Annotated in this window: 45 protein-coding genes and 2 pseudogenes (1 of these 47 cut by a window edge); 18 read left to right on the top strand and 29 right to left on the bottom strand. The window is 70.5% G+C overall.

The features are described 5' to 3' along the window. Nucleotides 1-721 carry the 5' portion of a response regulator transcription factor gene (locus tag ABB33_RS11740; protein WP_054668432.1) on the bottom strand. 35 nt of this gene lie to the left of the window's left edge, so 721 of the gene's 756 nt are visible here — the first part of the coding sequence; it begins with the start codon at nt 719-721; its stop codon lies off the left edge, out of view. Nucleotides 722-863: 142 nt separating this feature from the next. Next, nucleotides 864-3,008 carry a S46 family peptidase gene (locus ABB33_RS11735; protein WP_056932232.1) on the bottom strand — a complete coding sequence of 715 codons (2,145 nt, stop codon included), beginning with the start codon at nt 3,006-3,008 and terminating at the stop codon, nt 864-866. A gap of 94 nt (nt 3,009-3,102) precedes the next feature. Between ABB33_RS11735 and ABB33_RS11730 the strand changes: the two genes are divergently transcribed. After that, on the top strand, nt 3,103-4,371 hold the full coding sequence (locus tag ABB33_RS11730) for a sialidase family protein (protein WP_056932231.1): 1,269 nt from the start codon (nt 3,103-3,105) through the stop codon (nt 4,369-4,371). Between the two features lie 126 nt (nt 4,372-4,497). Here ABB33_RS11730 and ABB33_RS11725 read toward each other — a convergent pair whose 3' ends face one another. Together ABB33_RS11725 and ABB33_RS11720 are read right to left on the bottom strand one after the other, a co-directional pair. Continuing rightward, entirely contained in the window at nt 4,498-8,277 is a 3,780-nt protein-coding gene (locus ABB33_RS11725; RefSeq protein ID WP_082595080.1) for a translocation/assembly module TamB domain-containing protein, read from the bottom strand. Between the two features lie 77 nt (nt 8,278-8,354). Then, complete coding sequence (locus ABB33_RS11720) at nt 8,355-10,139, bottom strand: autotransporter assembly complex protein TamA (RefSeq protein ID WP_054668435.1); 1,785 nt, start codon at nt 10,137-10,139, stop codon at nt 8,355-8,357. A 98-nt stretch (nt 10,140-10,237) separates the two neighbouring features. Between ABB33_RS11720 and ABB33_RS11715 the strand changes: the two are divergent. Further along, nucleotides 10,238-11,060: pseudogene (locus ABB33_RS11715) on the top strand (TonB-dependent receptor plug domain-containing protein); the annotation flags it as partial. Between the two features lie 174 nt (nt 11,061-11,234). Here ABB33_RS11715 and glyS read toward each other — a convergent pair. Together glyS and glyQ are read right to left on the bottom strand one after the other, a co-directional pair. Beyond that, nucleotides 11,235-13,307 (bottom strand): glycine--tRNA ligase subunit beta, encoded by a 2,073-nt coding sequence (glyS, locus tag ABB33_RS11705; RefSeq protein WP_056932230.1) that lies wholly within the window; start codon nt 13,305-13,307, stop codon nt 11,235-11,237. Then, entirely contained in the window at nt 13,304-14,215 is a 912-nt protein-coding gene (gene glyQ / locus ABB33_RS11700) for a glycine--tRNA ligase subunit alpha (protein WP_056932229.1), read from the bottom strand. The genes glyS and glyQ overlap by 4 nt, the downstream gene beginning before the upstream one ends. A 121-nt stretch (nt 14,216-14,336) precedes the next feature. Between glyQ and ABB33_RS11695 the strand changes: the two genes are divergently transcribed. From ABB33_RS11695 to ABB33_RS11685, 3 genes are all read left to right on the top strand, one after another. Further along, nucleotides 14,337-16,106 (top strand): GspE/PulE family protein, encoded by a 1,770-nt coding sequence (locus ABB33_RS11695; protein WP_056932242.1) that lies wholly within the window; start codon nt 14,337-14,339, stop codon nt 16,104-16,106. After that, nucleotides 16,103-16,822 (top strand): glutamine amidotransferase, encoded by a 720-nt coding sequence (locus ABB33_RS11690; protein ID WP_054668440.1) that lies wholly within the window; start codon nt 16,103-16,105, stop codon nt 16,820-16,822. The genes ABB33_RS11695 and ABB33_RS11690 overlap by 4 nt, the downstream gene beginning before the upstream one ends. A gap of 149 nt (nt 16,823-16,971) precedes the next feature. Next, the gene (locus ABB33_RS11685) at nt 16,972-17,865 is read left to right on the top strand and encodes a BPSS1780 family membrane protein (RefSeq protein WP_054668441.1); all 894 of its coding nucleotides are present in this window, start codon (nt 16,972-16,974) and stop codon (nt 17,863-17,865) included. Between the two features lie 86 nt (nt 17,866-17,951). Here ABB33_RS11685 and tatC read toward each other — a convergent pair whose 3' ends face one another. From tatC to ABB33_RS11665, 4 genes are all read right to left on the bottom strand, one after another. Beyond that, nucleotides 17,952-18,695 carry a twin-arginine translocase subunit TatC gene (tatC, locus tag ABB33_RS11680; protein WP_054668442.1) on the bottom strand — a complete coding sequence of 248 codons (744 nt, stop codon included), beginning with the start codon at nt 18,693-18,695 and terminating at the stop codon, nt 17,952-17,954. After that, nucleotides 18,692-19,132 carry a Sec-independent protein translocase protein TatB gene (gene tatB, locus ABB33_RS11675; RefSeq protein ID WP_054668443.1) on the bottom strand — a complete coding sequence of 147 codons (441 nt, stop codon included), beginning with the start codon at nt 19,130-19,132 and terminating at the stop codon, nt 18,692-18,694. Before tatB ends, tatC begins: the two co-directional genes overlap by 4 nt. Before the next feature lie 16 nt (nt 19,133-19,148). After that, nucleotides 19,149-19,376 carry a Sec-independent protein translocase subunit TatA gene (tatA, locus tag ABB33_RS11670; RefSeq protein ID WP_054668444.1) on the bottom strand — a complete coding sequence of 76 codons (228 nt, stop codon included), beginning with the start codon at nt 19,374-19,376 and terminating at the stop codon, nt 19,149-19,151. 75 nt (nt 19,377-19,451) lie between these two features. Next, complete coding sequence (locus ABB33_RS11665; RefSeq protein WP_054668445.1) at nt 19,452-20,351, bottom strand: lipid-binding SYLF domain-containing protein; 900 nt, start codon at nt 20,349-20,351, stop codon at nt 19,452-19,454. A gap of 187 nt (nt 20,352-20,538) precedes the next feature. On the opposite strand from ABB33_RS11665, the gene hemH reads away from it, so the two are divergent. Continuing rightward, complete coding sequence (gene hemH, locus ABB33_RS11660; protein WP_056932228.1) at nt 20,539-21,501, top strand: ferrochelatase; 963 nt, start codon at nt 20,539-20,541, stop codon at nt 21,499-21,501. Continuing rightward, nucleotides 21,498-22,355, top strand: a complete 858-nt coding sequence (locus ABB33_RS11655) for an alpha/beta fold hydrolase (protein WP_056932227.1) — start codon at nt 21,498-21,500, stop codon at nt 22,353-22,355. Before hemH ends, ABB33_RS11655 begins: the two co-directional genes overlap by 4 nt. An 87-nt stretch (nt 22,356-22,442) precedes the next feature. Here the strand turns inward: ABB33_RS11655 and ABB33_RS11650 are convergent, their stop codons facing one another. The 3 genes from ABB33_RS11650 to ttcA form a co-directional block, all read right to left on the bottom strand. Beyond that, nucleotides 22,443-23,231: a M48 family metallopeptidase gene (locus tag ABB33_RS11650; protein ID WP_056932226.1), complete on the bottom strand. Its 789-nt coding sequence runs from the start codon at nt 23,229-23,231 to the stop codon at nt 22,443-22,445. Between the two features lie 52 nt (nt 23,232-23,283). Further along, nucleotides 23,284-24,192 carry a recombination-associated protein RdgC gene (locus ABB33_RS11645; RefSeq protein WP_056932225.1) on the bottom strand — a complete coding sequence of 303 codons (909 nt, stop codon included), beginning with the start codon at nt 24,190-24,192 and terminating at the stop codon, nt 23,284-23,286. Nucleotides 24,193-24,286: 94 nt separating this feature from the next. After that, nucleotides 24,287-25,198, bottom strand: a complete 912-nt coding sequence (gene ttcA / locus ABB33_RS11640; RefSeq protein ID WP_182212632.1) for a tRNA 2-thiocytidine(32) synthetase TtcA — start codon at nt 25,196-25,198, stop codon at nt 24,287-24,289. 130 nt (nt 25,199-25,328) lie between these two features. Between ttcA and ABB33_RS11635 the strand changes: the two genes are divergently transcribed. From ABB33_RS11635 to ABB33_RS11625, 3 genes are read left to right on the top strand one after another with little or no spacing between them, the layout of a single operon-like run. Further along, nucleotides 25,329-27,875 carry a TonB-dependent receptor gene (locus tag ABB33_RS11635; RefSeq protein ID WP_082595076.1) on the top strand — a complete coding sequence of 849 codons (2,547 nt, stop codon included), beginning with the start codon at nt 25,329-25,331 and terminating at the stop codon, nt 27,873-27,875. Continuing rightward, nucleotides 27,875-29,344: a CehA/McbA family metallohydrolase gene (locus tag ABB33_RS11630; protein ID WP_056932223.1), complete on the top strand. Its 1,470-nt coding sequence runs from the start codon at nt 27,875-27,877 to the stop codon at nt 29,342-29,344. The genes ABB33_RS11635 and ABB33_RS11630 overlap by 1 nt, the downstream gene beginning before the upstream one ends. A 17-nt stretch (nt 29,345-29,361) precedes the next feature. Next, nucleotides 29,362-29,568: a YdcH family protein gene (locus tag ABB33_RS11625; protein ID WP_056932222.1), complete on the top strand. Its 207-nt coding sequence runs from the start codon at nt 29,362-29,364 to the stop codon at nt 29,566-29,568. A 25-nt stretch (nt 29,569-29,593) separates the two neighbouring features. On the opposite strand, the gene ABB33_RS11620 is transcribed toward ABB33_RS11625, so the two are convergent. The 5 genes from ABB33_RS11620 to ABB33_RS11600 all read right to left on the bottom strand — a co-directional run bounded on the left by ABB33_RS11620 (nt 29,594) and on the right by ABB33_RS11600 (nt 35,304). Then, entirely contained in the window at nt 29,594-29,860 is a 267-nt protein-coding gene (locus ABB33_RS11620; RefSeq protein WP_152985056.1) for a hypothetical protein, read from the bottom strand. After that, nucleotides 29,857-32,460, bottom strand: a complete 2,604-nt coding sequence (gene plsB, locus ABB33_RS11615; protein WP_380610178.1) for a glycerol-3-phosphate 1-O-acyltransferase PlsB — start codon at nt 32,458-32,460, stop codon at nt 29,857-29,859. The genes ABB33_RS11620 and plsB overlap by 4 nt, the downstream gene beginning before the upstream one ends. An 8-nt stretch (nt 32,461-32,468) precedes the next feature. Continuing rightward, nucleotides 32,469-33,407 carry a hypothetical protein gene (locus ABB33_RS11610; RefSeq protein ID WP_192301413.1) on the bottom strand — a complete coding sequence of 313 codons (939 nt, stop codon included), beginning with the start codon at nt 33,405-33,407 and terminating at the stop codon, nt 32,469-32,471. Between the two features lie 278 nt (nt 33,408-33,685). After that, nucleotides 33,686-34,405: an orotidine-5'-phosphate decarboxylase gene (gene pyrF / locus ABB33_RS11605; protein ID WP_056932219.1), complete on the bottom strand. Its 720-nt coding sequence runs from the start codon at nt 34,403-34,405 to the stop codon at nt 33,686-33,688. Then, the gene (locus ABB33_RS11600) at nt 34,402-35,304 is read right to left on the bottom strand and encodes a 5'-nucleotidase, lipoprotein e(P4) family (RefSeq protein WP_056932218.1); all 903 of its coding nucleotides are present in this window, start codon (nt 35,302-35,304) and stop codon (nt 34,402-34,404) included. The genes pyrF and ABB33_RS11600 overlap by 4 nt, the downstream gene beginning before the upstream one ends. A 177-nt stretch (nt 35,305-35,481) precedes the next feature. Between ABB33_RS11600 and ABB33_RS11595 the strand changes: the two genes are divergently transcribed. Then, nucleotides 35,482-36,141 (top strand): YceH family protein, encoded by a 660-nt coding sequence (locus ABB33_RS11595; RefSeq protein WP_056932217.1) that lies wholly within the window; start codon nt 35,482-35,484, stop codon nt 36,139-36,141. A gap of 204 nt (nt 36,142-36,345) precedes the next feature. On the opposite strand, the gene ABB33_RS11590 is transcribed toward ABB33_RS11595, so the two are convergent. Both ABB33_RS11590 and ABB33_RS11585 read right to left on the bottom strand, forming a co-directional pair. Beyond that, nucleotides 36,346-36,894, bottom strand: coding sequence for a GNAT family N-acetyltransferase (locus ABB33_RS11590; RefSeq protein ID WP_056932216.1), 549 nt, complete (start codon nt 36,892-36,894; stop codon nt 36,346-36,348). Nucleotides 36,895-36,937: 43 nt separating this feature from the next. Next, the gene (locus ABB33_RS11585; RefSeq protein ID WP_152985061.1) at nt 36,938-38,920 is read right to left on the bottom strand and encodes a UvrD-helicase domain-containing protein; all 1,983 of its coding nucleotides are present in this window, start codon (nt 38,918-38,920) and stop codon (nt 36,938-36,940) included. A gap of 124 nt (nt 38,921-39,044) precedes the next feature. Between ABB33_RS11585 and ABB33_RS11580 the strand changes: the two genes are divergently transcribed. Then, nucleotides 39,045-39,665 (top strand): thymidine kinase, encoded by a 621-nt coding sequence (locus ABB33_RS11580; RefSeq protein ID WP_054668461.1) that lies wholly within the window; start codon nt 39,045-39,047, stop codon nt 39,663-39,665. A 36-nt stretch (nt 39,666-39,701) separates the two neighbouring features. Here the strand turns inward: ABB33_RS11580 and ABB33_RS11575 are convergent, their stop codons facing one another. The 5 genes from ABB33_RS11575 to ABB33_RS11555 form a co-directional block, all read right to left on the bottom strand. Next, entirely contained in the window at nt 39,702-41,147 is a 1,446-nt protein-coding gene (locus ABB33_RS11575) for an MFS transporter (protein ID WP_056932215.1), read from the bottom strand. A 269-nt stretch (nt 41,148-41,416) separates the two neighbouring features. Continuing rightward, a complete protein-coding gene (locus tag ABB33_RS11570; RefSeq protein ID WP_054668463.1) occupies nt 41,417-43,012 on the bottom strand; it encodes an OpgD/OpgG family glucan biosynthesis protein in 1,596 nt (531 codons plus the stop codon). A gap of 105 nt (nt 43,013-43,117) precedes the next feature. After that, a complete protein-coding gene (mutM, locus tag ABB33_RS11565) occupies nt 43,118-43,930 on the bottom strand; it encodes a bifunctional DNA-formamidopyrimidine glycosylase/DNA-(apurinic or apyrimidinic site) lyase (protein ID WP_054668464.1) in 813 nt (270 codons plus the stop codon). A gap of 247 nt (nt 43,931-44,177) precedes the next feature. After that, a complete protein-coding gene (locus ABB33_RS11560; RefSeq protein ID WP_056932214.1) occupies nt 44,178-44,549 on the bottom strand; it encodes an EF-hand domain-containing protein in 372 nt (123 codons plus the stop codon). Continuing rightward, a complete protein-coding gene (locus tag ABB33_RS11555) occupies nt 44,546-45,748 on the bottom strand; it encodes a DesA family fatty acid desaturase (protein WP_054668466.1) in 1,203 nt (400 codons plus the stop codon). Before ABB33_RS11555 ends, ABB33_RS11560 begins: the two co-directional genes overlap by 4 nt. Nucleotides 45,749-45,890: 142 nt before the next feature. Between ABB33_RS11555 and ABB33_RS11550 the strand changes: the two genes are divergently transcribed. The 3 genes from ABB33_RS11550 to ABB33_RS11540 all read left to right on the top strand — a co-directional run bounded on the left by ABB33_RS11550 (nt 45,891) and on the right by ABB33_RS11540 (nt 48,854). After that, nucleotides 45,891-46,715 (top strand): ABC transporter ATP-binding protein, encoded by an 825-nt coding sequence (locus ABB33_RS11550; RefSeq protein ID WP_056932213.1) that lies wholly within the window; start codon nt 45,891-45,893, stop codon nt 46,713-46,715. 58 nt (nt 46,716-46,773) lie between these two features. Continuing rightward, nucleotides 46,774-47,616, top strand: coding sequence for an acid phosphatase (locus ABB33_RS11545; protein ID WP_056932212.1), 843 nt, complete (start codon nt 46,774-46,776; stop codon nt 47,614-47,616). Between the two features lie 128 nt (nt 47,617-47,744). Next, complete coding sequence (locus ABB33_RS11540) at nt 47,745-48,854, top strand: glycoside hydrolase family 18 protein (protein WP_056932211.1); 1,110 nt, start codon at nt 47,745-47,747, stop codon at nt 48,852-48,854. A gap of 113 nt (nt 48,855-48,967) precedes the next feature. On the opposite strand, the pseudogene ABB33_RS11535 reads toward ABB33_RS11540, so the two are convergent. Further along, a pseudogene (locus ABB33_RS11535) lies at nt 48,968-51,059 on the bottom strand (methyl-accepting chemotaxis protein); the annotation flags it as partial. A gap of 325 nt (nt 51,060-51,384) precedes the next feature. Between ABB33_RS11535 and ABB33_RS11530 the strand changes: the two are divergent. The 3 genes from ABB33_RS11530 to ABB33_RS11520 all read left to right on the top strand — a co-directional run bounded on the left by ABB33_RS11530 (nt 51,385) and on the right by ABB33_RS11520 (nt 54,280). Further along, complete coding sequence (locus ABB33_RS11530; protein ID WP_056932209.1) at nt 51,385-52,398, top strand: TIGR00266 family protein; 1,014 nt, start codon at nt 51,385-51,387, stop codon at nt 52,396-52,398. Nucleotides 52,399-52,534: 136 nt separating this feature from the next. Beyond that, a complete protein-coding gene (locus ABB33_RS11525) occupies nt 52,535-53,131 on the top strand; it encodes a DUF4234 domain-containing protein (protein WP_152985055.1) in 597 nt (198 codons plus the stop codon). 114 nt (nt 53,132-53,245) lie between these two features. Further along, a complete protein-coding gene (locus tag ABB33_RS11520; protein WP_056932207.1) occupies nt 53,246-54,280 on the top strand; it encodes a patatin-like phospholipase family protein in 1,035 nt (344 codons plus the stop codon). A gap of 24 nt (nt 54,281-54,304) precedes the next feature. Here ABB33_RS11520 and ABB33_RS11515 read toward each other — a convergent pair whose 3' ends face one another. The 3 genes from ABB33_RS11515 to ABB33_RS11505 form a co-directional block, all read right to left on the bottom strand. Beyond that, nucleotides 54,305-55,534: an alginate export family protein gene (locus tag ABB33_RS11515; protein WP_056932206.1), complete on the bottom strand. Its 1,230-nt coding sequence runs from the start codon at nt 55,532-55,534 to the stop codon at nt 54,305-54,307. 79 nt (nt 55,535-55,613) lie between these two features. Then, complete coding sequence (locus ABB33_RS11510) at nt 55,614-55,973, bottom strand: DUF2149 domain-containing protein (protein ID WP_054668475.1); 360 nt, start codon at nt 55,971-55,973, stop codon at nt 55,614-55,616. 3 nt (nt 55,974-55,976) lie between these two features. Then, nucleotides 55,977-56,456 carry a MotA/TolQ/ExbB proton channel family protein gene (locus tag ABB33_RS11505; RefSeq protein ID WP_056932205.1) on the bottom strand — a complete coding sequence of 160 codons (480 nt, stop codon included), beginning with the start codon at nt 56,454-56,456 and terminating at the stop codon, nt 55,977-55,979. Nucleotides 56,457-56,593 lie beyond the last annotated feature (137 nt).

Raw genomic sequence — 56,593 nt, 5'->3', positions numbered from 1 at the left:
AGCCCATACCGCGCAGCGCGCGCACCGGCAGCACAATGCCGGTGGCGTTGCGCGCCCGGGTGCGCAGGCGGTGCACCAGCACCTCCAGCCGATGCGGGTCGAAATCCCAGGGCTGGTCGGTGACCGCGGCGATGAGCCGCTCGCGGTCGACCGCCTCGCCGGGAACGGCGAACAGTTCGCGCAGGAAGCCGCGTTCGGCCGCGGTCAGGGTCAGCACCTTGCCATTGGGGGCATGCAGGTCCCATCCGTCCGAGCGCAGGTTCCATGCGGCGACGGCCTCGCCGGGGGCAACCACGGCCGGCGAGGACTGCGACATGCGCCGGTGCAGGCTGTGCAGCGCAGCCACCAGCACCGGCAGCTCCAGCGGCTTGGGCAGGTAGACATCGGCACCGAGCGAGAGCCCGTGCGCCATGTCCGCGGTGCCGCTGCGCCCGGTGACCAGCACGATGCCCATGCCATCCATCCGCCGCAGGTGGCCGGTGGCGCTCAATCCATCCTCGCCAGGCAGGCCGACATCCAGCACGAGGATGTCGCACCGGTCCACCGCCAGTTCGCGGTAGAGCGCCTCGACGCTGTCGATGCCGCGCACGTCGGCGCCGTGGTACTCGAGTTCCTCGACCACCATGCCGCGCCACTCGGGATCATCTTCGACGACCCAGATCCGTACGCCATCCAGCCGGCAACCGGCATCGCCTGCCGGCCGTTCCCCATCCACCTGCATCAGTGCTTCCCCACGACCTGTCCCGCCCTGTTCGCCCGGCCATTCTAGGCCAGTGGCGTCCTGCTGCCGCCCGGCCACGCGCGCCGGACGGGACGCGGCCGGGGCCCGGCAGACACGATGCCGGCCCCGGCCTTGCTTGCGCTTACTCCCGCGGCAGGCCCATTTCGTCCAGCAGCGCCGGCGCCGGGTAGACCTTGGCCAGCAGCCAGCGCAGGTAGCGCATGTCCACGTGCACGGCCCGCTTGTAGCGCGGGTCGAACCACCAGCTGGCGCTCACCGACTCCCAGTTGGAGTCGAAGTTCAGGCCGATCAGCTCGCCGCGCGCATTGAGCACCGGCGAACCGGAGTTGCCCCCGGTGGTATCGAGGTTGGTCAGGAAGTTGACCGTCTGCGTCTTCAGCACCGGGTCGGCGGTGCTGCCGAAATCACCCTTGGCGATGGCATCGAGCAGCGGCCTGGGCGCGTCGAACGGCACCGTGTTGGTGTTCTTCTCGACGATGCCGGCCACCGTGGTCACCGGCGAATAGCTGACCGCGTCGCGCGGATGCAGCGCCTCGACCCTGCCGTAGCTGATGCGCAGCGTGCTGTTGGCGTCCGGGTAGACGGCGCGGCCCTGGCTGGCGCGCCAGGCGAACAGCGCCTGCATGTAGGACGGGCGCAGGCGCAGCTGTTCGCCCTCGCGCTCCTTGCTTTCGCGTTCGGCGTCCAGCTGCGCCGCCACCAGCGTGGCAGCCGCCGCCAGCAGCGGATCGGCTTCGAGCGCGCCGCCCTTGCGGGCCGCCTCGAAGCGCGACAGGCGCTGCGCCTCGTCGCCCAGCCGGGTCGCCGCGTACAGGGTATCCAGTGCCTTGCGCAGCTGTTCCGGGGTGCGCCCGAACAGCGCGTCGTAGCGCGCGTCGCGACGGGCGTCGGGCAACTGCTGGTAGCGCGTGAGCAGCGCGGTGAGCAGGGCCTTCTCCACGGCCGGGTCGTAGCGGCGCTGCACCTGCTTGAGCACGCCTTCGATCAGCGCCTGGTCGCGCTGCTGGTAGCCGCTCTCGCGCGCGGCGTCGGGCTTGGCCGATTCGATGCGCAGGCGTTCCAGCAGCATGGCCGAGCGCAGCAGCTGGGTCTGGCTGGACATCAGCGTCACCAGGAAGTCACCGGCGCCGGCGTCGCGCTCGGCGGCCAGCGAGGCGGACAACGCGTCGATGTCGGCCTTGTAGCGGGCGTCGGTGGCGGCCAGCATCGCCTGCTCGTCCTGCGCGCGCTGGGTCTTGGCGTCGCTGCGCAGCAGGCCTTCCAGTTCGCCGGCGGCGCGCTTGCGGTTGTTCTTGAGCGACTGCAGCTGCGAGGCGTAGCGGGTGCGCGCGTCGGCATTGCCCTTGCCCTGCGCCTCGATCACGTCGATCAGCTGCTGGAACACCTCCACGCGGCGCGGCAGCACCGTGTCGATCTGGTTGGCGAACTCGGCGGCGGTGCGCAGCCGGTAGGTGGTGCCCGGATAGCCGGCGAGCATCGCGTAGTCGCCTTCCTTCGGGCCGTCCAGCGACATCTTCAGGTGTGCCGGCGGGTGGTACGGCACGTTGTCCTTGCTGTACGGCGCCGGCTTGCCGTCCTTGCCGACGTAGGCACGCAGCAGGGTGAAATCGCCGGTGTGGCGCGGCCACATGAAGTTGTCGATCTCGTCGCCGTAATTGCCGATCGCGCGCGGCGGCGCGTAGACCAGGCGGATGTCGGTCAGCTCCAGCTGGCGGATGCGGTAGAAATCGCTGCCGTAGTACATGTTGGCCACCGAGCAGCGCACCCCGCCCTCGGCCTCGCAGTCGGCGACGATGCGCTTGCGCGCGTTCTCCACCGCATCGTAGTAGGCACGCCCGTTCTTGCCGCGCGCCTCCTTGAGCACCTCGTCGGTGACCTTGTCGAAGCCCACCGTCACCAGCACCCGGTAGTCCGGGTTGGCCGCGCGCTCGTCATCGCGGCCCTGGGCGATGAAGCCGTCGTTGATGGTGTCGTGCTCCTTGCTGGCGTTGTACTGGATCACCCCGTAGGCGACGTGGTGATTGGTCAGCAGCAGGCCGTCGCCGGACACGAACGCTCCGGTGCCGCCGCCCACCCGCACCACCGCGCTCAACGGCGGCGCGGTGACGTCGGCCAGCGCCGACGGGTCACCCTTGAAGCCGGCCTCCTTCAGCGTCTTCGCCAGTCCAGGCAGCTGCGTGGGCATCCACATGCCCTCGTTGGCGTTGGCGGCGGCAGCCAGGCTCATGCCCAGCGCCATGGCGGCGGCAAGCGGTGTGCGCTTCATCGGAACTCCAGCAGGTACAGAACAGGGGGCGACAGTAGCCGGGCACCGGTGGGGGGGCAACCGCCAACGGTCACGATGCCGCTATCCTGCGCGCATGCGCATCTTCTCCGTTTCCCTCGCACTGGCGTGTGCGCTGCTCGGCGCCTGCTCCGGCGATGCGCCGGCGCCCGCTGCCGCGGCTGCCGGCCAGGCCTTGGGCCTGCATGCCGAACCGTGGCCGCTGGCGGCCGACGCCAGCGCCGCGCAGCCGGACCTGGTGGCCGCGCCCGATGGCAGCCTGCTGCTGTCGTGGCTGGCGCCGGACGCACAGGGCCACCAGCTGCGCTACGCGCGCTTTTCCGGCGGCCGCTGGCAGCCGGCCCGGCAGATCGCGCGTGGCGACGACTGGTTCGTGAACTGGGCCGACACGCCGCACCTGCGCGCCAGTGCCGACGGCGCACTGTGGGCGCAATGGCTGCGCAGGTCGGCCGATGCCCCGTATGCCTACGACGTGCAGCTGGCGCGCTCGGCCGACGGCCGGCAGTGGTCGGCGGCGGTCACCGTGCACGATGACGCCACCGCCACCGAACACGGCTTTGTTTCGTTGTGGCCGGAAGGCGCCGACGGCATGGGCATCGCCTGGCTGGACGGACGTCGCACCGCAGGCACCGGGCACGGCGACGGCCACGGCCAAGGCGCGATGACCCTGCGCAGCGCCCGCTTCGATGCCCGGCTGGGCAAGCACGACGAGCAGGAGCTGGACCCGATGACCTGCGACTGCTGCCAGACCGGAGTCCATGCCGACGCCAGCGGGGTGTTGCTGGTGTATCGCGGCCGCGACGCCGGCGAGACCCGCGACATCCACCTGCATCGCCGCACGGCCGCCGGCTGGCAACCGGCACGGCGGGTCCATGCCGACGACTGGGTCATGCCGGCCTGCCCGGTGAACGGCCCGGCGGTCACCGCATACGCTGGCCATGCCTGGGTGGCGTGGTACACCGCGCCGCAGGGCGAACCGCTGCTGCGCCTGGCCCACAGCAGCGATGGCGGCGCCAGCTTCGGCGCGCCGCGCGTGCCGGATCGCGGCACCGGGGTACAGGGACGGGTGCAGGTAGCGGCCGATGCCGCTGGCCTGTGGCTGGCGTGGCTGCGCGAGGAGGGGCGCGGGCAATCGCTGTGGCTTGCCCGCTACAGCCCCTCGCTGGACCGCGAGCTCGGCCGCCTGCAGGTTGCGATCCTGCAGGGCCGCGGGCGCGGTACCGGCTTCCCGCGCCTGCTCGCCGACCGCGGCAATGCGCGGCTGGTATGGACCGACGTGGTCGCCGGCAAACCGGTGCTGCGCGGCGCGGTCGTCTCGCCCGTGCCCGCCGCGTCCGCGCCGTGAACCAGCCTGCGCGGTGGCGCGGCCCTCCCCGCCGCACACGCGCCGTGCCTGGCCGCGCCCGGACTATGGGGCGGTAAACGCGGGATCCACCGGGCGCCCGCCACGGATGGACCGGCAGGGGACCGGCTATTTCTCCTTGCGCCAGTTCACCGAGCCGCGGTTCTCCACCGTGCTCGATTCGACCTCGATGTCGAAGCCGCGACGCAGCAGGTACTTGAGGGTCAGCACCGAGCCGCTGCCGATCAGCGATACGCCATAGCCGACATAGAGCTTGGGGGTGATGAACTTGCCCACGCCGATCACCGCACCGCCCAGCGCGCGCGACTGGCTGACCCCGGCGTCGTCCAGGCCGAGCCGGGCGCCGACCTGCGCGGCCAGCAGGCCGCTGCCGGCCGACAGCGCCGCGGAGGCAGCGTTGACCTGCTGCGCCTGGTCGCTGCTGGCCATGCTCAGGCTGCGGCCGAGGACCAGGTAGGACAGTGCCTCGGACTGCGACATCGCCGGATCGGACCACACGTCCACGCGCGGTTGCTGCGCGCGCCCGGTGACGACGATGCCGGCGGTGACCTCGCCGATGCCGCGCTGGGCGCGGATGTTGATGCGCGGATCGGAGACGATGCCGTGGTTCCACAGCAGCTGGCCCTGGGTGATGGTCAGGTCCTGGCCATAGGCCTTGTAGCGGCCGCTGACTTCCAGCCCGCCGTTGGCGGTCATCTCGCGGCCGGGACGCGCGCGTACCTGCATCTTTCCGGTGAGCGCGCCCTTCAGGCCGAAGCCGCTCATCTTCACCTTGTCGCCGAGGCTGACCGCCAGGTCCATGTCCAGCGGCGAGGAGCGCGATTGCTCCGGATCGACCGGGTCGAGCACCACCACGTCCTCGGATACCGAGGTGCCGCGGTCCAGGCGTTCCAGGTCGATCGCCGCCTCGGGCACGTGCACGCTGCCGCGCAGCTCCATGGCGGTGCCGGCCAGGGTGAAGTCGAGGTCGGGGTTGGCGACCACGCGCAGTTCGCTGGTGTTGGACACCAGCACCTTGTCGCCGCCGATGTGCAGCCGCAGCGGCTGCGCGTCGCCGAACCAGGACAGGCCGCCGTCGACCCGCAGCGCGCCCTCGCCACCGGTCCTGACCTCGGCGGCGATGCGCGCCGAGCCATCGGGCTGCGCGGTGAAGCTGCCCTTGCCCTCGCTCAGGGCCAGCCCCAGCGCCGGGAACTCGCCGCTGAAATCGCTGAGCTTGGCCTCGCCGCCGAGCGAGGGCTGGGCACGCGTGCCGCGCAGGCTGACATGGCCTTCGACCAGGCCCTTGGGCCGCACCAGGTCGGGCGAGAACAGCTCCATCCAGTACAGCCGCGACATGTTCAGGTACAGCTCGCCGTTGAGCGCGGCGTTCGGCTCCCAGCCGGTCCGCACCTTGGCATCGACGAAGCCGTCGCCCTGGAAACCGACGCCGAGGTAGCCGTTGATGCCGCCGGGCTGCATGTCCACGTTGATGGAGAAGTGGTCGTAGCGCACCAGTTCGCCGCGGGCGTTGTCGCCCAGGCGGATGCCGCCTTCGGCCGAGGCGACCTTGAAGCTGCCTTCCCAGGCCTTGCCGCGCGGGCGCAGCTGGCCATCGATGGTGACCTCGCCGCGCAGGTAGATGCGCCGCCCCGCGTTCGGCGGCAGCCACGGCTGCACCAGCGCCAGCGGCAATGCATCGCCGCGCAGCCGGAGGCCCTCGCGCGGCCAGTTGGCGCCCACGCACAGCGCACCGCCGGTGTCCGAGCCCAGGCAGGTGTCGGCCAGGGTGAAGTTGCCGCCCTGCACGCTGAAGGGCGCGGCCTGGCGCAGCTGCCAGGGCGCGCCCTTGACCGGCGCTACCCGCAACGCCGCCAGCTCGCCCCGCCATGCCTGCCCGGCCTGGCGCACACTGCCGCCCAGGGCGAGCGCGCCCAGTTCGTTGCGGGTGTCGGCCTCCAGCCGCAGGTTCTGCACGCTGCCACGCGCATCGATGCGCACGCTGTCCAGCAGCATGCCCGCTTCCACCGCGCTGGCCTGTACCTGCAGCGCTCCGTTGTCGCCCTTCCACGGCAGGTGGCCGCTGATGCTGGCCTGGCCGGCCTTCCAGTCATCCCAGCGCAGCCCGTCGCCGCGCAGGTCGGCGGTGACGTCCGGCTGGGCCGGCGTGCCCCGCAGCTGCAGGGTGCCGGCCAGGCTGCCGCTGGCGCCGGGCAGCAGGTCGGACAGGTGCAACGGCTGCAGCCGCGCATCCACGTCGAGGCGGTCGCCCACCTTGCCCTTGGCCTCGATGCGGCTGTCGCCCATCACCAGGCGCACGTCGCCTTCGCCCTGGGTGCCCTGCATGGCCAGCCGGGCACGCGCGTCGACGCTGCGGCCACGCAACCTGCCCTTGAGCTGCGGCACGTCCAGGGTGGCCTCGAACCGCATGTCCGCGGTGCCGGCCGGCGGCGGCAGCTGCTTGCCGCGGGAGGCAAGCGTGCCGGACAGCTTGCCTTCCCAGCCCGGCACGAAATAGCCCGGGTCGAAGCTGGCCAGGCGCGCATCCACGTCCCACGACAGCGCCGGCTGCCAGGCCGCCGAACCGGTGAGATCGAGCGAGCCGCCGGGCGTGCTCGCCGCGAGCTTCTCGATGCGCGCCTGCTGGTCACTGCCACGCAGGTCGAAGTCCAGGCGGGCGTCCTGCGCCTCGCGCGCGACCTCGGCCTTGCCGATCGCCGCCCAGTTCTTCAGCGTGCCCGCCACGCCGAGCCGCGCTTCCTTCAGGTGCAGCGGCGCCGGCGTGATGCCGGGCGCCGACGGATCGGGCGCGGGGGTCCAGGTCAGCTGGTTGGCGACCACCGCGAAGCGGAAGCCGGGGTTCTGCGTGTCGCTGAAGTCGGCGCTGCCCTGCAGGCGCAGCTCGCCACCGAAGGCCTCGGCCACCAGCGGCGAGACGGTCAGCACCTGGTTGTCGATGACGATATTGGACGGCGCCAGCACCAGTTCCTGGTCACCCTGGCGCACGCGGCCCTGCAGCCGCGCGCTGCCGCCGCGGCCGCGCGCGTTGAAATCCAGCGCCAGCGGCGCGGGCGCCTGCGCCAGGTACTGCGCCGGCACCAGCTGGCCGAGGTCCAGTTCCTCGCTGCGCGCGGCCACGCTCCACACCGGGTCGCTGCGGCCATCCAGCACCAGGCTGGCATGCAGCGGCCTGGGCGCGTACCCGGCCAGCGCCACCTCCATGTGCGCCAGGTCGCCGCGCGCGACCAGTCCCAGCCGCGTCCGCGGCTGGCCCGGCCGCGCCGGCATCAGCGCGCGCACGGTGAGGTCGGTGCGGTAATCCTGGCGCGGCAGGTAGTGGCCGTCGATGCGGAAGTCGCCCAGGTTGCCGTCCACCTGCAGGCCGATGGCGCGGAACTCGCCGTCGGCGGCTTCCAGGCCACCGCGGATGCGGGTGATGTCGATCGGCGGCGCATCCTGCTGGACGATGCGCAGGCCATCGATCTCGATGGTGTCGGCCTGCAACGCCAGCGGCAGGGTGATGGCCGGCAGGACGTCCGGCCAGCGCGGCAGCTCGAACGGCTTGTCCTCCGGCGGCCCCAGCTCCAGCTGCGCGTTGCTGATGCGCAGCAGGTCCAGGCGCAGCTTGCGCCCCAGCAGCGGGCGGATGTCCGGGTCCAGGTAGGCCTGGGCGGCACTGAAGTGGATGTCCTGGTAGCGGAAGTCCAGGTCGTGCAGCACCAACGGCCCGGCCAGCGGGCCTTCGACCCTGCTCCAGGTCAGCGACGAATCGGCCGGCAGCCGTGCCACCACCTGCGCCAGCAGCACGTCGCGGCCGGCCACGGTCTGCAGCAGCCAGTACAGCGCCAGCGACGCCAGCACCACCAGCACGCCCACGCTGATGCCGCTGCGGATCGCCAGCGTGCGCATGCGCGCGCGGCGCCGCGCACGCAGTTCGGCGATGCGCGCCTCGCGCTCCTCCGGGGTGATGTCGTCGGGGCGGCGGCTCACAGGTCGGCTCCGATGTTCAGGTACAGCTGGAACTGCGAGTCGGGTTGGTTCAGGCCATGGGCGATGTCGATGCGCACCGGCCCGACCGGCGATTTCCAGCGTACGCCCAGGCCCACGCCGGTATGCAGGTCGATGGTGTTGTCGAAGGCGCTGCCGGTATCGACGAACACCGCCGCGCCCCACGGGCCGCCGCCGAAGTAGTGCTCGTACTCGGCCGAGCCGACCACCAGGTGCTTGGCGCCGAGCGCGTACTTGTCGGGGGCCGGCGTACGCGGGCCCACTTCGCGCCACGCATAGCCGCGGATCGAACGGTCACCGCCGGCGAAGTAGCGCAGGCTCGGCGGCATCGCCACCAGGTCGCCGGTCCAGGTGGTGCCGGCCTGGCCGCGCAGGATCAGGCGGTCGCTGTCGCCCAGCGGCATGTACCAGCGCACGGTGGCGTCGGCCTGGATGAAGCTGGTGTCCGAACCGGCACCCTGGATGCCGCCGCGCAGCGTGGCGTTGCCGCTGAAGCCGCGGCGCGGGAAGGCCTTGTCGTCCACGTTCACGTAGTCGGCGGTCAGCTGCGGGTACACCAGCGTCGAATACTGGTAGACCGCGTCGGTGAACTGGTCGCCGGAGCTGTAGCGCCAGCGCTCGCGCAGCGCGTTGACCGAGGCGATCGCGGTCCAGTACTCGTTGATCTCGCCGCTGCGGCTGCCGATGAGCTTGAAGTTGCGCATGTCCAGGTAGCGCGTCTGCTCGTCGTAGGCGCTGATGGCGAAGGTGTACCAGCCGTCGAGCCAGAGGAATGCGGGTATCCGGTAGCTGGTGACCAGGCTCTTGCGCTTCTGCGCGTAGTCCAGCTGCGTGTTGAGCTTGTGCCCGCGGCTGTTGACGTAACGCCGCTCCACCCCGCCGCGCACACCCGGGCCGCTCTCGCTGCCATAGCTGAGACCGGCGGTGTAGATGGTGCGCTTGGCCAGGGTGAGGTTCACGTCCACCGGCACCTCGCCGTCGCCATAGGCGTCTTCCGGGCGCGGCTGGATGTCGATGGTGCTGAAGTAGTCCAGCTTGGTCAGCGATTCGCGCAGGCGGTCGAGCTTGCCCTCGTGCCAGTAACTGCCCTGCTCCCAGTACACCAGCGGGTCGAACAGCCCGGGGCGGAAATAGTCCTGGTTGAAGGTGATCCGGCCCATGTTGTAGCGGCGCCCGCTGTCCCAGCTCAGGAAGATGTCGGCCGCGTCCTGCGCGCGGGTGATCTCGACCTTGCGCTGGGTGAAGTCGGAGTCGAAGTAGCCGCGCTCGGACAGGCGCCGGGTGATGACCACCTTGCTGGCCTCGTAGGTGGTGTGGTCGAACGGCTCGCCCTCACGCGGCTGGAAGTCCTCCAGGTCCTGCTGCAGGTAGCGGTCGCGCGCGGCCGGGCCGGTGATGACCACCTCCGACTGGCGCACCCGCACCGGCTCGCCCTTGTGCACCTCGATCACCACCCGCACCGTGTCGCCCTCGCGCGGCGCCTCGACGGTGATGGTCGGGTTGTAATAACCGAACGGCTCCAGCGCCTGCCGGGTCTGCCGCTCGGCCTGCGACAGCAGGTACTCCAGGCGCGACTCGCCCTGCACCTTGCCGATGGTGTCGTACAGCGACAGCGACACCTCGATGTTCTCGATGATCGCCGCGTCGTCGCCCTTGTCCAGCCCCTTGATCTGGACCTTCTCGATCGTGCCGCGGGCATGGGCGAAGGGAACGGCGGCGAACGTGGCCAGAAACAGGGCAAATGCGAAGGTCTTGGGCAGCATAGCGACAGCATACCGGGCGCTCGTGAAGGCCGGAATCATCACGGCGGTTTCGCCCGGGTCGTCCCTGCAGCTCCGCCGTGAGCCAGGAATCCAATCCGATGAAACGCCGGCTGCTGAGCGCCACGGCCCGCGCCGCCATCACCGCCCATTCGCCGCTGTCCTTCGCCCAGGCCGACGACAGCGGCGACAAGCAGGGCGTCCAGACCCTCGACCGCATCCCCGTAGCCGGCTCGCTGATCCCGCGGGTCCCGGTGGAAACCGCCACGCCGATCACCTCGATCAGCGCGCAGGAGATCCAGAAACGGGGTTTCAGGGATGCCTACGAGGCGTTGTGCCCGCAGTCGCTGGCCACCGGTACGGTGCAGGACAGCCCGTTCTCCGGCGGCTTCATCCCCGGGGCCAGGCCGATCAGCCTGCCGGGCCTGGATCCGGGTTTCATCCTGGCCCTGTTCGACCGTCGTCCCATGGCCGGCTACCCGCTGCCGTACAACGGACAGAGCATTTTTTCGACCTGGCCAGCATCCCATCTCGATGGTCGAGCGCATCGACATCGCACCCGGCAAACCAGCCGTCGATCTATGGCTCCAGCGCCATCGCCGGCGTGGTCGACATCATCCCGAAGAAGCGGCTGCACGGCCCCCAGATGAGCTTCCGCATGGGCAGCTACGACGGCGGCGGCAAGCAGTGCCGCGAGCTGACCCGTGGCCACAGCTGGAACAAGCTGGACCCGACCGCCGGCCTGCGGCCGAGCAACCAGGATCCGATCTACGGCTTCAACCGCAAGGACTTCGACTCCAACAACGTCAACCCCAATGCAGCCGTGCGCTACGGCAGCCGCACCTTCGTCCACACCGCCCGCAATGGTCCGTACACCGACCCGGGCGCGCTGCCTGCACGCCGCTGTCGGACCTGTTCGACGGGTTCCATCCACGGTGCCTGCCCCTGGGCCAGTACCGTACCGGCCAGCATCACCCGCGCGTAGGCGTGCGCGGGCTGCCGTTCCAGCACCGCCAGCAGGTGCCGGCGCGCCTCCGGCATGTCGCGCCGGGCCAGTACGGCCTGCGCGGACTGCCAGGAGGCGGCCACGTCCATGCCTCAGCCGGACAGGTGCTCGATCGCCGCCACGCTGCCCAGGCGGTCGCCCAGGGTACGCAGCAGCGCGAGGCGGTTGCCACGCAGCGCCGGGTCCTCGGCGTTGACCATGACCCCGTCGAAGAACGCGTCGACCTGCGGCCGCAGGCGCGCCAGGCGGCCCAGCACGCTGACGTAGTCCTTCTGCGCCAGCGCCGCGCCGGTGTCGTCGATGGCCGCGGCCACCGCTTCGGCCAGTTCGCTCTCGGCCGGCTCGCGCAGCAGCGCCGGATCGATCATGCCCGGGATGTCGCCCTCGGCCTTGCGCAGGATGTTGCGGATGCGCTTGTTGGCCGCGGCCAGCGCCTCGGCTTCCGGCAGCTGGGCGAAGGTGCCGATGGCGTCGATGCGGCGGTCGAAGTCGTACAGCGAGGCCGGCTTCAGTTCGACCACGGCGTTGAAGTGCGTGGCCGGCACGCCCCTGTCGGCGTAGTAGCCCTTCAGGCGGTCGAGGATGAAGTCGTACAGCTCGCCGGTGTCGGCCTGCACCTCGCGCCCGGCCAGGCCGGCATTGGCGGCGGCCAGCAACGCCGGCAGGTCCAGGTCGAAGCCCGACTCGATGATCGTGCGTGCCAGCCCCAGCGCATTGCGGCGCAGCGCGAACGGGTCCTTGTTGCCGGTCGGCTTGAGCCCTGCGGCGAAGCCGCCGGCCAGGGTATCCAGGCGCTCGGCGATGGCCAGCACCTTGCCCAACGGCGAGGCGGCGATGTCATCGGCGGCGAAGCGCGGCTGGTACGCCTCGTCGATGGCCAGTGCGACCGCGGGCGATTCGCCACCGGCCACGGCGTAGTGGCGGCCGGCGATGCCCTGCAGTTCCGGGAACTCGCCCACCATGCGCGACTGCAGGTCGTTCTTGGCCAGCTCGGCGGCGCGCCTTGCCTGCCCCGGGTCGGCACCCACCTGCCCGGCGATGCGCTGCGCCAGCGCGCTCACGCGCTGCACCTTGTCGGCGACCGTGCCCAGCCTGGCCTGGTAGGTGACGGTCTTCAGCCCGTCGCCCATCGCCGCCAGGCCCTGCTTGAGGTCCTCGTCGAAGAAGAACTTGGCATCGGAGAACCGCGGGCGGATCACCCGCTCGTAGCCCTTGGCCACCTCGGCCACGTCCTTCGATTCGATGTTGGCGATGCCGATGAACTTCTCGGTCAGCCTGCCGCCGGCATCCAGCACCGGGAAGAACTTCTGGTTGATCTCCATCGTCTCGATCAGCGCTTCCTGCGGCACCGCCAGGAATTCGCGTTCGAAACTGCACAGCACCGCCGACGGCCATTCGACCAGGTTGACCACCTGCTCCAGGTTGTCATCGGTGATGCGCGCCACGCCGCCGGCCTGCGCAGCGGCCGCGTTGACCTCGTGCACGATGCGCTCGCGGCGCGCGTCGGCGTCGACCAGCACGTACGCCGCCTTCAGCGATTCGATGTAGTCGGACGGGTGGCTCAGCCACACCTGCTTGTCGGCCATGAAGCGGTGGCCGCGGCTGAAGCGGTCGGACTTCAACCCGAGCAGCTCGGCGTCGACGACCTCGTTGCCGTGCAGCAGCACCAGCCAGTGCACCGGGCGGGCGAAGGCGTACTCGTGCGCGCCCCAGCGCATCGGCTTGGGGATCGGCATCGCGGCGATGGCCTCGCGCACGATCTCCGGCAGCAGCGTGGCGGTCTTCGCGCCCGGCGTCACCGAACGCAGCACGAAGCGCTCGCCCTTGGCATCGGTGGTGCGCTCCAGCGCGGTCCAGTCGATGCCGGCCTTGGCGGCGAAGCCCTGCAGCGCCTTGGTCGGTTCGCCGTTGGCGTCCAGCGCGATGTTCAGGTACGGGCCGAACACTTCCGAGTGCTGCTCGGGCTGCTCGGTTTCCACGCCCGGCAGCAGTACCGCCAGGCGGCGCGGGGTGGACAGCGGCTTGGCGTCGTCGCGCTCGAAGGCGATGCCGCGCCGGGCCAGCCCGTCGACCACGCCGTCGAAGAACGCCTGCGCCAGGCCCGGCAGCGCCTTGACCGGCAGCTCTTCCACGCCCAGTTCGATCAGCAGCGGCTGCATGCTCATGCCTGCACCTCCCTGGCCGCCACCGCTTCCAGGCGCTTGGCCTCGTACAACCTGGCCACCGCCTGGGCCAGCGCGCGCACGCGCAGGATGTAGCGCTGGCGCTCGGTCACCGAGATGGCGCGGCGCGCGTCCAGCAGGTTGAACGAATGGCTGGCCTTGCACACCTGCTCATAGGCCGGCAGCGGGAGTCCGGCCTCGACCAGCTTCTGCGCTTCCTGCTCGCAGGCGTCGAAGCGGTGGAACATTTCGGCCACGTCGGCATGCTCGAAGTTGTAGGTGCTCTGCTCCACCTCGTTCTGGTGGTAGACGTCGCCGTAGGTGACCGGGGTGCCATCCGGGCCGTAGGTCCACACCAGGTCGTAGACGTTGTCGCAGTTCTGCAGGTACATGCACAGCCGCTCCAGGCCATAGGTGATCTCGCCCAGCACCGGCTTGCACTCCAGGCCGCCGGCCTGCTGGAAGTAGGTGAACTGGGTGACCTCCATGCCGTTGAGCCACACTTCCCAGCCCAGGCCCCAGGCGCCGAGGGTCGGCGATTCCCAGTTGTCCTCGACGAAGCGCAGGTCGTGCACCAGCGGGTCGATGCCCAGCGCCTTGAGCGAATCCAGGTACAGCTGCTGGATGTTGTCCGGGCTCGGCTTCATCGCCACCTGGTACTGGTAGTAGCGCTGCAGGCGGTTGGGATTCTCGCCGTAGCGGCCGTCGGTGGGGCGGCGGCTGGGCTGCACGTAGGCGGCGTTCCAGCTTTCCGGGCCGATCGAGCGCAGGAACGTGGCCGGGTGGAAGGTGCCGGCGCCCACTTCCAGGTCCAGCGGCTGGATCAGCACGCAGCCCTGCTTCGCCCAGTAGTTGTTGAGGGTCTGGATCAGGCCCTGGAAAGTGATGGGAACGGTGGGAGTCGCGGACATGCTGCCTGGGCCGTACGGATGGGTGCGCTAGTATAGCGAGCGACCGCGCGGCGGCCGCGCCAGCAAGGAGTTTCAGGTGGAACACCCGGCCGCACCGAGCGTCCCGACCCCGCCGTCCCCGGTGGCCATCGCCCCGGGCCGGCTGCAGTTCTCCAACATTGCCGCCGCGGTGCTGGGCGACGGGCTGGTGGCCGCGCACGACCAGGAGCGCATCCGCTTCTCCGCACAGGGCGCGCGCAACGCCAGCGAGGTGCACCCGCTGGTGCTGCTGGCCAACCTCAAGCTGGCCGCGGCGCCCCCGGCCTCCGGCGAACTCGGGCTGGAGCGGCTGACCGAATGGCTGGCCGCCCGCACCGGGGTCCGCTACCTGCGCATCGACCCGACCCGGGTGGACGTGGCCAACGCCACCGCGGTGGTTTCGCACGCCTATGCCAGGCGCCACCGGATCCTGCCGCTGGCGATGGACTCCGAGCGGGTGCTGGTGGCCACCAGCGAGCCGATGGCGCGCGACTGGATACCCGACCTGCAGCACCTGACCCGGCGCCGGATCGAGATCGTGCTGGTCAACCCGCTGGACCTGCACCGCTACTCGATGGAGTTCTTCGGCGTCACCCGCTCGGTGCGCAATGCCCGCAGCGACGCGCGTACCGAGGGCGGCAGCCTGCCCAGCTTCGAGCAGCTGGTGGAACTGGGCCGCGCCGGCGACGTCAACGCCGACGACCACCACGTGGTCAGCATCGTCGACTGGCTGCTGCAGTACGCCTACGAGCAGCGCGCCAGCGACATCCACCTGGAGCCGCGCCGCGACATGGGCCGGGTGCGGTTCCGCATCGACGGCGTGCTGCACAAGGTGTTCGAGCTGCCGCCGGCGGTGATGACCGCCGTGATCAGCCGCATCAAGGTGCTCGGGCGCATGGACCTGGCCGAGCGCCGGCGCCCGCAGGACGGCCGCATCAAGACCCGCTCCCCGGGCGGGCGCGAGGTCGAGATGCGCCTGTCGACCATGCCCACCGCGTTCGGCGAGAAGTGCGTGATGCGCATCTTCGACCCGGACGCGGCGTTCAAGAGCATCGAGCAGCTGGGCTTCAGCCCGGAGGAAGCCGCCGGCTGGAACGAGCTGGTCGCGCGCCCGCACGGCATCGTGCTGGTCACAGGCCCCACCGGCTCGGGCAAGACCACCACCCTGTACTCCACGCTCAAGCGGCTGGCCACCCCGGACGTCAACGTGTGCACGGTGGAGGACCCGATCGAGATGATCGCGCCCGAGTTCAACCAGATGCAGGTGCAGACCAACATCGACCTGGACTTCGCCAGCGGCGTGCGCACCCTGCTGCGCCAGGACCCGGACATCATCATGATCGGCGAGATCCGCGACCTGGAGACCGCGCAGATGGCGGTGCAGGCCTCGCTGACCGGCCACCTGGTGCTGTCCACCCTGCACACCAACGACGCCCCCTCGGCCATCACCCGCCTGCTCGACCTGGGCGTGCCGCACTACCTAATCGCTTCCACCGTCAACGGCGTGCTGGCGCAGCGCCTGGTGCGCACGCTGTGCCCGCACTGCAAGCGCGCCGACGTGCTCGACGACGAGGACTGGGCGCCGCTGCGTGATGGCAATGAGGCATTACCTGATGCCATCCACGCCTGTGCGCCGGTGGGTTGCCTGGAGTGCCGGCGCACCGGCTACCTGGGCCGGATCGGCCTGTATGAGCTGCTGCCACTGGGCCCGCGGCTGCGTTCGCTGATCCGCGCGGACATGGACCTGGCCGGTTTCAGCCACGCCGCGCGCGCCGACGGGCTGCGCACGCTGCGCCGTACCGGGCTTGAAAAGGTGGCGCAGGGGCTGACTACAATCGAGGAAGTCCTGTCGGTCCTGCCCCCAGCGGAATGAAACCCCCGCCGTTCCTCATCATCGAAACCGGGCAACCGTTCCCGAGCCTGCGCCGCTACGGCCGCTTCCCGCACTGGATCCGCGTCGCCGCGGGCCTGGAGCAGGCCGAGACCGTGGTGGTGAATGTCGAGCACGGCGAGCGCCTGCCCGCGCGCCACGGCTTCGCCGCCACCATCGTCACCGGCTCGGCGGCCTTCGTCACCGACCGCGCCGAGTGGAGCGAGCGCAGCGCCGACTGGCTGCGCGAGGCCGCCCACGCCGGCATGCCGCTGCTGGGCATCTGCTACGGCCACCAGCTGCTGGCGCACGCGCTCGGCGGGCAGGTGGACTACAACCCGGCCGGGCGCGAATCGGGCACCATCCGCCTGGAACTGGACCCGGCCGCCGCCGGCGATCCGCTGTTCGGCGGGCTGCCGGCCAGTTTCCCGGCCCAGGCCACCCACCTGCAGACCGTGCTCCGGGCACCGGCGGGCGCCACCGTGCTGGCACGCTCGGCACAGGACGGCTGCCACGCGTTCCGCTGGGGCGACAACGCCTGGGGCCTGCAGTTCCACCCGGAATTCGCCACCCACCACATGCGCGGCTACGTGCGCGCCCGCGCCGACTGCATTGCCCGCCACGGCGGCTGCGCGCGCACCGTGTCGCGCCAGGTCAGCGCCGCGCCGCAGGCGCGCCAGCTGCTGCGCCGTTTCGTGCGCCACGCCCGCACCCTCTAGCGGTGCCGGCGCCCGGCGCCGCGCGGTGCCGGCAGCGCGGCCGGTGGCGGAATGCAGGTTCCCGTGGCGCGACTCGCCCGTCGGCCGGGTTCGGGCGATAATCCGCCCACGCCGGCGTGGTGCCGGCGCTCCCCCTTCTCGGAACTGCAATGGGCGATATTCGCAAGGTGCCGGCCTCCGCCGGCGCGGAATGGCTGCTGGCCGGCTTCGGCCTGCTCAGGCGCGCGCCGCTGGCGCTGGGCTCGCTGGGCATCCTCTGGGGCGTTGGCGCCTCGCTGGTGCTGTCGCTGTCCCTGCTGGTGCCGGCACTGGGCACCCTGGTGCAGTTCCTGCTGCTGCTGGCCGGGCCGCTGTTCATGGGCGGCCTGTTGTGGGCCGTGCGCGAAGTGGACCAGAACCGTCCGGCGCGTCCGGCGCACCTGCTCGAGGGCGTGCGCGAAGGCCGCGCCCCGCACCTGCTGGTGGCGCTGCTGCCGCAGCTGGTGGCGGCGCTGCTGCTGGGCACGCTGCTGCTGGTACTGGTCGGCAGCGACGGCCTGCAGCGGCTGTCGGACGTGATGCTGCGGATCAACGAGCTGAGCCAGTCCGGCGCGCAGCCGGATCCGGCGCAGATCGAGGCGCTGGTGGCGACGCTGCCGGCCGGGCGCATCCTGCTGTGGCTGCTGCTGATGCTAGCCACCTTCGCCGCGCTGACCCTGGCACTGTTCGTGATGCCGCCGCAGGTGATGTTCCAGCGCACCGGCGGCTGGCACGCGCTGCGCCGCAGCCTGCGTTCGAGCCTGCACAACCTGCCGGCGATGCTGGTGTTCTTCGTGCTGGCCTTCATCGCCATCTTCGCGATCTATTTCGCGGTGATGATCCTGGCGGTCATCGTCGGCCTGGTCGCCGGCCAGACCGCGGCCATGGCGGTGGCACAGCTGCTGCTGATGGCCGTGCTGATGCCGGTGTTCGCCGGCGCGGTGTACGCGGCCTGGAAGCAGATGCTGGGCCCGACCGCGGCCGCGGCGGCGTCACCGCCGGACATGCACGTCATCGAAGCCTGAGTTGAGCCACACCGTGGCGGCGGTGCGGCGTCCCCGCCGGGCGGCACGCAGGCGGCTGCAACGCCCCGATCGGGTGGTTGCCGTGCTTACGGCTCCGAGGCCGGCTGCCTGCGTGGCTGCAGCCAGCGCGAGGCGTGGATGCCCAGTTCGTAGAGCACGCACATCGGGATCGCCAGCATCAGCTGCGAGACCACGTCCGGCGGGGTCAGCACCGCGGCCAGCACGAAGATGCCGACAATGGCGTAGCCGCGCCCCTCGCGCAGCTGCTGCGGCGTGACCCAGCCCAGCAGCACCAGGATCACCATCGCCACCGGCAGCTCGAAGCTGGCGCCGAAGGCGAAGAAGATCGCCAGCACGAAATCCAGGTAGGCGTTGGCGTCCGGGGTGATGGCGATCACTTCCGGGCGGAACGTGGTCAGGAAATGGAACACCGCCGGCAGCACCAGGAAATAGGCGAACGCGCAGCCGATGTAGAACAGCGCCACCGCCGAGGCGAGCAGCGGTACGGCCAGGCGCTTCTCGCGCGCATACAGGCCCGGCGCCACGAATGCCCAGGCCTGGTACAGCAGCCAGGGCACGGCGATGAACACGGCGGTGAAGAACGTCAGCTTGAGCGGCGCGAAGAACGCGCCGGCCGGATTGGTGGCGATCATCGACTGCCCGGCGGGCAGCTGCGATATCAGCGGCGTCGCCAGGTGGTTGTAGAGCGTGCGCGCGAACGGCAGCAGCGCCAGCAGCACCACGCCCAGCCCCAGCAGGCCGCGCACCAGGCGTGCGCGCAGCTCGACCAGGTGCTCGATCAACGGGCTTTCGTTGAAGTCATCGCTCATGGCGCGCGCTCCGTGGGGGCCGGCGACGCCACCGCTTCGGTCATCTCCGGCGCAGGTGCCTGCGCGGGGGCCGCTTCGGGCGCCGGCAGTGCCTGCGCCGTGCGCTCATCGCCTGCATCGGCGGCGGGCGGCGCGGGGGCGGCAACGGCATCGACCTCACTGCGCAGCGCATCCACGTCGCCGCGCAGCTGGGTGGCGCCTTCCTGCAGGTCGCGTTCGGCCTGCTGCACGGACTGCCGCACGCTGCGCAGGTTGCGCTGCAGCTCTTCGGCCTGCAGTTCGCGCTCGAGCTCCTGCTTGACCGAATCCCACTGGTTGCGCGCACGGCGCACCCACAGCCCGGCAAAGCGCGCCGCCTTGGGCAGCCGTTCGGGGCCCAGAACCACCAGCGCCACCACCCCGATCAGCAGCAGTTCGCTGAAGCCGATATCGAACACGCGTGGAACCTTCGGTTCAGCGCGTCTCGCGGTCGCGCTCGGCCTGCGTGTCGCGGCTGGATTCGCGTTCGCGCGATTCGTCGTTCAGGCGCGCCGGCGGCGCGTCGTCATCGCGCATGCCCTTCTTGAATTCCTTGACCGCGCTGCCCAGATCCTTGGCGCCGCTCGTCAGCCGCTTGGTGCCGAACACCAGCACGACGATGACCAGCACGATCAACCAATGCCAGATGCTGAAACTGCCCATGATCCGCTCGCGTTATTCGGTGTGGAGGTCAGTGAGCATAACGCACCCGGCCCCGCCGGACGCCCCTGCCGAAGGTCAGTTGCCGCCGTCCAGCGACTCGGTGCGGATTTCGCCTTCGGACACCGGCTGGAAACCCTGCTGCGGCGCGGGCTCGGCGGTGGCCGGCTGCAACGGCTGGGTGGTCGCCTCGGCACCCTGCTGCGGCGTGCCGGCGGATACGGTGACCGCCTGCGCGCGCGGCGCGGACGCGGCCACCGGAGCGGTGTCGCCCTGGGTGCCGCGCTTCTCGCGCGCGGCGTAGGTGGATTCCTCCAGGCGGTCGCGGAACGCGACCACGTCGCTGGAGGGTGCCGCATTCAGGCGGCCCTCGAGGATCATCCGCGGGGTGGTGCCCTGGCCGTACGCGTCGAGGTTGGCGGCATCGTCGATGGACAGCACCGCGCCGTCCAGCGCCACCCCGGCGAACAGGCCGCGGGCGCGCGACCACGACCAGATCTCGGCCTTGAGCTGGCCGTCGGTGGCGGCGGCGGCACTGCGGCCGACCGGGCCGGCGGCCACGCCGGCGTCGGCGCCCAGGGTGAACTTGCCGTTGACGATGTTGTCCAGGCTGCGGTTGTTGCGGAACACCAGGATCACGTCGGAGGACTGCACGCCGGCCTGGAAGCCGATGCTGCCGCCCGTGAGCTTGACGAACACCGGGTTGGACCAGCTGCCGTCGGGCATCTTCACCGACATCAGGCCATGGCCACGGCGGCCGCCGAGCACCAGGCCGGCCTTGATCGTGTCGGGGATGACGATGATCGCGCGGCCTTCGTCGAGCAGCTTGTCGGGAATGGCCTGCTCGGGAATCTCCTGGATCTCGCCGAGCACGCGCACGGCGTTGCGGGCGCGCTGGTCCTCCTGCGGCCCGGCCAGGGCGGTGGCGGACAACAGGCTCGCGGACAGCAGCAGGGCGATGTACGGCAGGCGGCGCATGGCGGACTCCACAGGTCGATGCACGGAAAGATACGGCAAGCACTGGAGATTGGAAGCGACGCCATGAATAGGGAGTGAGCGGCGCCAGCCCGTACCCGCGCGCGTCAGCAGGCGTGGCCGCGACCCGGACCCGTTCGCAGCTGCCGGCCACTGCAAACCGGTCACTGCCTTCTGCCACAATGCGCGCATGTCCGACGCACCCACTACCGCACTGCTCGCGGTCAACCTAGGCACGCCCGAGACACCCACCGCCCCGGCGGTACGTCGCTACCTGGCCGAGTTCCTCGGCGACCCGCGCGTGGTCTCGATTCCCCCCCTGCTGTGGAAGCCGCTGCTGTACGGCTTGATCCTGCCGCTGCGCGGCGGCCGCTCCGCGCACAAGTACGCGCAGGTGTGGATGCCGGAGGGCTCGCCACTGGCGGTACATACCCGTCGCCTGGTGGCCAACATCGCCCGCGAACTGCCGCACTGGCAGGTACGCGAGGCCATGCGCTATGGCCAGCCGGCACTGCAGCCGGCACTGGACGCGCTGGCCGCGGCCGGTGCCAGGCGCATCGTGGTGCTGCCGCTGTACCCGCAGTACTCGACCACCACCACCGCTTCGGTCGAGGACAAGGTGCAGCAGTGGCAGGCCCGCCACCGCGACGTGCAGGTGCACACCATCCGCGACTACGCCGACGACCCGCAGTGGGTGGCGGCGGTGGCCGGCTCGATCCGCGATTACTGGCAGGCGCATGGCCGCGGCGACCGGCTGGTGTTCTCCTTCCATGGCATCCCGCAGCGGCTGGCGGACGCTGGCGATCCGTACCCGCAGCGCTGCGAGGCCAGCGCACGCGCGATCGCCGCGGCGCTGCAGCTGGGCGACGGCGACTGGCAGCTGGCCTACCAGTCGCGCTTCGGCCGCGAGCGCTGGCTGCAGCCCTATGCCGAGCCCACGCTGTGGGCGCTGGCCGAGGGCGGCGTACGGACGCTGGACGTGGTCTGCCCGGGCTTCGCCACCGACTGCCTGGAAACGCTGGAGGAAGTGGCGATGGGTTTCACCGCCACCGTCGCCGAGCGCGGCGCCACCATGCGCTACATCCCCTGCCTGAACGACAGCCCTGCCCATGCCCGCGCGCTGGCTGCGCTGGCCACCGCGCAGGACGCATGACCACGCCGTTCGGACTGGACGCCGGCGGCCTGCGCGTGGCCGGGCTCCGCGCCGGCAGCCCTGGCGGCATGCCGGTGCTGGCGCTGCACGGCTGGCTCGACAACGCCGCCAGCTTCGTCCCGCTGGCGGCGCGGCTGCCGGAGCTGGACTGGGCGCTGGTGGACCTGCCCGGCCACGGCCTGAGCGACCCCCTGCCTGCCGACGCGGCGTACACCACGCCACAGGCGATCGTGCAGGTACTGGCGATCATGGACGCGCTGGGCTGGGAGCGCTGCGTGCTGCTGGGCCACTCGATGGGTGCCGCGATCGCCAGCCTGGTGGCGGCGGTGGCGCCACGGCGGACGCAGGCGCTGGTCGCCATCGAGGCGCTGGGCGGCCTTGCCGCACCCGCCTCGCAGACGGTCGAGCGCCTGCGCGCGCACGTGGCGGCACTGGCCGCGTTCAGCGACAAGCAGCTGCGCGTGTTCGCCGATATCGCCGCGCCGGTACGCGCGCGGATGCTGGCCAACCAGCTGGACGAGCCGTCGGCGCGGCTGCTGGTCGAGCGTGGCGTGCGCGCGGTCGCCGGCGGCTGGAGCTGGCGCAGCGATCCGCGGTTGATGCTGCCCACCGCGGTGCGCATGACCGAGGACCAGGTGCGCGACGTGCTGGCCGCCATCCAATGCCCGGCGCAGGTGATCTACGCCACGCCGGTGCAGCCCTACTTTCCCGAGCCCGAGCGCAGCCAGCGCGCGGCCTTGCTGGCGCATGGCCGCCTGCACACGCTGCCCGGCCACCATCACCTGCACATGGACCAGCCCGAAGCGGTGGCGGCGGTGGTCCGCGATTTCCTCGGTACGGTTCCGCGCCATTGATGCCGGGGCGGGTACCCGCAGGCGCGCCGGCACAACCGCGGGGGCGCGTGGCGGGCGGCCCGGATCGCGCCGGGTACCGCCGGTGCGTCAGGCGCCGCGCAGCAGTTGCCGCAGCGTCGCCTTGAGCCGGCGGCCTTCCTCGCGCAGGTAATCGCGTTCGTGCCGCCACTGCGGGAAGCGCCCCTCCACCTCGGCCCAGAAGGCCGGCGAATGGTTGGCCTGCAGCAGGTGGCACAGCTCGTGGACCAGCACATACTCGAACGCCGCCGGCCGGGCCAAGGCCAGCGCCAGGTCCAGCGCCAGCGAACCGTCCGGCGCCAGCGAACCCCACTGCGAGGACATCACCTTCAACCGCAGCCGCGCCGGTGCGCGCGGCAACCCGGGCAGATAGGCCGGCAGCCAGCGGCCGACGTCGGCGCGCATCCGCGCTTCGTAGAACTCGCGCAGCACCCGGCGCAGCGAGGCGTCACCGGCCCGCGCCGGCAGCTGGATGCAGGCGCCTTCGGCATCCACCTCGATCCGGGTGAAGCGGCCCTCCTGCCAGCGCACCGGCAGCAACGCCCCGCGCAGCGGCAGCACGCCGGGTTCGCGCAATGCCAGCGGCGCCGCCAGCAGGCCCTCGCCATCGAACCGCGCCAACTGCTGCTGCAGCCATTGCCGGTTGGCCTGCAGGAAGCGCTCGCCGGACGCCAGGCTGGCGCGCAGCGGCAGCGTCAGCCGCGCGCCGCGTTCATCGACGCTGAGCTTGAGCCGGCGCGCACGCGGGTCGCGCACGCGCAGCACGTCGATCTCGGCATCGTCCAGGCGCAGCCGCACGGTGTCGCGCTGGATGACGGGCGCGGCGGGTGCGGTCAGGCGGCGGAACAGGTTGGCCATGTGTCCAGCATAGTCCCTGCCCGCGCGCCGGGCCGGTCGATGGATCGCCCGTTCAGCTGTCGGCCTTGCTCAGCTTGAACGCCTGCTCCAGCAGCAGGAACAGGCGCCGGATCTCGCCGCTCTGCAATGCGAACCGGGCGTCGAGCTCGGCGCGGCGGCCTTCCTCGTCGATGTGTTCGAGCTGGTCCAGGGCGCCGTCGAGGAACTTGAGCTTGCGCACGATCAGGTCGTCGCCGAGCACGAAGGACAGGTTGTCCTCGAACACCAGCGCCAGCTTGGTCACCTGCTTGCCGGCGTCCAGGTGCTTGTCGATCTCGTCGCAGCGCAGTTCCTGGTGCTGGCACTTGACCACCGCGCCGCCTTCCGCCGGGTCCTTCATCTCGCATTCTTCGCCCAGGCTCAGGCCTTCGGGCAGCGGCTCGCCGGCGATCCACGCGGTCAGGATCGCGCGCGGCGCGACCTCGGCGTTCAACGGCATCGCCGGGAAGCTGCCGAGCATGCCGCGGATGTCGCTCATCACGTTCTCGCCGGTCTTGCGGCTGGAGCTGTCAACCGCGACGTAGCCGTGCTGCAGGTCGAGGAAGGCGTCGGTGCGCGAGCTCTTGACGAAGGCGCGCGGCAGCAGTTCATGCAGCAGGTCGTCCTTGAGCCGCTTGCGCTCGCGGCCGCCGGGCTTGCGCCCTTCCTTCTCCTCGATTTCCTCCAGCCGGCGCGCCAGCAGGTCGTTGACCACCGCGCCGGGAAGGATCTTCTCCTCGCCGCCGACGGTGAGCCACAGCGCATCGCCGATGCGGTGCGAGAACTGCGCCTTCTCCTCGCGCCCGAAGGGCGAGATGAAGCCGCGCGAACTCATTTCCAGCGCGCCGACCGGCTTGAGCACGACGTGCGGCAGCAGGGTATCGACTTCGGAGAAATCGACCGAGGTGGGAAAGCGGAACAGGGTGAGGTTCTTGAAAAACATGGAGGTCCTGGGGAATGCGTGATCGGCGGGAACATGCCTCCCGCCTGGAAAGGACGCCGCGACGCGGCGCCGGAATCAGGGTGGCCGTGGCGCCTCAGTCTTCTTCCGGCTGCCGGGCGGCCTGCGGGTCGCCACCGGCCAGCCAGGCATGCGCGTCGGGCAGCGGCGCGTCGTCGCGGCGGCCCAGCGCCATGAAGTCGAACAGGTTGGGATCGGCCATCTGCGAGGGGCGGATGTCGCCCAGCGCGCGCGAGATCTGCTCGATGCGCCCGGGGTGGTCCTTTTCCCACTGCTTCATCATCAGCCCGACCTGCTTGCGCTGCAGGTTCTCCTGGCTGCCGCACAGGTTGCAGGGGATGATCGGGAACCGCCGCGCCGCCGCGTAGTCGATGATGTCGCTCTCGCGCACGTAGGCCAGCGGGCGGATCACCACGTGCCTGCCGTCGTCGCTGCGCAGCTTCGGCGGCATGCCGGAGATCTTGGCGTGGTGGAACAGGTTCATGAAGAACGTGGCCACCATGTCGTCGCGGTGGTGGCCCAGCGCGATCTTGGTGAAGCCGTTTTCCTCGGCGTAGCTGTACAGCGAACCGCGACGCATCCGCGAACACAGCGAACACATGGTCTTGCCTTCCGGGATCACCCGGCTGACCACCGAATAGGTGTCCTGCTCGATGATGTGGTACGGCACGCCGATGCCGGCCAGGTACTCGGGCAGCACATGCTCGGGGAATCCGGGCTGCTTCTGGTCCAGGTTCACCGCCACCAGCTCGAACGGCACCGGTGCCTTCTTCTGCAGCTGCAGCAGGATGTCCAGCAGGGTGTAGCTGTCCTTGCCGCCGGACAGGCAGACCATGACCTTGTCGCCGGCCTCGATCATGCCGAAGTCGGCGATGGCCTGGCCGACCTGGCGGCGCAGGCGCTTGCCCAGCTTGTGGTGTTCGCGTTCGGCCACGCGCGGGTCGCGGGCGCGCGGCGCGGGATCGGGAAGGGGAATGACGGCACTCATCGCGTGCATTCTACCGGCTGGCCCCGCGCTCCACAGCGGCGGGTGACACGGGCTGGCACAAAAGCGTCATGGCGACGTCACGCCGCGCTGACAGCATCCCGGGCTCCCCCGTCCAGCCCCTGGGTCCATCGTGCTCGATAACCGTCTCGCTTCCGCCGTCTGCCGTGCGCTGCTGCTGTCCTCCGCCCTTGCCCCGGCTTCCGTGCTTGCCCAGGAGGCCGCCAGCGCTTCCCGTTCCTCCGCCAAGGACCTGGATACGGTCATCGTCACCGGCCGCAGCGGCACCGGCGTGCGCACCAAGGCCGAGACCAGTTACTCGATCACCAACATCGAGGAAGAGCAGCTGCGCATGCAGGCGCCGACCAGCGTGACCGAGGCGCTCAAATCGGTGCCCGGGTTCTGGGTGGAAGCCTCCGGCGGCGAGGCCAGCGGCAACATCCGCGCGCGCGGCATCCCGGTCGACGGCTTCGGCTCGGTCACCCTGCTGGAAGACGGCATCCCGGTGGTGCATGACCCGGCGCTGGGCTACCTCAACGGCGACCAGGCATTCCGCCTGGACGAAACCATCGAACGCATCGAGGTGGTACGCGGCGGACCGGCATCGGTGATGTATTCCAACGCCCCGGCCGGTGCGATCAACTTCATCCCGCGCCAGGTCGGCGATGACGCCAGCGGCGTGTTCAAGTACACCGTCGGCGACAGCGGCCTGAACCGCCTGGACTTCGCCTACGGCAGCCCGCTGGCCAATGGCTGGAAGCTGCTGCTGGGTGGCTTCTACCGGGTCGAGGACGGCGTGCGCGATCCCGGCTTCAACGGCAACGATGGCGGCCAGTTCCGCCTCAACCTGGCCAGGGAGTTCGAGGGCGGGCGTTTCAGCATCGACGCCAAGCGCATGGATGACCGCGTCGCCCTGTATCTGGGCATCCCGATGTACACCAACGGCAACGGCGACATCCGCGCGGTGCCCGGCTTCGACGGCAACCACGGGACGCTGGCCGGCCCGGAAACCCGCTACCTGTCGATGAAGACCGCCGATGGCCGCGGCTGGGACTTCGACAACAGCGAAGGCACCCATGTGAAGCGCGACCAGCTCACGTTCAAGCTGGAGACCGGACTGGGCGGCGACTGGGAACTGGCGCAATCGGCGCGCTTCAGCCGCACCGACACCATCCGCAACGGCGTGTTCCCCAACTCGCTGACGCCGGCGGCCACGTTCCTCGCCGGGCAGAAGAACCTGCTGGCATCGGTGCCGGGCGCCACCGCGCTGGGCCTGCGCTACGTGAATGGAAGCGGCGGCTTCGATACCGCCAGCCAGAACGGCAATGGCCTGATGGTGATCGGCGGACTGCGCGGGCTGGACATCCCGGTGCGCGAGTTCGTCAGCGACACGCGGCTGATGCGCAGCTTCGCGCTCGGCGGCCAGCAGCACGACCTGACCCTGGGCTACTACCTGGCCTCGACCCGGGAGGACTACACCCGCTACTCGTCCTCGGTGCTGATGGACGCCACCGACAACGCCCGCCTGCTCGACCTGGTCGCGCTGGATGCAAACGGCAACGTGGTGCGTACGCTCAGCGACAACGGCGTGTGGCGCTACGGCTACGAATGGAACAACGCCTCGGGCGAACAGAAGACCCAGGCCTTCTATGTCAGCGACGAGTGGCAGGTCAACGACAGGCTGCGCATCGACAGCGGCCTGCGCTGGGAGAAGGCCAGCAGCAGCGGCTGGAACGAGGTGCGCCGCAGCGTCGACGGCGGCACCCTGGCGACCTCGCAGATGCTTACTGGTTCGGGCCTGTACGTGAACCACGACCTGGAGTCGGACGACCTGGGCTGGTCGATCGGCGCCAACTGGCAGTTCAACGATGGCATGGGCGTGTTCGGCCGCTGGACCTCGGCCTTCCGCCTGCCCAGCCTGGGCAACTACATCACCCGCAACGACAACTGCGACGCGACCTCGGCCGCGACCGTCGCCGCCTGCGCATTCGCCAACGGCAAGGCGGCCGACACGCAGACGATGGACCTGGCCGAAGTCGGCTTCAAGTTCGCCAACCCGCTGTTCAGCGCCTACGCCACGGCGTTCTACACCAAGTACGACAACGTCGGCTTCAGCAACTACCGCTTCAACCCGGACACCGGCGTGTCCACCCGCGAAGCCGGTTATGCCAGTACCCGCACGTTCGGCCTGGAACTGGAGACGGCGTGGTACCCCACCGACTGGTTCGACCTGCGCGTCAACGCCACCTGGCAGGATGCGCAGTACCGCGACCTGCGCTACAGCGAGCTGGTCAATGGCGCGCCGGTGCTGCGCGATTTCGTCGGCAACCAGCTGATCCGCGTGCCGGAGCTGGGCGCGCGCGTGGTCGCCGGCATCAACCTGCTCGACCAGCGCCTGCGCCTGCAGGCCGCCGCCGAGCACCAGGGCGAGCGCTACGTGGACACCGCCAACTCGGTGCGCCTGCCGTCCTACCAGCTGCTCAACCTCAGCGCGCGCTACGAACTGAGCGAGCGCGTGTCGATGTACGGCTACGTCGACAACGTCACCAACTCGCTGGGCCTGACCGAGGGCAATCCGCGTGCCGGCGAGCTCGCGAGCAGCGACGCGGGCGCCAGCGCCTTCATCGCACGGCCGCTGCTGGGCCGCAACTACCGCCTGGCCCTGATGTACCGGTTCTGATGCGCGCCCTGCTCCCGGTGGTGCTGGCGGCGCTTGCCGCCAGCCCCTGCGCCCACGCCGCGCAGACCCTGCAACTGCAGGGCACGCTGAGCGGCAAGGACCATCAGCGGTACCTGGAACTGCCGTTCACGGTGCCCGACGGCACCGCCAGGGTGGACGTCACGCTGCGGCATGACGGCGCCGGCGAGCGTACCGTCATCGACCTCGGCCTGCTGGACACGCATGGCTTTCGCGGCTGGAGCGGCGGTTCGCGCCGCGCGGTCACGGTTTCCCGCTACGACGCCAGCGGTGGCTACCTGCCCGGCGCATTGCCGGCAGGCCAGTGGAAGGTGCTGCTCGGCATTCCCAACATCCGTGCCGGGGCACGCACGCCCTACACCGTCGGCGTGACCCTGTGGGACGAGGATGAAGTGCAGGCCGGCAGGGACCGCGCGCCGCAGGTACTGCGCGAGGGGCCGGCGTGGTACCGCGGCGACCTGCACATGCACAGCACCCACAGCGACGGCAGCTGCAGCAGCCAACAGGGCAACAAGGTGCCCTGCCCGCTGTTCCTGAGCCTGCAGGCCGCGGCACGGCAGGGCCTGGATTTCGTCGCCGTCACCGAGCACAACACGGCCTCGCACCTGGAGGAGCTGGCGCGCCACCAGCCCTGGTTCGATCGCCTGTTGCTGATTCCGGGCATGGAAGTCACCACCTTCCAGGGCCACGCCAACGTATTCGGCATCAACGGGCCGCTGCCGTTCCGGCTCGGCGACACCCTGCCCGACTGGAACCCGCTGCTGCGCCAGGTCAACGACAGCGGTGCGCTGCTGTCGATCAACCACCCGGCGCTGGCCTCCGGCGAGGCGTGCATGGGCTGCGGCTGGACCCCCGCCAAACCGGTGGACATGGACGCGGTCGCCGCGGTGGAAGTGGTCAACGCCAGCCAGGCCGACGGCCCACGTGCGGGCGTCGGCTTCTGGGAGCAGCAGCTGCAGCAGGGCCGGCGCATGACCGCCATCGGCGGCAGCGACAGCCATGATCCGGGCGCGGCCGAAGGTCCTTCGCCGATCGGCCTGCCGGCCACCCTGGTGCATGCCCCGGCACTGTCGCGCGACGCCATCCTGGCCGCACTGAGGCAGGGCCGGGTGGTGGTGGACGTGCGCAACGTCGCCGGCAGCCGGCTGGACCTGTGGCTGCGCGACGCGGGCGGCCAGCGCACCGGGATGGGCCAGCAACTGGACCTGCCCGCCGGACAGTGGGCCACCGCGCACGCCGAGCTGGATTATCCCCGCCCGCTGCGGATCGAGTTCGTCATCGACGGCCGCCGCCACCCCGCCACGGTGGAAACCGGCGAGGACGGCAGCCAGCGGGCCAGCCTGCGCTGGCGCTCGGATGGCAAGCGACACTGGTTGCGCGTGGATGCGCGCGATGACGACGGCAGCCTGCTGATGCTGGGCAACCCGGTGTACGTGAACTGGCCCCGCTGACCGGCTAAGCTGGCGGCATGTCCGAGCTGCCGCCCTTCGCCGAGATCAGCCAGCGCATCGCCGAACTGCGGGCCGAGCACCGCAGCCTGGACGAACGCATCGGCAGGCTCGCCGCCAACCCCGACGACGAGCTGGACGCCAAGCGGCTGAAAAGGCGCAAGCTGCAGCTCAGGGACTGCATCACCAGGCTGGAAAGCATGCTGATTCCCGACGAGCCGGCCTGACCTGCGGCGGCGCCACGGCGGTCGCTCAGGCCGCGTGGCGGGCGATGACCCGGTTGGCTTCCAGCAACGATGCGCCGCATTGCCGGCGGCAGGCCCGGATCGCGGCGATCTTCCTACCGCTCCGCAGCAGCGCCTTCCCTTCGTCCGAAGGGGCCGGCAGTGCGGAAACATCGCGCGGCTTGCGGCGCATGGCGTGCACCGCGGCAAGCACGCAGAGGGTCGCCACCGACGCGAAGAACGTTGTCTGCCACATCACCTTGCCCTCCGTTGTCCGGCGCCGGGGAAGCTTCAACCCGCCGCCGGTTCCTCCGGCTTCACCGCTTCCGGGCTCACCCGCTCGATGGTGTGGCGCAGTTCGCGGCCGAGGATGAACTTGGCGTCCTTGGCCCAGGCATCGAGGCGCTCGTCGAACAGCAGCTTGCTGTTCTCGTCCGGCCAGACCAGGCGCAGCTCGCGCATCTTCTGGATGAAACCGCGGAACAGGGTCTTGTCGAAGAACTCCGGCGCGGCCGGGGCGTAGAGCAGGCTCAGGCGCTGCGCGGCCTGCTGGCACAGGCTTTCCAGTTCGGCCGCGCCGAGCACGCCGGGGCCGTTCTTCACCAGCACCGAGATGGCGATGTAGTAACGCTCGAACGCCTGCTGCAGCGAATGGCCGATGGCACGCAGGCGGAACACCTCGTCGGTCTGGCCGGTGCTGCGCGCGAGCATGCCGCCCTCGTCCTCGCCCACCTGCTGCAGCAGGCCTTCGCGCACGAACACGTTGATGGTCTGCTCGATGCGCGCGGCGAATTCGTCCTCGGTCCACGGCAGGAACAGCTCCTGCTGCAGGAACGGGTACAGCCCGCGCCCGAGCCGCAGCAGGCCGGCACGGCTCATGCGGCGGTTGTTCTGGAAGCAACAGGCCACCCACGAAGACGCGGTGAACAGGTGCAGCACGTTGTTGCGGAAGTAGCTCAGCAGCACCGCGGTGTCGCCGCTGACGCTGAGCACGTCGCCCAGCGGATGCTTGACCCGGGTGAGGACGTTGATCTCCTCGGCGTGGGCGATGATGCGCTCGGGCGAATGCGGGGTGACCGTCACCCGGTCCGAATACGGCAGTTCCACCAGCAGCTTCTTGCACAGCTCGATCTGCGCGACCAGGTCGGCCTCGCCCATGGCGTGCTTGGGCGTGGACAGCAGCGCCAGCGCCAGCAGGTTGATCGGATTGACGTCGGCGGCGCCGTTGATGCGCACCTGGATCTGCTCGGCCAGGGTATCGACCGTGCCCGACAGCCAGGACGGCTTCTCGTCCTCGGACACCGGCTGGCCATCCCACTCCGGCGCCTTCTCGGCCAGCACGTCGTTCAGCGCGATCGGCTCGCCGAAGTTCACCACCACCTGGCCGTAATTCTGCTTGAGCACCTTGGGGATGCCCCACAGCAGCGCCCAGATCGATTCCTTTTCCTTGGGCCGCCCGGACAGTTCGTCCAGATAGCTGTTGCCCTCCATCAGCTTCTCGTAGCCGATGTAGATGGGCTGGAACAGCACCGGCTTGCGCGGCTGCCGCAGGAACGCGCGCAGCGTCATCGAGATCATGCCGCCCTTGGGCTGCAGCAGGCGCCCGGTGCGCGAGCGCCCGCCCTCGACGAAGTACTCGATCGAGTAGCCGCCGGCCACCAGCTGCGCGACGTACTCGCTGAGCACGGCCGAGTACAGCGCGTTGCCGCGGATGCTGCGGCGGATGAAGAACGCGCCGCCCTTGCGCAGCAGCGTGCCGACCACCGGCAGGTTGAGGTTGATGCCGGCCACGATGTGCGGCGGCACGATGCCGCGGTCGTACAGCAGGTAGCTCAGCAGCAGGTAGTCCATGTGGCTGCGGTGGCTGGGCACGTAGATCACTTCGTGCCCGGGCGCGGCTTCCTTGAACTTGTCCAGGTGGTGGACCAGCACGCCGGCGTAGATGCGGTTCCAGACGTGGGTCAGCATGAAGCTGGCCGAACGCACCACCGGGCTGGAATAGTCGGCCGCGATCTCCCAGGCGTAGCCCTGCGCCTTCTTCCAGGCATCGGCCGGCCTGGAGTTGTCGCGCTTGGCCTGGGCGGCGATGGCCTCGCGCACCGGCTCGGCTTCCAGCACCTTGTCCACCAGCAGGCGGCGGGTGGAAAGATCCGGACCGATGATCGATTCGCGGATGCGGCGGAAGTGCGCGCGCAGCACGCGCTGCAGCTTGCGCACGGTGCGTTCGGGCTCCAGCCCCTCTTCCACGGTCTCGCGCAGCGAAATCGGCGCGGCAAAGCGCACGATGCTGTCGCGGCCGTTGAGCAGCACCGCCAGCAGGCGGCGGAAGCGACCGACCAGCGCCCAGTTTTCCGAGAACAGCACCGCGAACCAGCCGCTCTGCTTGTCCGGCGCGCGGCCGACGAAGATCGACACCGGCACCAGCTGCACGTCCAGCGCCGGATTGGCGCGATGCGCCTGCAGCAGCCGCGCCAGCGAGTCGGAATGGGTACGGGCACCGCGCTGCTCGGGGATCAGCGCGTTGTTGCTGGAACGCCGCGACAGCGCGACATAGGCGCGCTTGCGCCCGGTCGGATCGCCGGCCAGCGGGACCAGCGGCGACGGCAGCCCGGCGTCGCGGCAGGCCTTGTCCAGGATCAGCGCGTTGGACAGGCCGTAGTCCTCCAGCACGTAGACCACCGGCTGCGCCGGGTCGTGCTGGAGCTGCTCGGGCTCGATCTTCAGCCCCAGCCACGGCTCGATCAGGCGGCCGAGCAGGCGCGCCCACAGCGGGCGCCGGCCCGGGCGTACGGGCGGCCGACCGGCCGCGGCCGGCAGGGGGGAGGCGGCCGGGGCGCTGGCTTCGCCCGACGGCAGGAGTTCGCCCTGTTCGGGCCGTGGGTTCTGTTTCGACATCGGCGACATTATGGCTTAGCTGCCGCCGCCAGGCTGTCCCCGGTGCCGGTGGTTGCGTCGTTGCCGGAGCCGGACCGGGGCGCCTCGCCCTCCACCGGCGGCGGGGCGGCGGCGCGCGCGGCGGCCAGCACGGCGTCCACTTCGGCCAGGGTGCGGGCCAGGTACCAGTGCCCCTGGCGGCGCTGCAGCGCCACCTGCAGGTCGATGTCGTGGCCCGCAAGCGGGTATTGCACGTGGACGACGGCGCGGTCGCCGTCCTGGCTGCTCAGGCCGGTGCGCATCTGCGCGACGCTCTCGTCCAGCGACAACCCGTAGCTGGCCAGCACCTGTTTGCTGGCCGCGGCGAACGGTGACAGCCGCTGCAGGCTGCCGGTCATGCCCGCGGCCTGCAGCGCGGCGTCGCTGTCCAGGCCGGTGGCGCGCGCGGCGGTGGTCAAGGTGGTGATGGCCGAGCGGGCCAGCTTGGGATCGGACAGCGGCGCGGCCTGCGCCCAGGCGCTGAGCGCCTTGACCAGCTGCACGTAGTGGGCACGCTCGTCGGCGCTGTAGTCGCCCTGGTGGCTGATGTACTGCTCGCCGAACAGGCCCAGCGAGTGCGCGGCCTGGCGCACGCCGGCCGCCTGCCCGGCGATCTGTGCCTTGAATGCGCGCTGCAGCCGGGTCTCGGCGTCGGCGGCCGACAGCGTGGCCAGCAGCGCCGGCAGTTTGTCGTGCAGCGGCAGCTGGTCCAGTGGCCAGCGGCTGTGGCCCTGGGCCCAGGCCGCCTCCAGTTCCGCGTACTGCGCCGGCGGTACCGCCGCGCGGGCGTAGCCGGCCAGGTCGTTGTCGTGCAGGTGCTGGACCAGCTGGCGCACGGCCGCGGCCGGCTCGGTGGCAGCACCCGGCAAGGGCTCCTGCGAGCGCCGGCAGCCGGCGGCAAGCACGGCCACCGCGCACAGCGACAGCAAGACGAGACGCGAACGGCTGCGAGATGAACGGCGTGGCATGGCGTCGTTGGTCCTCCCCCGGGCCGTGGCATCTTGCGGCCAGCAAGGTGACAGCGGCAAGCGGCGCCGGTTTGCGCGCAAAAAAAAAGAGGCCGCCCCGTTGCCGGTGGCGAACCTCCTCAAGCCGGCGGAGCCGGGGACATGTGACACATCACCGGCAATGCCGGGACGGGGCACAGCCTACGCGCCCGCTTCAGTTAATGCAACACTTCATGAATCAATATGTAAGTTATTGATTTTTAATCAAAGAAATCTGTGATTTCGCGCTGCATCGCCTGCGCCGCCGCACGCGGATCCGGGGCCAGCCGGATCGGCCGGCCGACGACGATGGCGTCGGCGCCATCGGCGAACGCCTGGGCCACGCCGACCGTGCGCTGCTGGTCGTCCCCCACCGGGCCGCCGGGACGGATGCCCGGGCAGACGATGGAAAAGCCGCTGCCGGTGGCGGCGCGGATCGACGCGGCCTCCTGGCCGGAGGCGATCACGCCATCGATGCCGGCGCGCTGCGCGGCCAGTGCGCGTTCGACCACCACCTCCACCGGTTCGCGGTCGATGCCCATCTGCGCCAGGTCGGGGCGGCCCATGGAGGTCAGCACGGTCACCGCCAGCAGGCGCATGTCCGAGGTGTTGGCCGTGGCCGCGGCCTGCATCATCGCCGGGTGCCAGCCGTGGATCGTGCAGTAGCTCACCGGCCACTGCGACAGGCGCCGGATGACGCCGGCGACGGTGGCGGGAATATCGAAGAATTTCAGGTCGACGAACACGCGCTTGTCGCGCCTGGCCAGTTCGTCGAGCACCGCGAAATATTCGCCCGAGGCCAGCAGTTCCATGCCGATCTTGTAGAACGACACCGCGTCGCCAAGCCGCTCGACCCAGTCGATGGCCTCGGCGCGCCCCGGCACATCCAGCGCGAAGATCAGGCGCTCGTCGGTGCGCAGCGGCAGCGGCCCGCGGCTCATTGGGCGAGGTCCAGCGCGGCGCGCTTGGCGGCGCGGCGCTCGGCTTCGGGCAGCGACCAGGCATTGTTGAACTGCGCCGGCTCCCAGCCGCCATAGGTCGGGTTGGCCAGCATCCACCAGCGCTGGCCGAACCAGCCCTGGTGGGCCTGCAGCAGCGCATCGCGGCCGGCCTGGGTATTGACCCCGATCGCGGCGAAGTCGCTGAGCTGGTCGCCGAACTGCATCAGCACCCGGTACTGCCGGGCCACCAGCTGGCGGCGGCAAGCCTTTTCGCTGCCTTCCTGTTCGCAGCCCGGCACGTACTTGTCCAGGCCCAGGTAGACGTCGTCGCCGGCGACCGGGAAGCCGAGCCGGCGCAGGTTGGCCAGGGTGACGTCCTTCATGTGCTCGGTGCGGTTGGTGATGTAGATCATGGTCACGCCCCTGGCCGCCGCGGCCTGCGCGAACTCGACCGCACCCGGCACCGCGCCGGCCTTGCCTTCGGACACCCAGGCGTCCCAGCTGACGTCGTCGTAGCTGCCGCCGTCGCGCACCAGCCGCGCCTGGTAGGGCGAGTTGTCCAGCACGGTTTCGTCCACGTCCACCACCACCGCCGGCTTCAACCTGGCCGACTGCTGGCTGCCGCCTTCCTGCGGCAGCAGCGCGGTCCATGAGCGGTCGGCCAGCGCGCGGTCCAGCTGCGCGGCGGCGGCGCGCCAGGTCTGCAGGGCGTTGGCCCGGTACTCCTGCGAGCGCTGCACCCACAGCACCGCATTCAGGTTGTCGTTGGCCCCCTCGGTGGCGACCGTCACCGGGGCCGGCACGGCGGGCTCGCCGTGGACCAGGGGCCGGGACGTACTGCACGCGGCCAGCGACAACAGCGCGCCGGCGAGCAGGAGGGAGTGGTGGATTCGGGACATGGGCACGGCTACCGGACAGAACGAAAACCCGGCAAGTTTACCGGCTCCCCACCCGGCCCGCGCCGAGGGCAGGCAAAACCAGGGGCAGCGTCGGTTTTGCGGCAAGCCGACTCCGACCCCGGTTCTGTCGGGCCCTCGGCTATGCTTGCGCCCCCCTCGCGCGACCGGATGCCGACGATGACCGACACCCCTGCCCCCTTGCCCGTTCCCGTGCTCGACGCCGCGCAGATGCGGGTGCTCGGCTGCCTGGTCGAGAAGGAAGCGACCACGCCCGAGACCTATCCGCTGACGGTCAACGCCGCGCAGACCGCGGCCAACCAGAAGACCGCACGCGATCCGGTGATGAACCTGGACGCCGGCACCGTGCAGCACGCACTGCGCCAGCTGGAGGCGATGGGCCTGGCCCGCCAGCATTTCTCCGCGCGCGCCGAGCGCTACGAACACCTGCTCGGCGCCAAGCTCGACCTGCCGCGGCAGCAGGTCACGCTGCTGGGCCTGCTGCTGCTGCGCGGCCCGCAGACCGCCGGGGAACTGGCCACGCGCAGCGAGCGGATGGCCAAGTTCGCCGACGCCGAGGACCTGCGCCACCAGCTCGGGCGCCTGATCCAGCGTGGGCTGGCGGTGCAGCTGCCACGCGCGTCCGGCCAGCGCGAGGACCGCTACATGCACCTGCTCGGCGGCCCGGTGGACGTGGACGCGCTGGCGGCGCAGTTCCGCGCACCCGCGGGCACGGCCGCGGACAACGGCGCGCTGGAAGAACGCGTGGCGCAGCTCGAAGCGGCGGTGGCAGCGCTGCAGGAACAGCTGGCGCAGCTGCAGTCCCGGCTGGACGACTGAGCCAGCGTAGCTGCGGGGCTTGCCCCTCAGGGGGCATTACCAGCGACGATTGATTCAACGCAGCTGCGGGGCTCGCGCCGCAGGGGCATTACCGTGGACGCCCCGCCAGCGGCCAGTGCCCATCGCCGCACAGCGATGCATGTCGGGGCCATGCCTCCGGCATGCGCCTCCCGCCGCACTGGCGGGTCCCGGGTGCGACCCGGGTTAACCGGTTGCAGGCTCGTTGACGAACAGCAGCAGGTCCTCGTCCTTGCCGGGCAGGCGCACACTGCCATTGGCCTGGAATCCAAGCTTTTCCAGCAATGCGACCGAACGCACGTTGCCCGGCGTCACGATCGCGCACAGCGCGCCCAGCCCCAGCGTAGCGCGCGCATGGCCCAGCACCGCCCGGGCCGCCTCCAGCGCATAGCCCTGGCCGGTATGGCGCTCGAGCAGGGCATAGCCGACATCGGCATGCGGCAGCGCGGCCCGGTGCACCAGCCCGGCATTGCCCAGCCAGGCCCCGTCGCTGCGGCGCTCGACCACGTACATGCCATAGCCGTGCCGCGCGTAGCTCACCAGCGGGCCGTCGCGGATGCAGCCGCGCGCCTGCTCCAGCGTGCGGATGCCGCGGTCGCCGATGTAACGATGGAAGCCCGGCTCGTTGAGCAGCTCCAGCATCGCCGCGGCATCGGCGTCGTCATCGCGCAACGGGCGCAGGCGCAGTCGTTCGGTTTCGATCAGCATCGTCTGGCCCGCCACGGTCGTTGCCATGCAGGGTGGCTCCACGCACGCGCGGGCGCAAGCCCGCTGGCGGCTAGTCGAACAGCGCCTGGATCGCCGCCAGTCCGGCCTGCGCACGCTCCTTCTTGTGCACGGCATCGGCCACCGGGTCGGCGCCGTCGCGCTGGATCTCGGCCGCCGGCAGCTCGTCGAAGAAACGGCTGGGCTTGAGCCGCACGTGCTCGCCGAACTTGCGGGTCAGGCGGCTGTAACTCATCCACAGCTGGATCTTGGCGCGGGTGATGCCCACGTACAGCAGGCGCCGCTCCTCCTGCAGGTTGCCTTCGTCGAGGCTGACCTGGTGCGGCAGCACGCCGTCCTCGCAGCCGACGATGAACACGTACGGGAATTCCAGGCCCTTGGAGGCGTGCAGGGTCATCATCCGCACCTGGTTGCCGCCGTCGTCCTTGTCGCTGCGCGAGATCAGCGCGAGCTGCGCGGCCATGTCCGCGGCGCTGGCGCCGCGCGGGCCGTTCTCGAACCACGAGGCCAGCTCCTCGAGGTTGGCGGCACGGCGTTCGTAGCCGGCGGTGTCCTTGGCCTGGTGGCGCAGCTCGGCCAGCAGGCCCGAGTCCTTGGCCACGCGCCGCACCAGGTCGCCGGAGGACATCTGCCGCATGTCCATGCGCAGCGCGCGCAGGATGTCGGTGAAGCGGCTCAGGCTGTTGGCCGCGCGCGGCGGCAGCTGCGCCAGCGCGCCCATCGCCTCGGCCGCCTGCGCCATCGACATGCCCTTGTCCGAGGCCAGCTCCGCCAGTTTGGCCAGGGTACCGGCACCGACGTCGCGCTTGGGCGCCTGCACCGCGCGCATGAACGCGGTGTCGTCGTCGGGGTTCACCAGCAGCCGCAGCCAGGCCAGGGTGTCCTTCACTTCCTGCCGCTCCAGGAACACGGTGCCGCCGGTCAGGTGGTAGGGCACCCCGACCATCTGCAGCGCCTTCTCCAGCGGCCGGCTCTGGAAGTTGCCGCGGAACAGGATGCAGAAATCGCTCCACGGCACGCGCCGGCTGGTGGCGATGAACTGGATCTCGGCGGCCACTTTTTCCGCTTCGTGCTCGCTGTTGCGGCACTCCCACACGCGGATGCGCTCGCCGTCGGCCTGGTCGGACCACAGCGTCTTCAGGTGTTCGTGCGGGTTGTGCGCGATCAGCGCGTTGGCCGCGCGCAGCACGCGGTTGGAACAGCGGTAGTTCTGTTCGAGCTTGATGATCTGCAGCGACGGGTATTCCACCGCCATGTTCTGCAGGTTCTCCGGGTTGGCGCCGCGCCAGGCATAGATCGACTGGTCGTCGTCGCCCACGCAGGTGAAGTTGCCGGCCGCGCCGGCCAGCTGCTTGAGCAGCCGGTACTGGGCATCGTTGGTGTCCTGGCATTCGTCCACCAGCAGGTAGCCGATGCGTTCGCGCCAGGCCGCGGCGATGTCCGGGTTCTCTTCCAGCACCTGCACCGGCAGCCGGATCAGGTCGTCGAAATCGACCGCGTTGAACGCGGTCAACCGCGCCTGGTACAGCGCGTAGACCATCGCCGCGTCCTTCTCGCGGTTGCTGCGTGCGGCCGCCATCGCCTGCTCCGGCGAGAGCCCGGCGTTCTTGGCCCGCGAGATCAGGTTCTTCATGTCCTCGATGTCGTCGGGCTTGGCGTTGCCGCCACCCAGCAGGTCCTTGACCTGGGCGGCCGCGTCGTCGGCGTCGAAGATCGAGAAGCCGCGCTTCAGGCCCACCGCGGCGTGCTCGATCTGCATGAACTTCAGCCCCAGCGCGTGGAAGGTGCAGATGGTCACGTCCTCGGCCTGGCCGCCCTGCAGGCGCCTGGCCACGCGCTCGCGCATTTCCTTGGCCGACTTGTTGGTGAAGGTGATCGCGGCGATGCGGCGGGCGCTGTAGCGGCCGCTGCCGATCAGGTGGGCGATCTTCTCCACGATCACGCGGGTCTTGCCGCTGCCGGCACCGGCCAGCACCAGCAGGGGGCCTTCGGTGTGCAGCACCGCCGCGCGTTGGGGGGGATTGAGGGAATCCAGCATGGGAACGAAGGGACGGGAACCAGAAACGTGAGAAGCCCGGGTGGGCCGGCGGCGGGTATTCTGTCACCCCTCAGGGTCGGCCGTTGCCTCGACCCGCCCCTTTCCACTCGTTCCCAGCTCCATGGCCAAGCTCTACTTCTACTACTCGGCGATGAACGCCGGGAAGACCACCACTTTGCTGCAATCGGCGCACAACTACCGCGAACGCGGCATGCGCGTGGCGATCCTGACCCCGCGCCTGGACCACCGCGCCGGCAGCGGCGTGGTCGCTTCGCGGATCGGCCTGCAGGCCGAGGCGACCGCCTTCGACCACGACACCGACCTGCAGCGGCTGGTCGAGGGCGACATCGCCGCGCACGGGCGGCTGGGCTGCGTGCTGGTGGACGAGGCGCAGTTCCTGACCAAGGCACAGGTGTGGCAGCTGAGCGAGGTGGTCGACCAGCTGCGCATCCCGGTGCTGTGCTACGGCCTGCGCACCGATTTCCGCGGCGAGCTGTTCGAGGGCAGCCAGTACCTGCTGGCCTGGGCCGACGAGATGCAGGAGATCAAGACCATCTGCCACAGCGGCAAGAAGGCGACCATGACCGTGCGCGTGGACGGGAACGGTTTCGCCGTGCAGGACGGACCGCAGGTGGAGATCGGCGGCAACGACCGCTACGTGTCGGTCAGCCGCGCCGAGTTCAAGAAGATCACCCGTGGCGAGGGCCGGATCGACCCGATGCAGGCGCCGCTGCCGCTGTAGCGGGCGGCGCCGCGGTGACGGCCGCCGCCGGGTGGCTCAATGCCCGCCTTCGGCTGCCAGCCGGTCCAGGTCGATGCCCTGGCGGCGCAGGAGCGCGGCCGAGCGCAGCGCGTAGAACGCCAGGTAGGCGAAGCAGGCCACCCCGACCCAGAAGCTCATGTGGATGCCGGCGGTATCGGCCAGCACGCCCTGCAGCAGCGGTACCAGCGCGCCGCCCATGATCATCATCACCAGCAGGCTGCTGCCCTGGTTGGTGTGGCGACCGAGTCCGGCGATGGCCAGCGCGAACACGCACGGCCACATGGTGCTGCAGAACAGCCCGGAACTGATGAAGGCGATGGCGCTGGTCTTGCCGTCGCTGAACATGCCCACCAGCAGCGCGGCGATGCCGCACAGCGCGAAGTACAGCAGCATCCGCGCCGGATTGCCGCGGCTGAGCAGGGTGGCGGCGATCATCACCACGATCACTCCGGCATAGCCGTAGAACTGCGCCACCTCGTGGCGCAGCGCCGCGTTCACCGCGAGGAACACGCCGAAGGCGACGAACGGCAGGACCAGGGTCAGCATGCGCCGGGCACCGGCGCCGATCTCGAATGCGCCGGCCGCGCCGGTCCAGCGGCCGATCATCAGGCTGGCCCAGTACAGCGACACGTACGGCGCGACCGCCGAGGTATCCACGCCCAGGTGTTCGCGCATGTAGGCCGGCAGGTGCGCGCCGGTGGACACCTCCACGCCGACGTAGAGGAAGATCGCCACCATCCCCAGCAGCAGCTGCGGGTAGGCGAACGCCGACGCCTTGTGCGGGAGCCGGCCGGCGTCCTGCGACTCGCTGCGGGCGACGCCTTCCAGGTCGATGTGGTTGGGCACCGAGGAGAATCTCAGGAACAGCGCCACCAGCACGAATGCCGCGCCCAGCACCAGGTAGGGCATCTTGACGCTCTCGATGCTGGCTTCGGTGTTGCCGCTGGCCACGCTGCCGAAGATCGCCACGCTGACCAGCAGCGGGCCGATGGTGGTGCCGAAGTTGTTGACCCCGCCGGCCAGGGTCAGGCGCTGCGCGCCGGTGGCCGGATTGCCCATCACGATGGCCAGCGGATTGGCCGCGATCTGCTGCAGCGAGAATCCCAGGCCGACGATGAACAGGCCCGACAGCATCAGTACGAACGACCCGCTGTTGGCCGCCGGGTAGAACAACAGCGTGCCCAGCGCCGACACCAGCAGGCCCAGGCAGATGCCGTTGCGGTAGCCGATGCGGTTGAGCAGATCCTGGCCCGCGAGCCGGGAGATGCCGAAATAGGCCAGCGAGCCGACCGTGTAGGCGATGTAGAACGCGAACGACACCAGCTGGCTCTGTGCGTGGCTGAGGTCGAAGGCCTTCTGGAAGACCGGGATCAGGATGTCGTTGCTGGCGGCGACGAAGCCCCAGAAAAAGAACACCGTGATGAGCACACCGAACTGCGACCAGCGGGTTTTCTGCGTCATGGCATCCCGGTCTCGTTGTCGTCGTCACTGCGGGCGCGCCGCGCCCGTCCCCTGCGGACCCACGGGAAGCCCCGTGCGCGGTCCCGCCACGCCACGCGCGCACGCGGGCGATGACGGACCGTCGGCCGTTTTAGGCGCGATCCGGCGATGCTGTCAACGGATGCCTGGCGATGCACCGGTCAGCGCGCGTGCACGACGCCGGCCGACGGCCCGGCCGTTGCGCCGCAGCCCCCGGCCGCGCGCTGCCGGACAGGCCGGGACGCGGCGCGTCAGTACAGCGTGCGCTGGTCCGCCGGCGGCGGGCTGTACTGGTACAGCCAGGTCTCGGTGAGCGCCTTGCCGCCGCTGCGCAGGTACAGGCGGATGTCGATCTGCCCGGTGCCGCCGTCGGGCGGCACCAGGTCGAACATGGCGCGGTAGCCGTTGATCTCGCGCAGCGGGCGCGCCGAAACCACCTCCACCCGCCCGCTGCTGGCTTCCACCACCGCCTCGACCTCGGCCTTGTCGATCAGGCCGGCCAGTTCGCCGCCTTCGAAGTCCACCGCGAAGCGCCAGGAGAAGTACTCGCGCTTCTTGCCGATCACCCCGCCCAGCCCGGTGCGGCTGGCCACGCAGTGCGCCAGCGGCGGCCGTGCCGGGGGTTGCGCGCCCCAGTACAGCCGGTAGCCGACCAGCAGTTCCTGCCCCGGCTGCGGCTTCTGCTTCGGGTTCCAGAACGCGACGATGTTGTCGAAGGTCTCGTCGACGGTGGGAATCTCCACCAGCTGCACCGAGCCCTCGCCCCATTGGCCCTTCGGCTCGACCCACAGGCACGGGCGCTTCTCGTAGAACACGCCGTCGTCCTGGTAATGGTCGAAGTCGCGGTCGCGCTGCAGCAGGCCGAAGCCACGCGGGTTGTCGTCCACGAACATGTTGAAGCGCAACTGCGCCGGGTTGCACAGCGGGCGCCAGATCCACTCGCCGGCACCGCTCCACATCGACAGGCCGTCGGTGTCGTGGATCTCCGGGCGCCAGTCCCAGGCCATGCGGCGGTCGTTCTCGCCCACCTGGTACATGCTGGTGCACGGGGCGATGCCCAGCCGCTCGATCTCCCGGCGCGGGTACAGCGCGCTGTCGATATCCATCAGCAGCACGTCGCCGTTGGTGATGGCGAAGCGATAGGCACCGGTCACGCTCGGCGAATCCAGCAGCCCATGGACGACCACGGTGTCCGAGTCGCGCGCCGGCTGCTCCAGGTAGTAGGCGATGAAGTCCGGGAACTCCTCGGGCCTGCCGGTGCCGGTGTCGATCGCCAACCCGCGCGCGGACTGGCCGTACTGGCCTTCCTTGCCCACCGCGCGGAAGTAGCTGGCGCCAAGGAACGCGGCAAAGTCGCGTTCGGTGTCGCTGCGGGTGTTGAGGCGGAAGCCGGCGAAGCCCAGGTCCGCCGGCAGCCGCCCGCCGTGGATGCCGCTGTTGCCGTAATCGAACGCGGCGCCGTCGTAGGCCAGCTCCTGCGCCTTGCCGTCGACCACGTCGAACATGCGCACCGGCGAATGGAAATACAGGCCCAGGTGGAAAAACCTGGCCTGGAACCTGCCGGGCTGGTCGGCCCACAGCGCGTGGTCCTGGCGGTAGCGGATGGACTGGTACTGGTCCCAGTCCAGCGCCTCCACTTCCGGCGGCAGGGTGCGCTTGTGGCTGCGGTACGGCGCCTGCGACAGCGCGCGCGCCTGGCCCTTGAGCGCGGCGAAGTCGAACGGCTGCGGCTGGCCGATGCGACGCAGGCCCAACTGCCGTTCGGCGGCGGCACAGGCCGGCAGCGCCGGCAGTCCGAAGGCGGCCAGGGCCAGCGAGGCGCGCTGGAGGAAGTCGCGTCGATCCATGCGGTCGTCCGGTAAGGGGTGGGCGGATGATAGGCAGCGGCGGGTGAACGAAGGTAAGCCGCGGGTGAAGGCCGGCTCAGCCGCGCGCCGGCCCGCCGCGGCCGCTCAGCGCTGGCAGTGCCCGCACCACACGCTGGCGCGCTGGCCGATGCTGGCATGGCGCAGCGGGCGCCCGCAGCGCACGCAGGCCTGGCCCTCGCGGCCGTACACCGACAGCTCCTGCTCGAAGTAGCCGGGGGCGCCGTCGGGACTGATGAAATCGCGCAGGGTGGTGCCGCCGCGGGTGATGGCGTAGCCGAGGATGTCCTTCACCGCCGTGGCCAGGCGCTGGTAGCGCTCGCGCGACACCTTGCCGGCCTCGCGCAGCGGGTTGATCCCGGCCATGAACAGGCTTTCGGCGGCGTAGATGTTGCCGACGCCGACGACGATACGCTGGTCCATCAGGAAGCTCTTGACCGGTGCGCTGCGGCCGCGGCTGCGCGCGAACAGGTAGTCGCCGTCGAACGCCGCGTCCAGCGGCTCGGGGCCGAGCCCGCGCAGCAGTTCGTGGGTTTCGCCCGGCGGCTGCCACAGCAGGCAACCAAACCGGCGCGGGTCGTTGAAGCGCAGCAGGCGCCCATCCTCGAGGCTGATGTCGACGTGGTCGTGGGCACGCACCGGGGTGTCGCCGGGAAGCACGCGCAGGCTGCCGGACATGCCCAGGTGCAGCAGCGCGCTGCCGGCATCGGTATCGAGCAGCAGGTACTTGGCGCGGCGGCGGATCGCGGCGATGCGCTGGCCGGGCAGCGCCCGCTCGATGTCCGGCGGAATCGGCCAGCGCAGGTCCGGCCGGCGCAGGATCACGCCGTGGATGCGCCGCCCCTGCAGGTGCGGCTCCAGGCCGCGGCGGGTGGTTTCTACTTCGGGCAGTTCCGGCATCGCTCGATCCTGTTATTCGCGCCCCCCGGAACGCGGGTCCGGGCGGGCCTGGCCGCGCGCGCATGCAGCCGAAGCGGCCCACGCGCAACTGGAAAAGCGCCACATGGGCTGGTTGCCCGGCGCCAGCGACAGCGCGGCTCCCGGCAATCGCAACGACGTGGTGGCCGGCAATGGTACGGACAAGTGCGTCATCGCCGATGTCCCGGATGGTTCGGGTGCGCCATTGCGGTCGTACGCCGGCAGCGCATCAACGCGGTGGCGCCATCAGCTCGCGCGCGTCCAGGTAACCGTCGCCGTTGGCATCCTGCCTGCGGAAGCGTTCGAGGATCACCTGCCCGTGCTGTTCGCGGGTGATCGGCCGGCCGCGGCCGCCGGGCTGTTCCCCCGGCTCCAGCACACCGTTGCCGTCGCGGTCCATGCGCTCGAAGGCGTAGAGCATCCACCGCTGGTATTCGTCCGGCGCGACCCGGCCGTCGCCGTCCAGGTCCATGCGCCGCAGGTAGTCGCCGGCATCGTGCACCTGCGCCGGCGCGGTCCATGGCAGCAGCGCCGCCAGCAGCACCGGCAGGCGCCGCGCGAAGCGGCGTCCCGTGACCGGCGCGGCGGCGCGGGCGCTCATGCCGCGCTGAGCGAGTAACCCTTCAGTCGCGCCGCGTACGCCTGCAGGGCGGCCACGCCGCTGGCCTCGGCCTCGTGGCACCACTGCTGCAGGTGGCGCAGGCGCTCGGCGGCGTCGTGGGTACGCGCCTCGAGCAGCGCCGAAAGCCGCGCGCGGTGTTCCACCAGCAGCTGGATGCGCGGGCGCTGGCTCACCCACTGCTGCAGCTGTTCGCGGCAGGCCGGCTTGAGCCAGCGGCCGTCATTGACCAGGCCCCTGCGCATGCGCCGCGGCAGCATCTTGCGCAGCTTGGCGCCGGCGATGGCGGCCTCTTCGCGCAGGGCCGGGGCGAACACGTTGCGCTGGTAGTCGGTCATGGCCTGGAAACGGTGCGAGAGCAGTGCCTTGAGCGTGTCGGTGTCGGGCACGGCGATGTTCGGGCGGATGTCCATGGTCGGCGCCACGCGCAGCACCTTGGCCAGGCCCAGCGCCTGCAGCAGGCGGATCGCCTGCCAGCCGATGTCGAACTCCCAGCGGCGCATCGAGAAACGCGCCGAGCTGGGGAAGGCGTGGTGGTTGTTGTGCAGCTCCTCGCCGCCGATCCAGAACGCCCACGGGGTCAGGTTGGTCGAGGTATCGGCCGATTCGAAGTTGCGGTAACCCCACCAGTGCCCCAGGCCGTTGACCACGCCGGCGGCCCAGAACGGGATCCACGCCATCTGGATCGCCCACAGGGCGATGCCGGGCAGGCCGAACAGCGCGAAGTCCAGCGCGAACAGCACCACCGGGCCGAGGTTGGCGTGCGGGGTGTAGAGGTGGCGTTCGATCCAGTCCTCGGGCGCGCCGCGGCCGTACTGCTCGATGTCCGCGCGCTGGGCGCGGGCTTCGCGGTACAGCTCGACGCCGCGCCAGAACACGCGGCCGATGCCCTTGGTCACCGGGCTGTGCGGGTCCTCGTCGGTTTCCACCTTGGCGTGGTGCTTGCGATGGATCGCCACCCACTCGCGGGTGATCATCGAGGTGGTCAGCCAGGTCCAGAAGCGGAAGAAATGCGCGATCAGCGGGTGGAAATCCACGCCGCGGTGGGCCTGGCTGCGGTGCAGGTACAGGGTGACCGCGAAGATGGTGAGCTGGGTGAACACCAGCAGCACCGCCAGCATGCCCCACCAGCCCAGGCCGGCGACGCCGCCGGTGAGGAAGTCGAGGAGGGTGTCGGACATCGCGGAACTCCAGGCCGTTCGGTGGCATATGAAACTGTGGATACACATGATGGGGCCTGCAGCGGCAAACTTCATCCACCCGGCGCCCGACTTTGGTCCAATCCTTCAGCTGCGCGCCCCTTGCCCCGCTCCCGCCTGAACGATGTCCACCGCCCCTGCCGCCGCCGCGGCCCCCCTGATCGAACTGGACCACGCCTGCGTCATCCGCGGCCAGGTCCGGGTCCTGCACGAACTGGACCTGCGCATCGAGCAGGGCCAGCACACCGCCATCCTCGGCCCCAACGGCTGCGGCAAGTCCTCCTTCATCAAGCTGATCACCCGCGAGCTGTACCCGCTGGCGCGCGCCGACGGCCATGTGCCGGTCAAGGTGCTGGGCCAGACCCGCTGGCAGGTGGACCGGCTGCGCTCGCAGCTGGGCATCGTCAGCGGCGACCTGTCCGGCAACCTGGCCGAAATGCCGGGGCTGGGCGTGGAAGAGGCGGTGATCTCCGGCTTTTTCGCCAGTTACGTGGTGCCGGCGCACCGCGACGTCAGCGACGACATGCGCGCCCGCGCGCGCCACGCGCTGGGATTGGCACGCGCCCTGCCGCTGCTCGGCCGCAGCTACGCCGAACTGTCCGCCGGCGAGACCCGCCGCGTGCTGATCGCCCGCGCGCTGGTGAACCAGCCGCGCGCACTGCTGCTCGACGAGCCGTCCACCGGCCTGGACCTGGTATCGCGCCAGCACCTGATCGACACCATGCGCCACCTCGCCGGGCAGGGCATCACCCTGGTGCTGGTCACCCACCACATCGAGGAAGTGATCCCGGAGATCCAGCGCGTGGTGCTGATGAAGGGCGGGCGCATCTTCGCCGACGGCAGGCGGGGCGAGCTGCTGCGCGCCGGCCCGCTGTCCGAAGTGTTCGGCGGCCCGATCGAGGTGCGGGAGGAGGACGGCCGGCTCAGCGCGTGGGCCCGCGCCATCTAGGTGGGCCGGGGCATCGGTGCGATGATGCCGGCCCGTTCCGCCGATCCATGCCTGCACGATGTCCCGTTCCCCGTTTCCGCTGCGCCTGGGCGCGGCCTCCGTCCTGGCCGCCGCGCTTGCGGCATGCGCCAGCACGCCCGCCCCCGTTGACCGCGGCCACGACGCATCCGCCGAGCCGGCGCCGACCGGCTACCTGCAGGGCGCGGCGATCCCGGACAGCCAGGCATTGAGCCCGCCACCACCGGCGCCGGGCTCGGCCTGGGCGGCGCTGGACGAGGCCATCGCCCGCCAGGCCACCGCGCTGCGCGGCAGCACGCGCTTCGCGCAGGCAAGCGCCGACGCCGACCTGCGCTTTCCCGCCGGCGCCGGGCAGTTCAGCTGTGCGCTGGGGATCGCGGTGGACAGCGGACACACCCCGGCCCTGTACCGCCTGCTGCAGCGCAGCCTGATCGACGCCAGCGCGGCCACCCGTGCGGCCAAGAACCACTACCGGCGGCCACGCCCGTTCATGGTCAACGGCGAGCCGACCTGCACCCCGGACGACGAGCCGCACCTGCGCGGCAGCGGCTCCTACCCGTCGGGCCACACCGCCATCGGCTGGGCATGGGCGCTGATCCTGTCGGAGATCGCCCCGGAACGCGCCACCGCGCTGCTCGAGCGCGGGCGCAACTACGGCCACAGCCGGCTGGTGTGCAACGTGCACTGGTACAGCGACGTGCAGCAGGGCCAGGCGCTGGGTGCGGCCACGGTCGCGCGCCTGCACGACAACGCTGGGTTCGTCGCCGACCTGGCCGCGGCGCGGCAGGAGATCGCCGCCGCGCGTGCGCAGGCGCTGCCGATACCGCGCGATTGCGCCGCCGAAGCCGCGGCGCTGGCGACCGGCCTGCCCGACGCGCGCTGACCTGGCGATCTGGCGTTCCTGCATGGCGTTCCTACAGGCGTCATGGCCACCGGTTTCAGGCGTTACCGCGCACGGCCGCATCGGCCGGAGCGGCTAGAGTGGGCCGCTGATCCACGCCGGGACCACCCATGCCCATGCCCCACCGCCGCCTGCGCGCCCTGCTGGCCACAGCGCTGCTCGCGTTCGCCGCCGCCACGCAGGCCCAGCCGTTCCGCCTGATCGGCTACGTGACCGACGGCCCGGCGCCGCCGCGGCTGCCGGCCGCGCAGCTGGACGTGGTGAATTTCGCCTTTGCCAGGGTCGCGCCCGACGGCAGCGTGTACCTGCCCGACAAGGTCGATCCGGCGCACGTGCACGCGCTCGTCGCCCATCGGGCCGACAACGCCGCGCTGAAAATCGTGCTTTCCATCGGCGGCTGGGGGGCCGGCAATTTCTCCGAGGCTGCCGCCACCGATGAAGCGCGCGCGCGTTTCATCGACAGCGGCGTCGCCCTGCTGCACCGCTTCGACCTGGACGGCCTGGATATCGACTGGGAATACCCGACCCTGGGCGACGCCGACATCAGCCACAGCCCGGACGACCGCCGCAATTTCACCCTGATGCTGGAAGCGCTGCGCGCGCGCCTGGACCGCGAAGGCAAGGGCCAACGCCACTACCTGCTGACCATCGCCGCGGCCGAAGGCCGCTTCGCCGAAGGCCTGGAACTGCCGCGCATCGCCCGGTCGCTGGACTGGATCAACCTGATGACCTACGACTTCCACGGCAGCCTGACCCCGACCACCGGCCACCAGAGCGGGCTGGCGCGTTCGGCGCTGGCGCCGGCGGACGAACGCACCACCGAAGGCGCGGTGCGCTACTTCCTGGATGCCGGCGTGCCGGCGGACAAGATCAACGTCGGCGTGCCGTTCTACGGCCGCCGCTTCGGCGACGTGGAGCCGGTCGATGCCGGCCTGTACCGCAGCTTCGGCAGCGAGGGCGGTTTCATCGACTGGGGCGAGATCGTGCGCAGCCGCCTCGGCGCGCCGGGCTGGGAACGCCACTGGGACGCGCAGGCGCAGGTGCCGTGGCTGTGGAATCCCACCACGCGACAGCTGATCACCTACGACGACCCGCAGTCGCTGGCGATCAAGGCCGGGTACGTCAAACGCAACAAGCTCGGCGGCATCATGTACTGGGAACACCGGCTGGACGACGGCCAGCTGCTGGACGTGCTGCACGAGGCACTGCACGCGCACTGAGCGCCGACGGAACCGCTCCTGCGGGTGGTCTGCCTACGCCGCCAGGCGCAGGCTGCTGCCGAGGTTGAACGCCGATACCGACTGCAGCAGGCTCTGCGCGCGGTCGTGCAGTGAGGTCGCCGCCGCCGCTACCTCTTCCACCAGCGCCGCGTTGCTCTGGGTCACTTCGTCCATCTGCGTGGTGGACTGGGCCACCTGGCTGATGCCGCTGCTCTGCTCGCGGCTGGCCAGCAGGATCTCGGACATGATCGCGGTCACGCCGCCGATGCCGGTGACGATCTCGTCCATCGCGTCACCGACCCGGTGCACGCGCTCGGTGCCGTTCTCCGCCTTGGCCACCGCCTCGGTGATCAGGTTCTTGATGTCCTTGGCGGCCTCGGCCGAACGCTGCGCCAGGCTGCGCACCTCCGAGGCCACCACCGCGAAGCCGCGGCCGTGCTCGCTGGCGCGCGCCGCCTCCACCGCGGCATTGAGCGCCAGGATGTTGGTCTGGAAGGCGATGCCGTCGATGACGCTGATGATCTCGGCGATCTGCCGCGAGCTGTGCGCGATCTCGTCCATGGTGACGATCGACGCCTTGACGATCTCGCCGCCGCGCGCGGCCACGTCGGTGGCGGAATGGGTGATGTCGCCGGCGCGGGCCACGCGCAGTTCGTTGTCGCGCACGGTGGAGGTCAGCTCCTCCATGCTGGCGGCGGTTTCTTCCAGGTTGGCCGCCAGGGTCTCGGTGCGCGCGGACAGGTCCTGGTTGCCGTTGGCGATCTCGGTGGTGGCCAGCCCGATCTGGTCGGCGTCGTCCTTGATCTGCTGGACCAGGTGGTGGAGGTTGGCGACGGTGGCGTTCATGCCGGCGTGCACCTGGCCGAACAGGCCGGGATACTCGGTGTCGATGCGCTGGGTCAGGTCGCCCTGGGCCAGTGCCTGCGCGACCCGCAGCACGTCGCGCAGCCCGGCGTCAGTGGTGACGGACAGCTGGTTGAGCAGGCGGCCGATCTCCTGGCCGAAGCCCTCCTTGCCGTCCAGCCCGATGCGGCGGCTGAAATCGCCCTGGCCGGCGCTGTCGGCCAGGGTGCGGATTTCATCGACCAGGCCGGCCAGCACCGCGACCGTGTGGTTGACCGCGCTGGCGGTGTGGCCGAACAGGCCCGGGTAGTCCTGCCCGATCTTCTGCGAGAGGTCGCCGGCCGACAGCGCACCGGACACGCGGCTGATGTCCTGCAGGCCGGCCTCGGTCACGTCGGACAGCTCGTTCAGCAGCCCGGCGATGTCCTTCATGAAGCCGGCACGGCCGGCGCTGTCCATCTTGACGCTGAAGTCACCGCGGCGCACTGCCGCCTCGGCCATCGACTGGATGTCGGCGACGATGGACTTCAGGCTGCCCTGCATGCCGCGCAGCGAGTGCACCAGGCTGGAGGTGTCGCCCAGACGCAGCGCGATGGGGGTCTGCAGGTCGCCGTTGGCGATGCGCTCCACCGCCTTGACCACGTCCCGCGGCTCGCCGCCGAGCTGGCCGATAATGCGCCGGAACGCGAACAGCAGTGCGCCCAGCAGCACCACCAGGGTGGCCACGATCGAGGTCACGGCGATGCCGGTCCACAGGCCGTTGGCTTTCTCAGCCGCCAGCACCCGGCCTTCGGTGCGCTGGTCCAGCAGCACGAAGAACTCGCTGATCGGCTTCATGATCGCGGCCTTGGTGTCCTGGTAGGCCTGGTCGTGCATCAGGGCGCGCGCGCGTTCCAGGTCCGGTTCGCCGGCCTGGGTGAAGCCGCCGTTGCCGTCGTCGTACTGGCCCTTGACCATGTGCATGGCCGCGTTTTCCACCTTGGCCAGTTCGTTGGACAGGTCCTCGGCCTGCTTGAGCTTGGCGAACTCGGCAGCTGTGAAGCCGGCCTTCTCCATCAGCTTCAGCAGCGACACGGTCTGGCCGTCCGCGCGCGCCTTGTCGCCGTTGCGGACCGCGATGATGTCGGCGTACTCCTGTTCGTTGCGCTCGTCGCCGGTGACGACATAGGTGCGTGCCAGCCGGGTGAGGTCGTCCGAGCTCTGGCGCAGTTCGTCGGCCAGCAGGTAGGAGTCGTAGCGCGACTGCTGGGCCGCTTTCAATTGGGCCGCGGTCACCTTGACCTGGAAGATGGAGGCGAACACCAGGCCCAGGATGACCAGGGTGACGGCGAACAGACTGATGAACAGCGCTTTGATCGACATGAAGTTCCCCTTGAATGAGTGGGCGCCCTGACTCATTCCATTGCCGCCGGTCCGCTTTCCCAAGGCGGACGGGGTGGCGCCTTCATGGCTGCCGTTCCGCAACCACCCGAGCATGGCGGCATTGCCAGGACCTGCGCGGCATGGCCTCCAGCCCTCCCTCGCGATACTTGATCTATCGGCCCTGCGACCGGCCGCTTTAGCGGCGGCAGGGAAGAAAACGAATGGTGACGCGCCCGCGTGGCGCACCCGCCAGCGACCGCCGGCACCTGTCTGGACGATGCCGGCACGGCATAGACTGGGCGCTCTTCCCCAGCCAGGCGCGCCCATGAGCCAGTGGTACTTCCACACCCCCGGACACTCCGACCGTATCGGCCCGCTCGACGACGAGGCCGCCCGCCGCCACGCCCAGCTGCACCGCGATGCGCTGGCCTGGCGCGAGGGCCTGCAGGGCTGGCAGCCGGCCGGCTCGCTGCCCGAGCTCGGCGGCCAGGCGTCGCCGCCGCCGATGCCGCCGCCGGTGGGAGGACGCCGCAACCGCGCCGATGACATCGACTTCCGCATCGTCGGCCACGAGATGCAGTTCGTGGAGATCGAGCTGGATCCGGGCGAGAGCGCCATCGCCGAGGCCGGCGCGCTGATGTACAAGGACGCCGCGGTGCGGATGGACACCGTGTTCGGCGACGGCCGCCACGAGAGCGAGGGCGCCGGCTTCATGGACAAGCTGCTGTCGGCCGGCAAGCGCGTGATCACCGGCGAAAGCCTGTTCGCCACGCTCTACACGCATGGTGGCCAGGGCAAGGCCAAGGTCGCCTTCGCCGCGCCCTACCCCGGTACCGTGTTGCCGATGAAGCTCGACGAACACGGCGGCAAGCTGATCTGCCAGAAGGACAGCTTCCTGGCCGGCGCGCGCGGGGTGCAGGTCGGGGTGCATCTCCAGCGCAAGGTGATGACCGGCCTGTTCGGCGGCGAGGGGTTCATCATGCAGAAGCTGGAAGGCGACGGCTGGGTGTTCGTGCATGCCGGCGGCTGCGTGGTCGAACGCGAGCTGGCGGCCGGCGAGCGCATCGACGTGGATACCGGCTGCGTGGTCGCCTACCACGCCGGCGTGGACATGGACGTGCGCCGCGTGGCCGGGCTCAAGAGCATGTTCTTCGGTGGCGAGGGCGTGTTCCTGGCCACCCTCACCGGACCGGGCAAGGTGTGGCTGCAGTCGCTGCCGTTCTCGCGCCTGGCCGGGCGCATGTACGCGGCCGCGCCGCAGGGCGGCGGCCAGAGCCGCGGCGAAGGCTCGGTGCTGGGCGGGCTGGGACGCATCCTGGACGGCGACAACCGCTTCTGAGCCACCGCGGCGCGCAGCGCCCAGGCACGCGGCCGGCGCTGCAGGACAGGCCGGCGCGCCCGGATCGGCGATGCTTGTCGGCATGGGCGGGGCATCCGATACTCGCCGCATTCACCTGCAGGGACGGATGGGTGGCATGGACGCGCAGGACGATGTCTACGCGGCACCACGGGCGGCGCTGGTCGCCGCTCCCACGGAACGGCCGCGCCTGCCGCCGTTCTACGTGGTGTCCGTCACCAAGCTGGTACTGCTCTCGTTCGCCACTCTGGGGCTGTATTCGCTGTACTGGTTCTGGCGTCACTGGAAACTGCACAAGCTCGACAGGAAGCTCGACATCTGGCCGGTCCCGCGCGCCCTCTTCTCGATCTTCTTCGCCCACGGGCTGAACCGCGAAATCGACCAGCGGCTGCAACGCTCCGGCAGCCGCCATGCCTGGTCACCCGGCGCCTGGGCCACGTTGTTCGTGGTCTCGGCGATCACCGGCCGCATCATCAGCCGCCTCCCCGATTCGGTGCTGCCATTCGGGCCGGGTTTCGGGCTGATCGTACTGAGCCTGGCCGGCGGCACCCTGGCGATGGTCCACGCACAGCGCGCGGCCAACCTGGCCAGCGGCGACGCCACGGGCGCGGCGAATGCGCGGCTGACGGTGGCCAACTGGCTCTGGCTGGTGCCGGGCGGCCTGTTCTGGCTGATGTCGCTGGCCAGCCTGGTGCTGCTGACCGGCGACGCCTGACCGCCACCACGCGGCGGCAACGAAGTGGCGCCTAAACGGCCGCGCCGCCCGCGCGGTCCCTGCCCGGCGCAAAGCGCTATGCTGGCGCCTTTTCAACACCCCTGCCCGTTCATCATGAAGCCGCGCACCGCCCGCCTGCTGCTGTCCCTGTCACTGTCCGGCCTGCTGGCCGCATGCGGTGGCGAGAACGTCAAGCCCGCGGCGCCGGCCGCGAGCCGGCCGGTCACCGCGGCCAAGCCGGTGAAGATCGGCGTGGCCCTGGGCGGCGGCGCGGCCAAGGGCTTCGCCCACATCGGCGTGATCAAGATGCTGGAGGCCAACGGGTTCGAGCCGGTGGTGGTATCGGGTACCAGTGCCGGCAGCGTGGTTGGCGCCCTGTATGCCAGCGGCATGAACGCCTTCGACATGCAGCAGAAGGCAGTCTCGCTGGACCAGGCCAGCATCCGCGACGTGCGCCTGTTCTCCGGCGGCCTGATCCAGGGCCAGAAGCTGCAGGACTACGTCAACGCGCAGGTCGGCAACAAGCCCGCCGAACAGCTGAAGAAGCCGTTCGCGGCGGTGGCCACCCAGCTGGAGACCGGCGAGCGCGCGGTGTTCGTGCGCGGCAACGTCGGCCAGGCGGTGCGGGCGTCCAGCTCGGTGCCGGGGGTGTTCGAACCGGTCACCATCGGCGGCAAGACCTTCGTCGACGGCGGCGTGGTCAGCCCGGTGCCGGTGGATGCCGCGCGCCAGCTCGGCGCCGAGTTCGTCATCGCCGTGGACATTTCCAGCAAGGCCAGCGGCCAGCGCCCGAGCGGCCTGCTGGGCACGTTGAACCAGTCCATCTCCATCATGGGCCAGCGCCTGGGCGAGCAGGAGCTGGCGCGCGCCGACGTGGTGATCCGGCCGCAGGTGCTGGACATCGGCGCGGCCGATTTCGAGCAGCGCGGCCGCGCCATCCTCGAGGGCGAGAAGGCGGCGATGGCGGCGATGCCGCAGATCCGCGCCGGCATCGCCCGCCTGCAGCAGGCGCATGCGGCCAGCGCGCGCAACGCCGATGCGCGGGCCAGCGCCGCCGCGACCGAGGCCTACCAGCGCTGCCTGGACAGCCGCTCGCGACTGGACAAGCTGCGCGGCAAGGAAGGCAGCTGCGCGGCACCGGTACGCTGAAGCCGCGCTGCCGCCACGACGCGGCTAGGACCGGGTGTACTGCAGCTGCACCCAGAGTTTGTCGGCATCGCGGGTACGCAGCTCGTCGCTGCTGCGGTAGCGCGCGGCCTTGAGCAGCACGCTCAGGCCCTTGAGCTGCGGAACGGCGCGCTCCCACGACAGGTTGAACTCGCGCCCGTAGCGGTAGCTGCCGCGGTCGCTGCGGAAGTCGTGGTACCACGCCTGCGCCTTGCCGCCGGCCAGCGGCACCACCACGCCCGCATACGCATCGCGCAGACCATCGGCGGGCGTGGTCAGGAACTGGTCGGCCCACCCCTGGAACGCGTGCTTGGTCGCCAGTGGCGTCTGGAACGCACGGTTGCCGGGCCCGCTCTCGCCGGCGCCGAGCACTTCGTAGCCGAGCGTGCTTTTCACTTCGCCGGCGGCATGGCTGGCCTCGCCCAGCCAGTAGCGGCTGTCCAGCAACCACGGGTTGCCGCGGCCATCGACCTGCCGCGCATGTTCCAGCACGTAGCCGAAGGCGCCGTGGCTGCCCTGCAGGCGCAGGCCGGTGGTGTTGCCCGACAGCGTGCCGCGCGGCGCGCCCGCAGCCACCGCCACGTTCTCCAGGTCCAGGCGGTAGTGGTAGCCGGTGAGCGCCAGCGCCGGGCCGGGCGCGAACCGCGCCTGCAGCAGGTGGCTGTCGCCGTGGATGTTGGCCGGCGCGGTGAGGCTGGGGGCCTTGGGTTCATCGGGGCCGAACACCGTGTTGATGTTGGCAACGTAGGCGTAGGTCAGCTTCCAGCGCGCGTCCGGCGCCAGTTCCATCATCGCGCCGTCATAGGTCTGCTCGTTCTGGCGCCAGCCCACGCCGCCGACGAAACGCTGGTTGCCCAGGTTGATGCGCTGGCGGCCGAACTGCACGTTGGCGTGGGCACCGTCGTAACGCAGCAGCGCCTGGTTCAGTTCGGCGTAGTCCGGGTCGGCCACCGTCGGGTAGCCGGTGCGGCCGTTGCGGGTGTCGTTGAACCGCTCCCCGCCCAGGTGCGCGACGCCGTCCGCCTCGGCCAGCGCCGACCAGCCATGCCAGCGCGCGGTGCGATAGCCCAGCCGCAGGCGCGCGCTGTTGGCGTCGGCATCGCGGGCAAAGCCGTCCTGCGCGACGTGCTCGTAGCGGTAGCGCAGGTCCAGCAGTGGCGCGCCACCGGCATCGGCGGCCAGCACCGGGGCGGCGACCAGCAACAGCGGCAGGGCATGGAGGAGGCGGATCGTCATGGCGGATGCTCCTTGGGGGAATGGCGCCATCCTCCGCGCCGCCCCCCGCGACCACCATGACGCCGGTCAAGCCGCGCGGTCAGCGCTGTCCCTGTCCCGCGGATGCGGCGCCTTCGCTCCGGTCACCGCCTTCGGGCACGTAGATCATGCTGCCGTCCTTGAGCCGGTAGGCGGTGCCGGCGCGGGTGCCCTCGCCTTCGCCGATGCTGCCGCTGGCCTTGTAGCGGTCCAGCGTGCGCCCGTCCTTGACCACGATCTCCATGTCGGCCTGTCCGGGGTTGGCGACCATCACCACCTTGTCGTGGCTGAAGGGATTGAGCGGGTTGCGGATCAGCGCGATCAGCAGGATCGCCACGATCACCAGGAACACGTCGATCAGGTTCACGACCGACAGCACCGGGTCGTCCTGGTCGTCCTCGTCGAGATAGCGACGGCGCATGGTTCAGCCCTCCGCGCCGGCGATGGCCAGCTCGATCCGGCGCAGGTCCTGCAGCAGCCAGCGCCGCCGCACCACCAGCACGGTGTAGATCGCCGAGGCCGCCAGCAGCGAGACGATGACCGCGGCGAAGGCGACCCCGACGTGGCGCGCGACCTCATCCATGCGCCCGTCCGACAGCCCGGCCAGCGCCGGTCCCATCGGGATCATGGTCGCTACCAGCCCCAGCATCGGCGCGGTGCGGCTGCCGATGCGCAGCGGCTCCAGGCGCTTGAGCGTCCACAGTTCCATGTCTTCCAGCCCGCCGCCGTTGCGGCGCCAGTGCCGCTCCATCGCATGCATGCGGTCGCCGCGGCGCTGCACGGCTTCCACCGCGAACATGCCCAGCGCGTAGCAGGCGTACAGGAACAGCGCCAGGATCAGCAGCAGCACCGGCGCGAGGAACCAGCCGGAAAGCTGGTGCAACAGGGATTCGATCAGGTTCATGTCGGTTCTTCGTTCGAGGAGGAAAGGGAAATCAGGAGGTCATGCGCGCCTGTCGCCAGCCGCCGCCGGCGAACGCCAGCAATGCCGGCCATAGCGCCAGCCACCATGCGCCGGGTACCGGCGGCGGCTGGCGACAG

Origin of the sequence: Stenotrophomonas acidaminiphila, assembly GCF_001431595.1 — a bacterium.
GTDB lineage: Bacteria > Pseudomonadota > Gammaproteobacteria > Xanthomonadales > Xanthomonadaceae > Stenotrophomonas > Stenotrophomonas acidaminiphila.
The sequence above is the reverse complement of the archived record's forward strand: the minus strand, read 5'-3'. Positions and strand labels throughout refer to the sequence as shown.

What these genes read in the sequence shown, in the direction of transcription:
- hemH (WP_056932228.1), top strand. Translation starts at nt 20,539, where the DNA reads ATGTCCGACGCACCCACTACCGCACTGCTCGCGGTCAACCTAGGCACG.
- ABB33_RS11515 (WP_056932206.1), bottom strand. Translation starts at nt 55,534, where the DNA reads ATGACGATCCGCCTCCTCCATGCCCTGCCGCTGTTGCTGGTCGCCGCC.
- ABB33_RS11655 (WP_056932227.1), top strand. Translation starts at nt 21,498, where the DNA reads ATGACCACGCCGTTCGGACTGGACGCCGGCGGCCTGCGCGTGGCCGGG.
- glyQ (WP_056932229.1), bottom strand. Translation starts at nt 14,215, where the DNA reads ATGTCCGCGACTCCCACCGTTCCCATCACTTTCCAGGGCCTGATCCAG.
- ABB33_RS11730 (WP_056932231.1), top strand. Translation starts at nt 3,103, where the DNA reads ATGCGCATCTTCTCCGTTTCCCTCGCACTGGCGTGTGCGCTGCTCGGC.
- ABB33_RS11560 (WP_056932214.1), bottom strand. Translation starts at nt 44,549, where the DNA reads ATGAGCGCCCGCGCCGCCGCGCCGGTCACGGGACGCCGCTTCGCGCGG.
- ABB33_RS11545 (WP_056932212.1), top strand. Translation starts at nt 46,774, where the DNA reads ATGTCCCGTTCCCCGTTTCCGCTGCGCCTGGGCGCGGCCTCCGTCCTG.
- ABB33_RS11590 (WP_056932216.1), bottom strand. Translation starts at nt 36,894, where the DNA reads ATGGCAACGACCGTGGCGGGCCAGACGATGCTGATCGAAACCGAACGA.
- ABB33_RS11575 (WP_056932215.1), bottom strand. Translation starts at nt 41,147, where the DNA reads ATGACGCAGAAAACCCGCTGGTCGCAGTTCGGTGTGCTCATCACGGTG.
- tatC (WP_054668442.1), bottom strand. Translation starts at nt 18,695, where the DNA reads ATGAGCGATGACTTCAACGAAAGCCCGTTGATCGAGCACCTGGTCGAG.
- ABB33_RS11580 (WP_054668461.1), top strand. Translation starts at nt 39,045, where the DNA reads ATGGCCAAGCTCTACTTCTACTACTCGGCGATGAACGCCGGGAAGACC.
- ABB33_RS11570 (WP_054668463.1), bottom strand. Translation starts at nt 43,012, where the DNA reads ATGGATCGACGCGACTTCCTCCAGCGCGCCTCGCTGGCCCTGGCCGCC.
- plsB (WP_380610178.1), bottom strand. Translation starts at nt 32,460, where the DNA reads ATGTCGAAACAGAACCCACGGCCCGAACAGGGCGAACTCCTGCCGTCG.
- ABB33_RS11725 (WP_082595080.1), bottom strand. Translation starts at nt 8,277, where the DNA reads ATGCGCACGCTGGCGATCCGCAGCGGCATCAGCGTGGGCGTGCTGGTG.
- tatA (WP_054668444.1), bottom strand. Translation starts at nt 19,376, where the DNA reads ATGGGCAGTTTCAGCATCTGGCATTGGTTGATCGTGCTGGTCATCGTC.
- glyS (WP_056932230.1), bottom strand. Translation starts at nt 13,307, where the DNA reads ATGAGCATGCAGCCGCTGCTGATCGAACTGGGCGTGGAAGAGCTGCCG.
- ABB33_RS11625 (WP_056932222.1), top strand. Translation starts at nt 29,362, where the DNA reads ATGTCCGAGCTGCCGCCCTTCGCCGAGATCAGCCAGCGCATCGCCGAA.
- ABB33_RS11525 (WP_152985055.1), top strand. Translation starts at nt 52,535, where the DNA reads ATGGACGCGCAGGACGATGTCTACGCGGCACCACGGGCGGCGCTGGTC.
- ABB33_RS11550 (WP_056932213.1), top strand. Translation starts at nt 45,891, where the DNA reads ATGTCCACCGCCCCTGCCGCCGCCGCGGCCCCCCTGATCGAACTGGAC.
- ABB33_RS11510 (WP_054668475.1), bottom strand. Translation starts at nt 55,973, where the DNA reads ATGCGCCGTCGCTATCTCGACGAGGACGACCAGGACGACCCGGTGCTG.
- ABB33_RS11735 (WP_056932232.1), bottom strand. Translation starts at nt 3,008, where the DNA reads ATGAAGCGCACACCGCTTGCCGCCGCCATGGCGCTGGGCATGAGCCTG.
- ABB33_RS11600 (WP_056932218.1), bottom strand. Translation starts at nt 35,304, where the DNA reads ATGTCCCGAATCCACCACTCCCTCCTGCTCGCCGGCGCGCTGTTGTCG.
- ABB33_RS11505 (WP_056932205.1), bottom strand. Translation starts at nt 56,456, where the DNA reads ATGAACCTGATCGAATCCCTGTTGCACCAGCTTTCCGGCTGGTTCCTC.
- ABB33_RS11595 (WP_056932217.1), top strand. Translation starts at nt 35,482, where the DNA reads ATGACCGACACCCCTGCCCCCTTGCCCGTTCCCGTGCTCGACGCCGCG.
- ABB33_RS11520 (WP_056932207.1), top strand. Translation starts at nt 53,246, where the DNA reads ATGAAGCCGCGCACCGCCCGCCTGCTGCTGTCCCTGTCACTGTCCGGC.
- ABB33_RS11685 (WP_054668441.1), top strand. Translation starts at nt 16,972, where the DNA reads ATGGGCGATATTCGCAAGGTGCCGGCCTCCGCCGGCGCGGAATGGCTG.
- ABB33_RS11690 (WP_054668440.1), top strand. Translation starts at nt 16,103, where the DNA reads ATGAAACCCCCGCCGTTCCTCATCATCGAAACCGGGCAACCGTTCCCG.
- ABB33_RS11720 (WP_054668435.1), bottom strand. Translation starts at nt 10,139, where the DNA reads ATGCTGCCCAAGACCTTCGCATTTGCCCTGTTTCTGGCCACGTTCGCC.
- ABB33_RS11630 (WP_056932223.1), top strand. Translation starts at nt 27,875, where the DNA reads ATGCGCGCCCTGCTCCCGGTGGTGCTGGCGGCGCTTGCCGCCAGCCCC.
- pyrF (WP_056932219.1), bottom strand. Translation starts at nt 34,405, where the DNA reads ATGAGCCGCGGGCCGCTGCCGCTGCGCACCGACGAGCGCCTGATCTTC.
- ABB33_RS11645 (WP_056932225.1), bottom strand. Translation starts at nt 24,192, where the DNA reads ATGTTTTTCAAGAACCTCACCCTGTTCCGCTTTCCCACCTCGGTCGAT.
- ABB33_RS11665 (WP_054668445.1), bottom strand. Translation starts at nt 20,351, where the DNA reads ATGCGCCGCCTGCCGTACATCGCCCTGCTGCTGTCCGCGAGCCTGTTG.
- ABB33_RS11530 (WP_056932209.1), top strand. Translation starts at nt 51,385, where the DNA reads ATGAGCCAGTGGTACTTCCACACCCCCGGACACTCCGACCGTATCGGC.
- ABB33_RS11650 (WP_056932226.1), bottom strand. Translation starts at nt 23,231, where the DNA reads ATGGCCAACCTGTTCCGCCGCCTGACCGCACCCGCCGCGCCCGTCATC.
- ABB33_RS11555 (WP_054668466.1), bottom strand. Translation starts at nt 45,748, where the DNA reads ATGTCCGACACCCTCCTCGACTTCCTCACCGGCGGCGTCGCCGGCCTG.
- mutM (WP_054668464.1), bottom strand. Translation starts at nt 43,930, where the DNA reads ATGCCGGAACTGCCCGAAGTAGAAACCACCCGCCGCGGCCTGGAGCCG.
- ABB33_RS11540 (WP_056932211.1), top strand. Translation starts at nt 47,745, where the DNA reads ATGCCCATGCCCCACCGCCGCCTGCGCGCCCTGCTGGCCACAGCGCTG.
- ttcA (WP_182212632.1), bottom strand. Translation starts at nt 25,198, where the DNA reads ATGAGTGCCGTCATTCCCCTTCCCGATCCCGCGCCGCGCGCCCGCGAC.